Below are 57,671 nucleotides of genomic sequence, written 5' to 3'. Positions count from 1 at the left end.
GCAACGCCACCGGCAACAAGACCAGTATCGACAGCACCAGCCATGGTCGGTTTGAAAATCGCGGGCTGGCCTCAAGCTTGTTCAGCTCGTGTGTCCAGCCATTGTCACGCTGAACCCGATGGCGCAGGGCCGAGAACTTCTCGATCCACACCGCCAACAGCAACACCAGAAAACTCATCGTCCTTCCTCTTGTGCCAGGGCGGCACGATAGCGTGCCCAGTCGAACGCCGGCCCTGGATCGGTTTTGCGCCCCGGTGCAATGTCGCTGTGCCCGCAGATGCGCTCTGTGGTGATTGCCGTGAACGCCTGTTGCAACTGGCGCGTCAGGGCTGTCAACGCGTGGTATTGCGCGTCGGTGAATGGCAGATCATCCGTGCCTTCGAGCTCGATGCCCACGGAAAAATCGTTACAGGTTTCCCGCCCCTCGAAGCTCGAGACGCCCGCATGCCACGCACGCTCAAGGCACGAAACAAACTGGGTAACGGTACCGTCACGTTCGATCAGAAAGTGCGCCGACACCCGCAAGTCCACGATCCCTTCAAAATAGGGATGTTCGGTGACATCCAGACGATTCTGGAAAAACTCCTGCACCTTGCCGGTGGCGAACTGCGCCGGCGGCAGGCTGATGTTGTGGATCACCAGCAGGGAAATTTCGCCTGTGGGGCGCGCATTGAAGTTGGGAGAGGGGCAGACATGCACACCCTGAATCCAACCGCTCGCGGGGTCCAACTGCATACCGATTCCTTCAACGTCGACTGTATTGGCACAGTATGCCGCGATAATCCCCCAGGACGCGATCACTTGCCGCGTTTGAGGTTGCCGATCTCAAACAGGCGTATGTTCGGAATCGACAGCCAACGCCGGTAACGTCAGGGATTCGACCAAATACAGGTGCCAGCGCAAACGTAACGCTCTGATGCCTTGGGTTGGTCGGTGCCATGGCCCTATAATCGAGCCACTTTGTTTGTGGAGTCCGTTATGCCGAATCTACGTCTCGCCGATCTGACCGCCGAAATCGAAGCCAACGTGCGCCGTGCGCTGCATGAAGACATCGGCAGCGGCGATATCACCGCGCAGTTGATCCCGGCTGAACGCCTGGCCAAAGCCACCATCATTACCCGCGACGCGGCCGTCATCAGCGGCACCGCCTGGGTGGATAACGTGTTTCGGCAACTGGACCCGCGGGTGGCGGTGCACTGGCAGGTTGCCGACGGTGAACGGGTGACGCCCAATCAGGTGCTGTTCCACCTCGAAGGCCCTGCGCGGTCACTGCTGACCGGCGAACGCAGCGCCCTGAACTTCCTGCAACTGCTCTCCGGCGTGGCGACCCGCGCGCAATACCTGGCGGACTTCGTGGCCGAGACTCAGGTCAAGCTGCTCGACACCCGCAAAACACTGCCGGGGCTGCGCCTGGCGCAAAAGTACGCCGTGACCTGCGGCGGTTGCCATAACCACCGCATCGGCCTGTATGACGCCTTCCTGATCAAGGAAAACCACATCGCCGCCAGCGGCGGCATCGCGCAGGCCATTGCCGCTGCGCACAAGATCGCTCCGGGCAAACCGGTCGAGATTGAAGTGGAAAGCCTGGATGAACTCAAGGAAGCGCTGGCGGCCGGTGCCGACATCATCATGCTCGACGAACTGAGCCTGGACGACATGCGTGAAGCCGTGCGCCTGAATGCCGGCAAGGCCAAGCTGGAGGCCAGCGGCGGGATCAACGAAAGTACGTTGCTGCCAATTGCACAGACCGGGGTGGATTACATTTCGATCGGTGCGATGACCAAGGATGTGAAGGCGGTCGATCTGTCGATGCGACTGAGTCTCTGATCACACGTATGTGAGTTGCCAAAACTGTAGGAGCGAGCTTGCTCGCGATGTACCTGAGAGCGCCATGTTTAACCAGTAAACACGCGTTATCGTTAACGACCATCGCGAGCAAGCTCGCTCCTACATGAGTGTCAGACCACCAGATTGTTCATCTCACAGTACTCTTCCCACTCGACGCCCAACACCTCGGCAGCTTCCTTGTGCAGTTTCAGGCGTTCGGTCTCGTATTCTTCCGGGGTTGATGTGTACTTGAGCGTCAGTTCCCACGGTTGCAAGCCCTGGGCTTCGGCTTCATCCTCGAACGCCCACTGGATCTGGTCTTTCTGATCGTCGGCGGACAAGTCCTTGATCTCGTCCATCAACTCGGGGGCATCCAGCACATACTTCTTCAGCGCTTCTTCGTGTCGGGCTTCCTGGGTCATCTCTTTAACAGTCATGGCGTTCTCGCTGATCTGGGAATGGAAGATGGATCTGGATCTTCAAGGATCTCTCTGACACAAAAAACCGGATCAAGCCCGGTTTATCTGGCCTTCAGAACCATTCTGGATCATCTGAAAACTGCTGGGCGTTGCTCAGGCAGACTCCGAATATAGGACGTTTGGCTGAGGATTTACACGTCTCTTTACATCTCCCCACAAAAAGTTGTGCACACGATGTTTTGATGACGGCGGGAACATAAATTCAAACAGCGATCAGGACCGCGAACTCGAGAACCTCAAGCGCACCGTCGAGAACCTGAGCAGAAAGGTGAAACAAGCGAGGGGGATATGGTGCCAGACAGGAACCGCGTTCAGAGCAAAACCACCAGTCTTTGCTGGCCGAAACCAGCGACAAGCAAAGACACCGTACTAACCAGTGTACTGTTCAGCGCTCGCTGGGCATTCAGAACCAACCCAAAAATCCTACTTCTCGCGATCGTATCCGAAATCACACATTGTTGTGCAATCGGATAGAATCCGCACCATCAGATACTGGTACGCCAGTGCATGGAAGCATTACCACCTCAAGGACAGATGATGAAAGCATCAATCCCGGCACTCACGTCGCTGCGGTTCTTTGCCGCCGCGATGATTGTGATACAGCACTCGGCCAGCTATTTCCACATTTGGGAAGATTTCACTAAGACGTTCACCCTAATTCAAGGGGTGACGTTTTTCTTCGTTCTGTCCGGATTCATCCTGACCTATGCCCATAGCAACCTTTCCGGTGCAGGCAACGCCGCGAAATTCATGTGGGCTAGAATTGCGAGGGTGTGGCCCGCGCACATTTTTACGATGGGGCTTTTATATGTCCTGTGGGTCTACCCATTCGCGACAGGCCTTGTGGTCACTGCCGAGCAAACAATCCTGAATGCCACGCTGACCCAGGCATGGAGTCCATGGCCTTCTGACTTTTTCGCTTTCAATGGTGTGGCCTGGACGCTTTCCGTCGAGATGTTTTTCTACGCGATGTTCCCGCTACTGATCATGAATTTCTCGAAGACCTGGCACATCAAGTTGGCGCTGTCGTTTGCACTGGCGATGGCTGCGGTGTTCATCGCAGTAACCACCAATGCACCTGCGTACGGCGCCGGGGACGTTGTGACCACTGCTTCTTGGGTTTACATTTGGCCACCTGCCCGCCTATTTGAATTTGTTCTTGGCATGGTTGCCGGTAAGGCGTTCCTTGTGTACGGGCACAGGGTTAGGGAGTCCGGAGTACAGTCATTTGGTTTGGCGGCCCTATTGTTAATTCTCGCCGGTTCCTACTTCATGCCTGCACTTGGCTGGGCGCTTGCTGGTCACGATCTAATCGGCCCCGCTCTAAAAGGATGGATCACTGTTAGTTCATCGTCCATTTTCTACGCGGTCGGGTTATTCCTGCTGGCATCCAGCACCGGGATGGTTACGTCCATCTTGAGCTGGCGGCCACTTGTGCTGCTGGGAGAGATCAGCTTTTCCATATACCTGATCCACCAGATAATTATTCGATCATTGATGATCAACCCATCTTGGACAGATGGCATTGATCCGGTTGCTGTCATGGTCGGCTACTGGATTGTCACCATTGCCGCTTCATATTTGCTGTGGATGCTGATCGAGAAGCCATGCCAGCGCATGATGCTGAAGCTGATCAGGCGAAAACCGAGCGTAAGCCACGAACCACAGAAGGCGTAACTGAAGAGGCCGCAGCGTTTGCTGCGGCCTCTTTGTTTCAGCCTACAAAATATTTACCGTCCGGAGGCGAGACTGTTCCGGTCGCGGTTACGGTTTCCCCGGGCAGCATCCAGAGCGGAGCCATTGGATAGGGAACGGTGGCAGTAAAGCCGTTCTGGTTGAGCGTGACGTTGCCGATCGTTCCGCCCGCCATGTGAAAGCGGATCGCTCCGGCCAGCGATCAGCAGCTTGTAGCAGCCGGTCAACTGATGCACCTTGCACACCTCTACAACCGCCTGCCGCGACAGTGGCACCAGATACGGCGTGACTTCATCCCCCCCTTTGCTACGAATGACCTTGCGCAGTTGCCTGACCGTGTCGGGCGGGATCGTCCATAGCGCGGCATCCAGGTCAAACTGACTCGTTAGCGACCACCTCAAACGTTTGATGGCGTTGCCGGCGGCGACACGCTTTTCCTCGCGGCGCTGCGATCGAGGGTCGACGCCCTTGGCGACGAGCGTCCGGGCCTGGTCCCGCAATTCGCGGGCTTCCTTTAGGGTGATTTCGGGATAGGCGCCCAGCGACATGCGCGGCTGTTTGCCGTGCCAGGAGAACCTGAAGTGCCAGGACTTGGTGCCATTGACGGCAATGAAGAGGGAAAGGCCGCTGCCATCCGTGAGGGTGAAGTCTTTTTCGGCCGGCTTGGCCTGTCGAACAGCGGTATCAGTGAGGGGCATTAGTACATCACCAAGTCACTCGAATGAAGAAGTGCTGAATGTTGTGCTAAAAATGCGCGGCACCTAGCGAAAGACCGCGAAAGATAAAAGGCCGCACTCGACGGCCTGATATGGGAGGGAGCGAAACTCGCCGAACGTCGGCGAAAGTAGATTTGGTGCCCGAGACAGGAATCGAACCTGCGACCTTCGCGTTACGAGTGCGCTGCTCTACCGGCTGAGCTACACGGGCGGTGGGCTAAACCTAGCACCGAGTTTCAGCAACGGCAACGTCGTCAATCAACTCTGTGATCTACAGACAAAAAAATGCCCCACCGTTTTCACGGCGGGGCATTTTTTACAACGTTGAAACAGTCAGGCGTGAGGCGTGATTAAACGCCCGAAGCCTTGGCTGCCGCCACGTCCTTGATGGACAGTTTGATACGGCCGCGGTTGTCCACGTCCAGTACCAGCACTTCCACTTCCTGGCCTTCTTTCAGGATGTCGGTCACTTTCTCAACGCGAGCATCGCTCAGCATGGAGATGTGAACCAGACCGTCCTTGCCCGGCAGGATGTTGACGAATGCGCCGAAGTCGACGATGCGCTCAACCTTACCGACGTAGATCTTGCCGATCTCGGCTTCAGCGGTGATACCCAGAACGCGCTGACGTGCTGCTTCAGCCGCTTCCTTGGTTTCGCCGAAGATCTTGATCGAACCGTCGTCTTCGATGTCGATCGAAGCCTTGGTTTCTTCACAGATCGCACGAATGGTCGCGCCGCCTTTACCGATGACATCACGGATTTTGTCGGTGTCGATCTTCATCGCGATCATGGTCGGAGCGTTGGCCGACAGTTCGGTACGCGACTGGCCAATGATCTGGTTCATCTGGCCGAGGATGTTCAGGCGCGCTTCCAGGGCTTGGCCCAGAGCGATTTCCATGATCTCTTCGGTGATGCCCTTGATCTTGATGTCCATCTGCAGCGCGGTGACGCCTTTGGCGGTACCGGCTACCTTGAAGTCCATGTCGCCCAGGTGGTCTTCGTCACCCAGGATGTCGGTCAGGACGGCGAATTTCTCGCCTTCTTTAACCAGACCCATGGCGATACCGGCAACCGGCGCCTTCATCGGCACACCAGCGTCCATCAGGGCCAGGGAAGCGCCGCAAACGGAAGCCATCGAGCTCGAACCGTTGGATTCAGTGATTTCCGACACAACACGGATGGTGTACGGGAACACGTCGGCGGCAGGCAGCATGGCCGAAACCGAACGACGGGCCAGACGGCCGTGACCGATTTCGCGACGACCAGCGCCACCCATGCGACCACACTCGCCTACCGAGAACGGAGGGAAGTTGTAGTGCAGCATGAACGGGTCTTTCTTCTCGCCTTCCAGGGTGTCCAGCAGTTGTGCGTCACGGGCGGTGCCCAGAGTCGCGACTACCAGAGCCTGGGTTTCGCCACGGGTGAACAGAGCCGAACCGTGGGTTTTTGGCAGAACGCCGACTTCGATGTTCAACGGACGTACGGTCTTGGTGTCGCGACCGTCGATACGTGGCTTGCCGTTAACGATGTTTTCGCGAACGGTGCGGTATTCGATTTCGCCGAAAGCCGCTTTGACTTCGCTGGAAGAAGGCTGGCCTTCTTCACCGGACAGCTTGGCAACGACCTGGTCCTTCAACTCGCCCAGGCGAGCGTAACGGTCGGCCTTGACGGTGATGGTGTAGGCCTGGGAGATCGCTTCGCCGAACTCGGCACGGATAGCGCCCAGCAGTTCGGTGGCTTCTGGCGCAGGAGCCCAGGTCCAGGTTGGCTTGGCAGCTTCAGCGGCCAGTTCTTTGACGGCGTTGATCACAACCTGGAACTCGTCGTGAGCAAACAGTACCGCGCCCAGCATCTGGTCTTCGGTCAGCTCTTTGGCTTCCGATTCAACCATCAGCACAGCGTCCGAAGTACCGGCAACGACCATGTCCAGGCTCGAGGCAGCCTGTTGCTCGTAAGTCGGGTTCAGCAGGTAACCGGTGCTTTCGTGGAACGCAACGCGGGCAGCGCCGATCGGGCCATCGAAAGGAATGCCGGAGATCGCCAGCGCAGCCGAGGTACCGATCATCGCTGCGATGTCCGGATCGGTCTTCTTGCTGGTGGAAACGACGGTGCAGACAACCTGCACTTCGTTCATGAAGCCTTCCGGGAACAGCGGACGGATCGGACGGTCGATCAGTCGGGAAGTCAGGGTTTCTTTCTCGGAAGGACGGCCTTCGCGCTTGAAGAAACCGCCAGGGATCTTACCGGCAGCGTAAGTCTTTTCCTGGTAATGAACAGACAGAGGGAAGAAGCCCTTGCCTGGATCGGCTTGTTTTGCACCGACTACGGTCACCAATACGCTGACGTCGTCGTCAACGGTGACCAATACTGCGCCGGAGGCCTGACGGGCGATACGGCCAGTCTCGAGGGTAACGGTCGACTGACCGAACTGGAATTTTTTGATTACCGGGTTCACGGTGTCCTACCTTCTTTGTGGCTCTTGGGGGAACTGGTTTCTTGCGAAATTCTTGGGCAACGCCGGGAATCGGCCCGACCGGTTTGTCCAGGTGTTACTCAGGCAAAGCAGGTATCCAGATAAAACTTGAGGCTGGGAGCCTGCCATGCGCCGGCGGGAAACCCGCTGGTGCACGACAGACAACCAACCTCTAGCGCAATCGCTTATTAGCGACGCAGACCCAGGCGACCGATCAGAGTCTGATAACGACCCAGATCCTTGCCTTTCAGGTAGTCCAGCAGCTTACGACGCTGGTTAACCATGCGGATCAGACCACGACGGGAGTGGTGGTCTTTACCGTTGGCCTTGAAGTGACCTTGCAGTTTGTTGATGTTGGCGGTCAGCAGTGCAACTTGCACTTCTGGCGAACCGGTGTCACCAACAGCTTGCTGGTAGTCAGCTACGATTTGAGCTTTTTCTTGAACGTCGAGAGCCATGAGGCAATCCTTTTATCAGGAAACTGTTTCAGAAAAACAGTTTCAACAGGCCAGGGACAAATCCCTGTATCTAAAAATGAGTAGTGACCGTGCCTGTTGACAGCCACCCTCGTCCGGTCATTCTGACCGAATCAGTCGACGCGGCGCGATGCGCCCGTCTTCGCTCACTTCACCGATACCGATGAAGCGACCATTGTGATCCTGTACCCGCACCATGCCGAACTTCGGAGCATCCGGGGCACGTACCGGCTGGCCGTTGAGCCAGTAGAACGCACTCGCTTCCGAGAACTGCAACAGTGGCCAATCCAGCAGGCCGCTGTCCGATGGCATCAGGAAACGATCGACCGCTTCGTTGCCGCCTTCGGCATGTACCGCTTCCAGCTCTTCGAGGGTAACCGTCTGCGCCAGGGTGAATGGCCCGGCCTGGGTACGTCGCAGTTCTGCAACGTAAGCGCCACAACCGAGTTGCTCACCGATATCCTCCACCAGGGTACGGATATAGGTGCCTTTGCTGCAATCCACCGCCAGCCGCGCAGTATCTCCTTCGAAGGCCAGCAATTCCAAGCGCGCAATAGTAACAGAACGCGGTTCGCGCTCCACTACTTCACCTGCACGAGCCAGCTTGTACAGCGGCTGGCCATCACGCTTGAGTGCCGAGTACATCGGCGGTATCTGACTGATTTGCCCACGAAATTTGGGCAGTACAGCCTCGATATCGGGGCGACCAACGGTCACCGGGCGCTCCTGCAAAACTTCACCTTCGGCATCCGCCGTGGTGGTGGTCTTGCCCAGTTGCGCCAGGGTTTCATAACCCTTGTCGGAATCGAGCAGGTATTGCGAGAACTTGGTCGCCTCGCCGAAGCACAGCGGCAACACACCGGTGGCCAAGGGATCGAGACTGCCGGTATGACCTGCCTTTTCGGCGTTCAGCAACCAGCGAACCTTCTGCAAGGCCGCGTTGGAGGTGAACCCCAGCGGTTTGTCGAGAAGGATAATGCCGCTGACGTTACGACGGATACGTTTGACCTGAGCCACCGATTACTCCTTGGTGTCTTCGGCTTCTGCCGCAACCGGATGCTGATTGTCTTCAGCCACTGCGCGCTCGATCAATGCCGACAGATGCGCACCACGCACGACGCTTTCGTCGTAGTGGAAGTGCAGCTGTGGAACGCTGCGCAGTTTCATCTCGCGAGCCAACTGCATGCGCAGGAAACCGGCGGCGGAGTTGAGCACCTTGATGCTTTGTGCAATTTCTTCGGCGCTGTCCTGCCCCATCACGGTGATGAAGATCTTGGCGTGACCGACGTCACGGCTGACTTCCACTGCGGTAATGGTGACCAGGCCGACGCGCGGGTCTTTGACTTCACGACGGATCAGTTGTGCCAGCTCACGCTGCATCTGATCGCCGATGCGTTGGGTACGGCTATATTCTTTTGCCATGTCTTGTTACCTGTTACTGCCCCACGGTGAAACCCGTGAGGTCTGAAAGCGGCAAACGCCCGGCCTGACAAAAGCCAGACCGGGCGTTGCGTTTAGAGTCCTGGTGACGAATTGCGCATTTGCATGCGACGACCCGTCACGGCTCCTGAAGTGCGCGAGTTAGAGGCTGCGAGCAACCTGCACCTTCTCGAAGACTTCGATCTTGTCACCGACTTTAACGTCGTTGTAGCTCTTCACGCCGATACCGCATTCCATGCCGGCACGTACTTCGGAAGCGTCATCCTTGAAGCGGCGCAGGGATTCCAGCTCGCCTTCGAAGATAACGATGTCTTCACGCAGTACACGGATTGGACGGTTACGGTGAACAACACCTTCGATAACCATGCAACCGGCGATCGCGCCAAACTTCGGCGAACGGAACACGTCACGCACTTCGGCGATACCCAGGATGTTCTCGCGAACATCGCTGCCGAGCATACCGGTCAGGGCTTTCTTGACGTCTTCGATGATGTCGTAGATCACGTTGTAGTAACGCATATCCAGACCTTCCTGCTCGACGATCTTGCGCGCGCCGGCATCGGCACGCACGTTGAAGCCGAACAGTACAGCGTTGGAGGCCAATGCCAGGTTGGCGTCGGATTCGGTGATACCACCGACACCGCCACCGACCACGCGCACTTGCACTTCGTCGTTACCCAGGCCGTTCAAGGCACCGTTCAACGCTTCCAGCGAACCACGGACGTCGGATTTGAGGACGATGTTGAGCGTCTTCTTCTCTTCCTGACCCATGTTTTCGAAGATGTTTTCCAGCTTGCCGGCGTGAGCGCGAGCCAGTTTGACTTCGCGGAACTTGCCTTGACGGAACAAAGCCACTTCACGGGCTTTCTTCTCGTCGGCAACCACGCTCATCTCGTCGCCAGCGTCCGGGGTACCGTCCAGGCCGAGAATCTCGACAGGGATGGCCGGACCGGCTTCCTTGATTGGCTTGCCGTTCTCGTCGAGCATGGCACGTACACGGCCATAGTTCGAACCGACCAGGACCATGTCGCCTTGGCGCAGGGTACCGTCTTGAACCAGAACGGTAGCCACCGGACCACGGCCCTTGTCCAGACGCGATTCAACCACGACGCCACGACCAGGAGCCGACGGAGTTGCAGTCAGTTCCAGGACTTCGGCTTGCAGCAATACGGCTTCGAGCAGTTCGTCGACGCCAGTACCCATCTTCGCCGAGACCGGTACGAACGGAGTGTCACCACCCCACTCTTCCGACGTCACGCCGTGAACCGACAGTTCGCTACGGATGCGATCGAGGTCAGCACCTGGCTTGTCGATCTTGTTCACTGCAACAACCAGTGGCACACCAGCCGCTACTGCGTGCTGGACAGCTTCAATGGTCTGCGGCATCACGCCGTCGTCCGCTGCAACCACCAGGATCACGATGTCGGTCGCCTTGGCACCACGGGCACGCATTGCGGTAAACGCGGCGTGACCAGGGGTGTCGAGGAACGTCACCATGCCACGGTCGGTTTCAACGTGGTATGCGCCGATGTGCTGGGTGATACCACCGGCTTCGCCAGCAGCAACCTTGGCACGACGGATGTAGTCGAGCAGGGAAGTCTTACCGTGGTCAACGTGGCCCATTACGGTCACGACTGGTGCACGGGAAACTGCCTCGCCTTCAAACTTCAGGGACTCGGCCAGGGAATCTTCCAGGGCGGTGTCGCTGACCAGGGTCACTTTGTGGCCCAGTTCCTCGGCAACCAACTGGGCAGTTTCCTGATCCAGTACCTGGTTGATGGTCGCTGGAGTACCCAGTTTGAACATGAACTTGATGATTTCAGCAGCCTTCACCGACATCTGCTGGGCGAGATCGCCAACAGTGATGGTTTCGCCGATCTTCACTTCGCGCACGACAGGGCCGGTCGGGCTCTGGAAACCGTGGGCGTTGCGCTTCTTCAGCTTGGCCTTGCCGCGACCACCACGACGGAAGCCATCGCTTTCTTCGTCGGTAGTACGTGGGGCAACGCGTGGAGCCGGAGCCTTTTCCTTGACCGAAGCACGATGCGGAGCGTTTTTGCGCTCGCCATCGCCGCTACCGCGACGATTGCTGTCATCGGCACGTGGCTTGTCCGGACGGCGCTGTTCGTCGCGCTTGCGGGTATCGGCCGCAGGAGCTGGAGCAGCCGCCACAACTGGTGCGCTTTCGCGAACTGGCTCGGCCACCGCAGCAGGCGCTGCAACAGGTTCGGCTTGAGCGGTCGGCGCAGCAGCAGGCTGGCGACGCGCTTCTTCTTCGGCGCGACGCTTGGCTTCTTCTTCAGCCTTCTGACGAGCAGCATTTTCTACTGCGCGACGTTCATCCAGTTCACGCTTGCGCTCGGCTTCGATTTCTTCCGGGCTGCGCTGTACGAAGACTTTCTTCTTGCGTACTTCAACGCTGATGCTCTTGCTGCCAGCAACACGCAGGGTGCTGGTGGTTTTACGCTGCAGCGTAATCTTGCGTGGTTCTTCCACTTTCGCCTTGTGGCTGCTTTTCAAGTGAGTCAGCAACGATTGCTTCTCACTGTCAGTCACACTTTCTTCGGCGGCGGTGTGCGGCAGACCTGCCTCACGCATCTGCTGCAACAGGCGCTCTACCGGTGTTTTGACCTCATCGGCCAGTTGTTTCACCGTGACTTGCGTCATGCACTTCTCTCCTCAGGCCGCGCCTAATTACTCGAACCAGTGGGCTCGGGCGGCCATGATCAACTTGCCGGCACGATCATCGTCAATGCCGTCGATGTCGAGCAGGTCGTCAATAGACTGCTCGGCCAGGTCTTCGCGGGTAATTACGCCGCGCACCGCCAGTTCCATCGCCAAATCCTTGTCCATACCCTCAAGCGAGAGCAGGTCTTCGGCCGGATGGGCGTCTGCCAGCTTTTCCTCAGTAGCGATGGCTTTGGTCAACAAGCGATCCTTGGCACGAGCGCGAAGCTCGTTGACGATTTCCTCGTCAAAGCCGTCGATGTTGAGCATTTCTTCCAACGGTACGTAGGCAATCTCTTCCAGGCTGGTGAAGCCTTCATCAACCAGCACCTGAGCCAGTTCTTCGTCGACTTCCAGCTCGTCGATGAAGTTGCGCAGGATGTCGCCGGTTTCTGCTTGCTGTTTAGCCTGGATGTCCGATTCGGTCATCACGTTCAGGGTCCAGCCAGTCAACTGGCTGGCCAGACGCACGTTCTGACCACCGCGACCGATGGCCTGAGCCAGATTGTCTGCGCCAACGGCGATGTCCATTGCGTGGGCATCTTCGTCAACGATAATTGCCGCAACCTCGGCCGGGGACATGGCGTTGATCACGAACTGAGCCGGGTTGTCGTCCCACAGGACGATGTCAACACGCTCACCGCCCAACTCACCCGACACTGCCTGGACGCGCGAACCGCGCATACCGATGCAAGCGCCCTGCGGGTCGATGCGTTTGTCCTTGGAGCGAACGGCGATCTTGGCGCGCGAACCCGGATCACGGGACGCAGCCATCACTTCGATCAGGCCTTCGGCAATTTCCGGCACTTCGATGCGGAACAACTCGATCAGCATTTCCGGCGCGGTACGCGACAGGATCAACTGCGGGCCGCGGTTCTCGGTGCGGATTTCCTTGAGCAGCGCACGCAGACGCACGCCAACCCGGAAAGTTTCGCGAGAAATGATGTCTTCACGGGCCAGCAACGCTTCAGCGTTGTTGCCCAGATCAACGATCACGTTGTCGCGGGTAACTTTTTTCACAGTGCCGGAGATGATTTCACCCAGGCGCTCGCGGTAAGCGTCAACAACCTGAGCGCGCTCGGCTTCGCGAACTTTCTGCACAATGACTTGCTTGGCAGTCTGTGCGGCGATGCGGCCGAACTCGATGGACTCGATCTTCTCTTCTACGACGTCACCGACCTTGGCGCCAGGATGCGTTTCAGCAACCTTGCTCGGCCAGGTTTCGATGGCCGGATCATCCAGGTCTGCTTCTTCGACGACCGTCCAGCGACGGAATGTCTCGTATGCACCCGTGTGGCGGTTGATTTCCACACGCAGATCAACTTCGTCTTCAAAACGCTTTTTGGTAGCAGTGGCCAAGGCCAGCTCCAGCGCTTCAAAAATCACGTTTGCCGGTACGCCCTTTTCATTGGATACCGACTCAACAACCAGCAGTACTTCTTTGCTCATCGTACGCCTCGCCTTTCGCAAGCCATTGGATCCGCGGGATCCGCAGTATCTGGCACGCCTCAGTCAAAACTGGGAATAATGTTGGCCTTGTCGATCATATCGATCGGCAACAGGAACTCATGGTCATCTACCTGCACCACGACATCCTGCTCTTCTACGCCGCGCAGAAGGCCCTGAAAGTTGCGTCGACCTTCAAAAGGCGAGCGCAGCTTGATCTTCACTTGTTCACCGGCAAATTTTGCAAACTGCTCAAGAGTGAACAGAGGGCGTTCCATGCCAGGCGAGGAAACTTCAAGGGTGTACTCAACGGAGATTGGATCTTCAACATCCAGCACACCGCTGATCTGACGGCTGACGATGGCGCAATCGTCCACCAGCACGCCGCCTTCTTTATCGATATAAACGCGCAACATCGAGTGACGACCCTGAGCCGAAAACTCGATACCCCAGCATTCATAGCCTAGGGCCACGACCACCGGGGCCAGCAAGGCCTGCAACTCTTCTAGCTTGCTCGACACCTGAACCCCCTAGTGCATGTATGTGCATGCTATGCAAAATAAAAAAATGGGCGAAACGCCCATCCTTGAAACGCCGTCGAACAGCGGCGTTGAAAGTGTCCAGCTAACAAAAAGCCCCTTAAAAGGGGCTCCTTAAACTGGTTGCGGGGGCCGGATTTGAACCGACGACCTTCGGGTTATGAGCCCGACGAGCTACCAGACTGCTCCACCCCGCGACAAAGCTGGGGCGGAAGTATACGACCGATCCCCTACAGGGTCAATGTAACCTTCCACCTGCAAGAAAGCCCGCAACAGCGGGCTCTCCTGACTAATTGGTACCGAGAAGGGGACTCGAACCCCTACACCCTATGGGCACAACCACCTCAAGGTTGCGTGTCTACCAATTCCACCACCTCGGCAATACTACGTTTGAAACCCTTCTTACTTCTGCTCTTGAGCTGGAGGCACGTCAGTCGCTGGGGTAGCCGACTTTTGCTCTTGAAGCACCGGGACATCATCAGAAGCCGGTTGTTGCTTTGGAACTTCCAGTACCGCTGGATTTGGGAGACCTACTTGAGTCAGCTGGTGAGCCTTCTCTTTAGCAAAGTAACCTAACCCCAAGCTGGTTATGAAAAAACCTGCGGCAAGTATAGCAGTAAACTTACTAAGAAAGGTAGAGGAACCTTGGCTTCCGAACACAGTATTTGAAGCACCTGCTCCGAAAGACGCGCCAGCATCCGCACCTTTACCCTGCTGCAGCAAAACCAGAGCTACTACGCCCAATGCACCCAGCAGATGAAAAACGACTACGACTGTTTCCAGCATTTTTTCAGTTTCCCGCGGCGCGACAGATCGCACCGAACTCATCTGCATTCAGGGAAGCCCCACCAATGAGACCCCCATCGATATCCGGCATGCCGAACAGTTCGACCGCATTGGCCGCCTTCACGCTGCCGCCGTATAGAAGCCGCACACCTTGTGCGACTTCAGAATTCTCTGCCGCCAACTGGGCGCGAATGGCTGCGTGCACATCCTGCGCCTGTTGCGGCGTTGCAGTCAGCCCCGTGCCAATGGCCCAGACCGGCTCGTAAGCGATCACTGCCTTGGCAAAGACACCGACACCCAGCTCCTCAATGATACTGCCAAGCTGACGCGAGACAACCTCAAGAGTTTTTCCGGCTTCACGTTGCTCCAGGGTCTCCCCTATGCACAACACCGGAGTCAAGCCACATGCCTGTGCCGCTGCGAACTTGCGGACCAGCATTACCTCCTGCTCCCCCAGAATCTGGCGGCGCTCGGAATGCCCGACAAGCACCAGGGAACAACCTGCATCCACCAACTGACTCGGTGCAACTTCACCGGTCAACGCACCTTGTCCGGATTCCACCGCAGAATTCTGCGCGCCGACCGAAATCGACTTTCCTTCCAGGCCTTCAATCACTTGATTGATATGCAGGAAAGGCGGGAATACCGCAACATCAACACTGCTCGGCAAGGCCAAGTCACGAAGGCCGTTGATCAGCTCTGCGACGCTGGCGCGGGTACCGTGCATCTTCCAGTTACCAGCTACCATAGGGCGACGCATGCTGTACCTCGTCGGTCAAAGTGGGCGCAGATGTTACCCAACACAATCATGGCTGGCAAGCCGAATTCAGGCAGAAACTTCAGTAACCAGTTTTGCCAGCTCTTCGGCATACCCACGAACCTGCGTTTCGTCTTCGCCTTCGACCATCACACGCACCAGCGGTTCGGTTCCGGACTTGCGCAACAGCACACGCCCGCGACCTGCCATGGCCTTGGTCACACGCTCGCTGGCCTCCTTGACCGACGGATGTTCGAGAGGGCTTGCGCCGCCGCCGAATCGCACATTGATCAGCACCTGAGGACACTTGCGCAGCGCCTGACGCGCTTCAGCCAAACCTTGCGCACGGGCTTTCAACGCCTTCAGCACCTGCAACGCGGCGATAATCGCATCACCAGTGGTGGTGTAATTGAAGCAAACGATATGACCCGAATTTTCACCACCGACCAGCCAGTTACGCTCCAGCAGATCAGCAATCACATAACGATCACCAACATTGGCGCGGACAAATGGAATCCCCAGGTCGGCCAAGGCCAACTCCAATCCCAGGTTGCTCATCAGTGTACCGACTACACCACCTTGCAGCTTGTCTCGCTCATGCAGGTCGCGAGCAATGATGAACAGCAACTCATCACCATCGACGATGGCCCCCGTGTGATCCACCATCAACACCCGGTCGCCATCACCATCGAAGGCGATACCCAGATCGGCGTGTTCAGCCAGCACAGCGGCCTGCAGTTGCCCCATATGGGTCGAGCCGCAGTTGTCATTGATATTCAAACCATTGGGCTGCGCGGACAAGACCACGACTTCGGCACCCAACTCACGAAACACACTCGGCGCCACTTTATAGGTCGCACCATGGGCGCAGTCGATCACAATCTTGAGGCCGGTAAAGCTGGTACCGGTCGGCACACTGCTCTTGCAGAATTCGATATAGCGTCCCGACGCATCGTTGATTCGCGACACCTTGCCGATCTTGCTCGACTCAACCACAGTCATTGGGGTATCGAGCAGCTCTTCGATCATGTGCTCGACTTCATCCGGAAGCTTGGTGCCCTGGCCGGAGAAAAACTTGATGCCATTGTCATCATGCGGATTGTGCGACGCACTGATCACGATGCCAGCTTCGGCATGGAAGGTACGCGTCAGGTAGGCAATCGCCGGAGTCGGCATCGGCCCCAGTAGCATCACATCGGCACCTGCCGACGTCAGCCCCGCTTCAAGCGCCGACTCAAACATGTAGCCGGAGATTCGGGTGTCCTTGCCTACCAATACCTTGCAGGCACCCATCTTGCGGAAAGCCATGCCTGCAGCCCAGCCGAGCTTGAGCATGAAATCAGGAGTAATCGGGTACTCACCGACACGCCCACGAATACCATCGGTGCCAAAATATTTTTTGCTCATAAGTGCTCCATCATTCTTATTCGGCTGATTCCACTGCGGCGATCATCCGCACCACATCCACCGTTTCGGCTACATCATGGACGCGCAATATACGCGCACCTTTCGCCAAAGCCAGCGTCGCGAGCGCCAAACCACCATACAGCCGCTCTCCCACCGGACGACTCAATGCCTGACCAATCATGCTCTTACGCGAAACCCCGACCAACAGGGGCCGCCCCAAGGCATGCAGGGCTTCCATATGCTTGAACAAACTCAGATTGTGCTGCAAGGTTTTGGCGAAGCCAAAGCCAGGATCAAGAATGATCCGCTCAGCTGGAATACCCGCCAATGAACACTGATGCATGCGCTCGGCGAGAAATTCGCCGACCTCCCGGGTGACATCCTGATACTGCGGATTGTCCTGCATATCGCCCGGCTCGCCCAGCATGTGCATCAGACAAACCGGCAGCCCGGTGGCAGCAGCAGCATCCAGGGCGCCATCGCGTCGCAACGAACGCACATCGTTGATCAGGCCCGCACCCAGGCGCGCCGCTTCTCGCATGACGGCAGGCGTTGAGGTGTCGACCGAGATGATCACATCCAGCTCGCGATTGATGCGCTCGACGATAGGGGCTACGCGCTCCAGCTCTTCGAGTGGCGACACAACCCTGGCACCAGGGCGGGTGGACTCTCCACCGACGTCGATCAGCGTCGCGCCGGCCGCCACCATGGCTTCGGCGTGGCGCATGGCCGCGTCAAGCTGGCTGTATTGGCCACCATCGGAGAAAGAATCAGGGGTGACATTGAGAATACCCATGACATGCGTCTGGGCCAAATCAAGAACCCGGTTGCCGCAAGGCAACCGGGTCGAGGACTGAACAGAAGTCATTTAAAACCTTATACGTCAGCAGCAGGACCGCCGATCGGTGTTTCCGGACGCTCGTCCTGCACCACCGGAGGGGTGCCGGAAGTACCCGTGCCACCCGACCAGTCGCGCGGCTCGCGAGGCGTACGACCCGCCATGATGTCGTCGATCTGCTCGGCATCGATCGTTTCGTACTTCATCAAGGCATCGGCCATCGCATCGAGCTTGTCACGGTTGTCCGTGAGAATCTGCTTCGCCGTGCCATAGCACTGATCGATGATGCTGCGCACCTCGGAATCGATCAGCTTGGCCGTCTCACCAGAGAAGCTTGCACTCTGACCGCCACCGCCGCGACCGAGGAACACTTCACCCTCTTCTTCGGCGTACATCAACGGACCGAGCTTTTCCGAAAGACCCCACTTGGTCACCATGTTCCGCGCAATCTGGCTGGCGCGCATGATGTCGTTGGAGGCACCGGTGGTCACGCCATCGAAGCCCAGGGTCATTTCTTCAGCGATACGACCGCCGTACAGCGAGCAGATCTGGCTGATCAACGCACGCTTGGACAGGCTGTAACGATCTTCTTCCGGCAGGAACATGGTCACACCCAGAGCGCGACCGCGCGGGATGATCGACACCTTGTACACCGGATCATGCTCAGGCACGACACGACCTACAATGGCGTGACCCGCTTCGTGATAAGCCGTGTTCTGCTTTTCTTTCTCGGACATGACCATGGATTTGCGCTCGGCGCCCATCATGATCTTGTCTTTCGCCAGTTCGAATTCTTTCATCTCGACGATGCGCTTGCCGGCACGGGCAGCGAACAACGATGCCTCGTTGACCAGGTTCGCCAGGTCAGCACCGGAGAAGCCTGGAGTACCACGAGCGATCACGGCCGGGGCAACGTCGTCGCCCATCGGCACTTTACGCATGTGAACCTTGAGAATCTGTTCGCGACCACGGATGTCCGGCAGACCAACTACAACCTGACGGTCGAAACGGCCAGGACGCAGCAGCGCAGGGTCCAGAACATCGGGACGGTTGGTCGCGGCAATCACGATGATGCCGTCATTCATCTCAAAGCCGTCCATCTCAACCAGCAATTGGTTGAGCGTCTGCTCGCGCTCGTCGTGACCACCACCCATGCCAGCACCACGATGGCGACCGACCGCATCGATTTCGTCGATGAAGATGATGCATGGAGCGTGTTTCTTGGCCTGCTCGAACATGTCGCGAACACGGCTGGCACCCACGCCGACGAACATTTCGACGAAGTCGGAGCCGGAAATGGTGAAGAACGGTACTTTGGCTTCGCCGGCGATGGCCTTGGCGATCAAGGTTTTACCGGTACCCGGAGGCCCCACCATCAGCACACCGCGAGGAATGCGGCCACCCAGGCGCTGGAATTTGCCCGGATCGCGCAGGAACTCGACCAGTTCACCGACTTCTTCCTTGGCTTCGTCGCAACCGGCAACGTCAGCCAGGGTCGTCTTCACCTGATCTTCGGAGAGCAGGCGCGCCTTGCTTTTGCCGAAGCTCATCGGCCCGCCCTTGCCACCGGCACCGCCCTGCATCTGCCGCATGAAGAACATGAACACGGCGATGATCACCAGGATCGGGAAGCTGGCAACCAGAAGCTGAGTCCAGATGCTTTGCTGTTCAGGCTGCTTGCCCTCGACCACGACGTGGTTATCCACCAGGTCGCCGATCAGGCCGTTGTCCTGGATCGCCGGGCGAATGGTCTTGAAGCTGTCGCCATCGTTGCGCTTGCCGGTAATCACGTAGCCATCAACCGCTACGCGCTCGACCTTGCCATCCTTGACCTGCTGGATGAAGTCGGAATAGTTGAGGGTCTGCGGCTCGTTAGGGCTGGAGAAGTTGTTCATCACCGTCACCAGGACAGCCGCGATGATCAACCACAGGATCAGATTCTTTGCCATATCGTTCAATTAACTACCCTCTGAAGCAAGCTCCGCTACTGGCGCGCGCTTCGCATGATATTCACCGGCCTAACTTACTACATTACCTACAACTTGGCAGGCGCCGTCTGTAACCCTTTGTGAAACACTTCCTACACAATATTCGCTAATTCTGACAAGGCGTAATACAAAAATCCTATCGCCTTGATCGAAAATTCACTCAACTCTCACTGCGTCCGCGGAAACCACGGCCCAGCAGGTACTGCTCGCGAGAACGGTCGCGCGACGAGGTCGGCTTGCGCATCTGCACCTTCTCGAACTGCTGGCGAACGCTCTTGTGGAACTCGTCGAAACCTTCGCCCTGGAAGATCTTGATCAAAAAATCACCACCGGGCTTGAGCACCCGAGTCGAGAGATCCAGTGCCAACTCGCACAGGAACATCGCTCGCGGCATGTCCACGGCCGGTAGTCCACTCATATTGGGGGCCATATCGGAAATCACAAGGTCTACTTCCTTATTTCCGACGGCATCGAGGATCTGGGCCAGCACGGCATCCTCGGTAAAGTCGCCCTGAATGAAGGTCACGTCCGGGATGCTGTCCATTTCCAGAATGTCAGAAGCGATCAATGTCCCCTGCCCACCAATCAGACGACTGGTCACCTGGGACCAGCCACCAGGGGCCGCTCCAAGGTCGATTACGCTCATGCCCGGGCGGATCAGACGGTCCTTTTCCTGGATCTCCAGCAGCTTGTAGCTGGCGCGGGAACGATACCCGTCTTTTTGCGCCATTTTGACGAATGGGTCGTTGAAATGTTCTTTCAGCCAGTTAAGGCTTGTCTTGGAACGGGCCACGGGCCACCTCGAAAATAAAACGGGTCGTGATTAACTGGGCGGTCCCGGACTCGCTCGGGTAAACTGGCCGCCGCTTTTTACAAGATCAGACGCAGGGGTCAGATTATGCCGCTCACTCAAGAGCAGAAGAAACAGTACAAATCCATTGGCCACCATCTGAAACCGGTTCTGATTGTGGCAGACAATGGTTTGACTGAAGGTGTGTTAGCCGAACTCGAACGCGCATTGGCGGATCACGAGCTGATCAAGATCAAGCTCAACATCCTCGATCGCGAATCGCGCCTGGCGTCCATTGCAGAGCTCTGCAAGGTCGGCAAAGCGGATCTGGTCCAGGTCATCGGCAAGATGGCACTGATCTACCGCAAGAACTTCAGCGTCAACAAGCAGCTGTCGAACGTCCATCGCTTCAAGTGATGGCAAGGGTCAAGGGTGTGCTTCGCGCACCCTGCCACTCCATCCCGGCATCGGCTGCAACACCAGCACCAGCCCGGTAAAGCCCAGAACAAGATAGCTGAACGCCTGCCAACGCACGGCATCCGGCCAGCCGAAACGCACCACGAAGTACATCGCGCACGCATACAGCGCCATCAACAGCAGTTGCCCGCGAATATCGCGCCATAGACTGACAAGGCCCTCGGCCTTAACCAGCACCAAAGCCTGCAATATCACACACGCCGTAGCGAATCCCACTACCAGCGTATTGAGCATGCCTGCGATTTCATCGATCAGCAGCGGTGCCAGGCCAATTCGTCCCAGCACCGGCAAAAGACCGACGTGCAACAGCCACAAGCCGCCGACCCACAACATCTGGGTCAGCTGCCAAAGCATGACGCCCGCACGAAACGGGCGCCGGCCTTCAGACGTGGCGAACTTCGACAATCTCGTACTCGATAACGCCACCAGGCGTTTTGACTGCAACCACATCACCCTCTTCCTTGGCAATCAAGGCGCGGGCAATCGGCGAGCCGACAGAGATCTTGCCGAGTTTGATGTCAGCCTCATCCTCACCAACGATCTGGTAAGTCACGCTTTCATCGGTTTCGACGTTGGCGATTTCGACGGTTGTGCCGAAAATCACCTTGCCGGTGTGAGGAATGGTCGTCACATCGATGATCACCGCGTTCTGCATGCGACCTTCGATATCACGGATCCGCGCCTCGACCATACCTTGCTGCTCACGGGCAGCGTGGTATTCGGCGTTTTCCTTCAAGTCACCCAACTCGCGGGCCGTACCGATGTCCTGGCTAAGCTTCGGACGAACGACCTTGGTCAGGTGAGTGTGCTCTTCTTCCAGGGCGCGTGCGCCCTGAACGGTCATCGGGTACTTCGTTATGCTCATGCCTTCAATCCTGCGTGTAGATCCTGCAAGCGGCGCACGGTCTTCTCGGGACCGAACTTCAGCGCTTCACAGATGGCTTCGCCAGCAGCAATGGTGGTGGTGCAGTAAATCTTGTGCTGCAGGGCATTACGACGAATGGAGTACGAATCAGCGATCGACTGACGACCTTCGGTGGTGTTGATGATCAGCGTGACTTCGTCATTCTTGATCATGTCGACCACGTGCGGACGACCCTCGGTCACCTTGTTCACACGGCGCACTTTCAGGCCTGCAGCCTCGATCAGCTTGGCAGTACCGGCAGTGGCAACCACTTCGAAGCCCAAGTTGATCAGATCACGGGCCACGCCCGCAACCAGTGGCTTGTCGTCGTCACGCACGCTGATGAACGCAGTACCGCCGGTCGGCAACACTTCGCTGGCACCCATCTGGGCCTTGGCGAACGCTTCACCAAAGGTGTCGCCCACACCCATCACTTCACCGGTCGACTTCATCTCTGGGCCGAGGATCGGGTCAACGCCAGGGAATTTGGCGAACGGGAACACCGCCTCTTTCACGCTGTAGAAGTTCGGGATGATTTCCTTGGTGAAACCCAGCTCTTTCAGGGTTTTGCCGGCCATCACTCGCGCTGCGATCATCGCCAGGGAAACACCGATGCACTTGGACACGAACGGTACGGTACGGGAGGCGCGCGGGTTGACTTCGATGACGTAGATGTCCTCGCCTTGCAGCGCCAACTGTACGTTCATCAGGCCAACCACACCCAGCTCCAGGGCCATTTTCTTGACCTGTTCGCGCATCTCGTCCTGGATGTGCGCCGGCAGCGAGTACGGCGGCAGCGAGCATGCGGAGTCACCGGAGTGAACACCGGCTTGCTCGATGTGCTGCATGATCGCGCCGATTACCACGTCCTTGCCGTCGCAGACCGCATCCACGTCCATTTCGATCGCGCAGTTGAGGAAGTGGTCCAGCAGCACCGGGCTGTCGTTGGACACTTGAACCGCTTCACGCAGGTAGCGCTTGAGTTCTTCTTCTTCGTAAACGATTTCCATCGCACGACCGCCCAGTACATAGGACGGGCGCACCACCAGCGGGTAACCGATCTTGCTGGCGGCACGAATCGCTTCATCTTCGCTGCGCACGGTGGCGTTTGGCGGCTGACGCAGGTTCAGGCGCTGAACCATCTGCTGGAAGCGCTCACGGTCTTCGGCGCGGTCGATTGCATCTGGGCTGGTGCCGATGATCGGCACGCCAGCAGCTTCCAGGGCACGAGCCAGTTTCAGCGGGGTCTGGCCGCCGTACTGGACGATCACGCCTTTCGGCTTCTCGACGCGGACGATTTCCAGTACGTCTTCCAGGGTTACTGGCTCGAAGTACAGGCGATCGGAGGTGTCGTAGTCGGTGGATACGGTTTCCGGGTTGCAGTTGACCATGATGGTCTCGTAGCCGTCATCGCGCAGGGCCAGTGCCGCGTGTACGCAGCAGTAGTCGAACTCGATGCCCTGGCCGATACGGTTCGGACCGCCACCCAGGATCATGATCTTGTCGCGACCCGATGGCGCCGCTTCGCACTCTTCTTCGTACGTCGAGTAGAGGTAAGCAGTATCGGTGGCGAACTCAGCGGCGCAGGTGTCGACGCGCTTGTAGACCGGGAAGATTTCCAGCTTGTGACGATGAGCACGCAGGCTCTTCTCGGTCACGCCCAGCAGTTTGGCCAGGCGCATATCGGAGAAGCCTTTGCGCTTGAGGCGGAACATCAGATCGCGGTCGATGCTGGTCAGCCCCAGGGTCTTGACCTTCTCTTCGTCCTTGATCAGGTCTTCCATCTGCACCAGGAACCAAGGATCGATCATGGTCATGCCGAAGATGTCTTCAACACTCATGCCGGCGCGCATGGCGTCCGCCACGTACCAGATACGCTCGGCGCCCGGCACGGTCAGCTCGCGCTTGAGCACGCTCATGCTTTCCGGGTTGGCCAGATCAACCTTCTCGTCCAGACCGCAAACACCGACTTCCAGGCCGCGCAGGGCTTTCTGCAGGGACTCCTGGAAGGTCCGGCCGATGGCCATGACTTCACCGACCGACTTCATCTGAGTGGTCAGGCGCGCGTCAGCCTTGGAGAACTTCTCGAAGGCAAAGCGTGGCAGCTTGGTGACGACGTAGTCGATGGACGGCTCGAAGGACGCCGGGGTCTTGCCGCCGGTGATGTCGTTCGACAGCTCGTCGAGGGTGTAACCCACGGCCAGCTTGGCCGCAACCTTGGCGATCGGGAAGCCGGTGGCTTTCGAAGCCAGGGCCGACGAACGGGATACACGCGGGTTCATCTCGATCACGACCATGCGGCCAGTGTTCGGGCAGATACCGAACTGAACGTTGGAGCCGCCGGTTTCCACGCCGATCTCGCGCAGTACCGCCAGGGAGGCGTTACGCAGGATCTGGTATTCCTTGTCAGTCAGGGTCTGTGCAGGTGCCACGGTGATCGAGTCACCGGTGTGCACGCCCATCGGGTCGAAGTTTTCGATGGAGCAGACGATGATGCAGTTGTCCTTCTTATCGCGGACAACCTCCATCTCGTACTCTTTCCAACCGATCAGCGATTCGTCGATCAGCAGTTCCTTGGTCGGCGACAGGTCCAGACCACGGGCGCAGATTTCTTCGAACTCTTCACGGTTGTAAGCGATACCGCCACCGGTGCCGCCCATGGTGAAGGACGGACGGATGATGCACGGGAAGCCAAGCTTCTCGAGGACCGCGTTGGCCTCTTCCATGCTGTGGGCGATACCGGAGCGCGGGCACGCCAGGCCGATGGACTTCATCGCCTTGTCGAAACGCGAACGGTCTTCAGCCTTGTCGATGGTGTCGGCGTTGGCACCGATCATCTCTACGCCGAACTTCTCCAGAACGCCTTCGCGCTCCAGGTCCAGGGCGCAGTTCAGAGCAGTCTGGCCGCCCATGGTCGGCAGCAGCGCGTCCGGACGCTCTTTTTCGATGATCTTGGCAACGGTCTGCCACTTGATCGGCTCGATGTAGGTGGCGTCGGCCATAGCCGGGTCGGTCATGATGGTGGCCGGGTTGGAGTTCACCAGGATGACGCGGTAGCCCTCCTCGCGCAGGGCTTTACAGGCCTGGGCGCCGGAGTAGTCGAATTCGCAGGCCTGGCCGATCACGATCGGGCCAGCGCCGAGAATCAGGATGCTTTTAATGTCTGTACGTTTTGGCATGGGTTTGTCACTCAAATCCGCAGGTCAGTCGGCAAGCCGTCTTGTTCAATCTGAAGCCTTGAGGGGGCCGCCGGTATCGGGACCACCCTCAAGCCTTGCTACATCAGGGCGAGCGATCAGCGTCGCTTGGCCATCTCGGTGATGAAGCGATCGAACAATGGCGCTACGTCGTTCGGGCCAGGGCTGGCTTCCGGGTGACCCTGGAAGCTGAAGGCGCTCTTGTCGGTACGCTCGATACCTTGCAGGGTGCCGTCGAACAGCGATTTGTGGATCGCGCGAACGTTGGCCGGCAGGGTCGCTTCGTCTACGGCAAAACCGTGGTTCTGGCTGGTGATCATCACCACACCGCTGTCCAGGTCCTGGACGGGGTGGTTGGCACCGTGGTGGCCATGACCCATTTTCAGGGTCTTGGCGCCGGAGGCCAGGGCCAGCAGTTGGTGACCGAGGCAGATACCGAAGACCGGAATTTCGGTTTCCAGCACGTCCTTGATCGCCTGGATCGCGTAGTCGCAAGGCTCCGGGTCACCAGGGCCGTTGGACAGGAATACGCCGTCCGGCTTCAGCGCCAGCACATCGGCAGCAGGTGTTTGCGCAGGCACGACGGTCACGCGGCAACCGCGCTCGACCAGCATGCGCAGGATGTTCACCTTGACGCCGTAGTCGTAGGCAACCACGTGGTACGGCAGCTCGGAAGCTTCGATGGTCGCGTGGCTGTCGGTTTTCAGATCCCAGACAGTCGAGCGCCACTCGTAGCTTTCCTTGGTGCTGACGACTTTCGCCAGGTCCATGCCCTTGAGGCCTGGGAAACCCTGGGCGGCGGCAATGGCGGCGGCTTCGGAAATGTTGTCACCGGCCATGATGCAGCCGTTCTGCGCGCCTTTTTCACGCAGGATGCGCGTCAGGCGGCGGGTGTCGATACCGGCGATGGCCACAACATTGTTGGCCTTCAGGTAGTCGGACAGGGACATCGTGTTACGCCAGTTGCTCGCCACCAGTGGCAGGTCACGGATGACCAGGCCGGCAGACCAGACGCGGTTGGACTCGGCGTCTTCCGGCGTGGTGCCGGTGTTGCCGATGTGCGGGTAAGTCAGGGTAACAATCTGTTGGGCGTAGGAAGGATCGGTAAGGATTTCCTGATAGCCGGTCATTGCGGTGTTGAACACCACCTCACCAACGGTTTGACCGTCGGCTCCAATGGCTTCGCCGCGAAAAATGCTGCCATCAGCAAGGGCGAGTATGGCTGGCTTAGTCAAGAAGACCTCCCGTAAATAAAGCCTGAAAGGGCGATCGCAGGTTGTAAAAAAGCGGAGTGACGTATGGACACGTCACCCCGCTTCTTCACTGAATTATTCTGCGCGCTTTTAGTGGACACACTAAAGCTGTAGCTTACAGAAAAAGGCCTTTTTGGTCTACCGCCAATGAGCCTTAAAGGCTGGAGAATGCGACAGGACGTCGCTTGGCGGAACAAAACCGGGCTCAAACGCTGTGCGCGAGCCCGATTTCGGGTGCATCTTAACGCAGATCGAGCACGTCTTGCATGTCGTAAAGACCAGGCTCGCGCCCGTCCAGCCACAATGCGGCACGCACCGCACCCTTGGCGAACGTCATGCGACTGGATGCCTTGTGTGTGATCTCGACACGCTCGCCGTCGGCGGCGAACAGCACGGTGTGATCACCGACGATGTCGCCAGCGCGTACAGTGGCGAAACCAATGGTCTCGCGATCACGAGCGCCGGTCTGGCCCTCACGACCATACACCGCCACCTTTTTCAGATCGCGACCCAACGCATCGGCAATCACCTCTCCCATGCGCACGGCAGTGCCGGACGGCGCATCGACTTTATGCCGATGGTGAGCTTCGGTGATTTCGATATCGACATCGTCGCCCAATACGCGAGCGGCCGTGTCGAGCAACTTCAGGCACAGGTTGACCCCGACACTGAAGTTGGCCGCGAAGACAATCGGAATGTCCTTGCCCGCTTCCGCCAGCAACTGCTTTTCTTCAACGCTGAAACCGGTGGTACCGATGATCATGGCCTTGCCGTGTTTACGGCAGAACGCCAGGTTCTTCAGGGTCACCGTCGGGTGCGTGAAGTCGATCAGCACGTCGAACTCGTCGACCACCCGATCCAGATCACCGGACAGAGGCACGCCGATACGACCCAGCGCAGCCAACTCACCGGCATCCGCGCCGACCAACGTGCTGTCGGGACGATCCACCGCCGCCGTCAGACCGGCGCCCGGGGTTTGCTGCACGGCTTCAATCAGGGTCTTGCCCATGCGCCCGGCGGCGCCCATCACTGCAATACGTCGCATGCCTGTCTCCTTACAAATCGCCGAAGAAGCGCTTCACGCCTTCGAACCAACCGGTGGTTTTTGGCGAATGGCTGTTGTCATCCGCCAGCGAACTACGGAATTCCTCGAGCATTTCACGCTGGCGACGGCTCAGGTTGACCGGAGTCTCGACCGCCACGCGGCACATCAAGTCGCCAGCACCACCGCCACGCACTGGCGCGACACCCTTGCCGCGCACACGGAACTGCTTGCCGGTCTGGGTCCCCTCAGGGATCTTCAGCTTGACCCGACCATCAAGGGTCGGAATTTCCAGCTCACCACCCAGCGCCGCATCGACGAAGCTGATCGGCACTTCGCAGAACAGGTGCTTGCCATCGCGCTGGAAAATCGAGTGCTCGCGCACATTGATCACCACGTACAGGTCGCCAGTCGGGCCACCCTGGGCACCCGCCTCGCCTTCGCCGGACAGACGAATGCGATCACCGGTATCGACACCGGCCGGCACTTTCACCGACAGGGTCTTGTACTCTTCGATACGACCTTCGCCGTGGCAGGAATCGCACGGATCGGAAATGATCTTGCCTTGGCCATGGCAGCGCGGGCAGGTCTGCTGCACCGAGAAGAAACCTTGCTGCATGCGCACCTGGCCGATACCGCCGCAAGTCGGGCAGGTCACCGGCGCAGAACCTTTCTTGGCGCCGGAGCCGTCGCAAGGCTTGCAGTTGACCAGCGTCGGAACGCGGATATTCACGGTCGTACCGCGCACCGCCTCTTCGAGATCCAGCTCCAGGGTGTAGCGCAAGTCACTGCCGCGCTGAGCACCGCCACGGGAACCGCCGCGACCGCCACCGAAGAAGTCACTGAAGACATCACCAAAGATGTCGGAGAAGTTCTGACCGCCGAACCCGGCACCGCCGCCACCCATGCTCGGGTCGACACCGGCATGGCCGTACTGATCGTACGCCGCGCGCTTGCTGGAATCGGACAGCACTTCGTAGGCCTCGTTGGCCTCCTTGAACATCTCTTCCGACGCCTTGTCATCGGGATTACGGTCCGGGTGGTGCTTCATCGCCAGGCGACGGTAAGCCTTCTTCAGGTCCGCTTCGCTTGAGCCACGCTCAACACCCAACACTTCGTAATAGTCACGCTTTGCCATAAGTCTTTGCACTCTTGAGGACGTCCGACAAAACCCTCCTGAGTTTGCCGAACTCGTTGAGCCCCAATACAGGCCCGGACCCAACTCACGTCAATTCAACGATCCTGGTCTTTGATTCTTGCGGTACTTGCGGCACGAAAAGCAGGAGCATTTCCGGCCATACCACCAGCACGTGAACGTTGTCGCATGCTGTAAAAATTCGCGTATTCCAGATACGCCAACGCGGGAGCAAGCTCCCGCGCGGCGACATCCTACCAGTCACCGCCTAAAGGCAGTCAACCGGCCGACCAACAACTTACTTGTGGTCTTTGACTTCTTCGAACTCGGCGTCGACAACGTCGTCAGCCTTTTCCGCCTTGTCGTCGTGCGGTGCCGCGCCTTCAGCAGGCTGAGCCTGTTCGGCGTACATCTTCTGCGCCACTGGAGCGGAGACTTTCGACAGCTCTTCAACCTTGGCGTCGATAGCAGCCTTGTCGTCGCCTTTAACGGCGGCTTCCAGGGCAACTACGGCAGCTTCGATTGCAGTCTTCTCTTCAGCGGTCACTTTATCGCCGGCGTCGGAGACCATTTTGCGAGTCGAGTGAACCAGTGCATCACCCTGGTTACGGGCAGCGGCCAGCTCTTCGAACTTGCGATCTTCCTCGGCGTTAGCCTCGGCATCACGCACCATGCGCTCGATTTCTTCGTCGGACAGACCGGAGTTGGCCTTGATCACGATCGACTGAGTCTTGCCGGTAGCCTTGTCCTTCGCACCTACGTGCAGGATGCCGTTGGCATCGATGTCGAAGGTCACTTCGATCTGCGGCACGCCACGTGGAGCTGGTGGAATGTCGGCCAGGTCGAACTTGCCCAGGGACTTGTTCTGTGCGGCTTGCTTACGCTCGCCTTGCAGCACGTGAATGGTCACGGCGCCCTGGTTGTCGTCGGCAGTCGAGAACACTTGCGATTTCTTGGTAGGAATCGTGGTGTTTTTCTCGATCAGCGCAGTCATCACGCCACCCATGGTTTCGATACCCAAGGTCAGCGGGCTGACGTCGAGCAGCAGAACGTCTTTCACGTCACCGGCCAGTACCGCACCCTGGATGGCAGCACCCATGGCAACCGCTTCGTCCGGGTTGACGTCTTTACGAGCTTCTTTACCGAAGAACTCGGTTACCAGCTTCTGAACCAGTGGCATACGGGTCTGACCGCCCACCAGGATCACGTCGTTGATCGCGCCAACGTCGATACCGGCATCTTTCATTGCGATGCGGCAAGGTTCGATGGTGCGCTGAACCAGGTCCTCCACCAGCGCTTCGAGCTTGGCGCGGGAGATCTTCACGTTCAAGTGCTTAGGACCGGTGGCGTCTGCAGTGATGTACGGCAGGTTCACGTCGGTCGACTGGCTCGAGGACAGTTCGATCTTGGCTTTTTCAGCAGCTTCTTTCAGGCGCTGCATGGCCAGCGGGTCGCCCTTGAGGTTCATGCCGCTTTCTTTCTTGAATTCGTCGACGAGGTAGTCGATCAGACGAATGTCAAAGTCTTCACCGCCCAGGAACGTGTCACCGTTGGTGGCCAGTACTTCGAACTGGTGCTCGCCATCGACTTCAGCGATCTCGATCACGGAAACGTCGAAAGTACCGCCGCCCAGGTCGTAAACGATCACGGTGTGATCGCCCTTGGCCTTGTCCATGCCGTAAGCCAGAGCAGCTGCGGTTGGTTCGTTGATGATACGTTTTACGTCCAGGCCAGCGATGCGGCCGGCGTCTTTGGTCGCCTGGCGCTGGCTGTCGTTGAAGTAGGCCGGAACGGTGATCACCGCTTCAGTCACGGTCTCGCCGAGATAGTCTTCGGCGGTCTTCTTCATCTTCTTCAGGATTTCAGCCGAGATTTGTGGCGGTGCCATTTTCTGGCCGTTCACTTCAACCCAGGCGTCGCTGTTGTCAGCCTTGACGATCTTGTAAGGGACCATCTGAATGTCTTTCTGCACGACTTCTTCGTCGAAACGACGACCGATCAGACGCTTCACCGCGTACAGGGTATTGTGCGGATTGGTCACGGCCTGACGCTTGGCCGACTGGCCAACCAGGATTTCGCCATCGTTGGCGTAAGCGATGATCGACGGCGTGGTACGCGCGCCTTCAGCGTTTTCAATAACTTTTGCCTTGCCGTTTTCCAGCACGGAGACGCAGGAGTTGGTAGTCCCCAGGTCGATACCGATAATTTTGCCCATGTTCACTCTCCCGAAACTTTGGATTTGGTTGCCGCAGCAGTGGTGGCTAACTGCGGTAGCACTTAAACGCTTGACTTATAAATGGGGGCCTTGCGGCGGATTTCAAGCCTGCTCGTCAATCGAAGGCGAAACCGGCGCAGGCGCCTTGCTGACCACGACCATCGCCGGGCGCAACAGGCGACCATTGAGCTGATAGCCCTTCTGGAACACCTTCAGAACGCTGTTAGGCTCGACATCGGCGCTTTCCTGCATGGCCATTGCCTGATGCTGAACGGCGTTGAACGGTTCGCCATGCGGATCGATCGCTTCAAGCTGATAACGCTTGAGAGTGTCGTGGAACATTTTCAGGGTCAGCTCGATGCCTTCGCGCATCGGACGGATGCTTTCGTCGTCCGGGCTGGACAGTTCCAGGCCACGCTCCAGGCTGTCGACGATCGGCAGCAGGTCGCCGGCGAATTTTTCCAGCGCGAACTTGTGAGCCTTCTCCACATCCTGCTCGGCGCGACGGCGGACGTTCTGCAGATCGGCGGCTACACGCAAAGCCTGATCCTGAGCGCCTGCCAGTTGCTCTTCGAGCACTTGTACACGAGCCGCCAGGTCATCACCCGAAGCCTCGGGCGCCTGGTTGGCGTCTGGGTTTTGCGTATCCACTGTCTGTTCGTCAGCCATAGATTTCTCCTTTCAATTTCGTCCGCGAGCTCAACTCGCGCGTCTGCCCAGCTATATGGGGCCGCAAAATCCGGCTTCAAGGGGGGTCGACGATTAACCCTACAAAAAACAACTGCTTTGTCATTCCCGGTCGCGATAAGGCTTTCGTCGGTCCGAGCGAATCGAGCTAACGAGGGGCATTGTCAGCCCGAAACAAAACACTGTATAAATAACCAGATCTAACACCTGGGAGCGGCCCATATGCTGGTGCACCTGTCCGTACACAACTACGCCATCGTTGAACATCTCGATCTCGAACTCGATCGCGGGATGAGCGTGATCACCGGAGAAACCGGCGCGGGCAAGTCGATCATGCTCGACGCGCTGGGCCTTACCCTGGGTGATCGTGCCGACAGCGGCGTGGTCCGCCCCGGCGCCGACAAGGCAGATATCCTGGCCACCTTCGATCTGGTCGACATTCCGGAAGCCAGCGCCTGGCTGGCCGAACGCGACCTCGAAAACGACGGCCCGTGCATCCTGCGCCGGGTCATCACATCCGAAGGACGTTCGCGCGGCTACATCAACGGCACGCCCTGCCCCCTTGGCGACCTCAAGGCGCTGGGCGAGCTGCTGATCGACATTCACAGCCAGCACGAACACCAATCCCTGCTCAAGACCGATACTCACCGCCGCCTGCTCGATGAATATGCCGGCGCGACCGACCTTGCCCGCCAGGTTCAGCTCGCCGCCCAGCGTTGGCGCCAGACCCGCCAGGAACTGGAGCGACTCTCCAACTCCGGCGATGAGCAACGCGCCCGCCATCAGTTGCTCAGCTATCAACTCGAAGAACTGGAAAACCTTGGCCTTGGCGACAACGAGCTGGAGCAGCTCGAGCAGGAACACAAGAACCTGACCAACGCCGAGACCTTGCTCGGGATCTGCCGGCAAGTCGTCGAGCAATGCAGTGAAAGTGATTCCGGGAATGTACTGAACGCCCTGACCGCCAGCCTCAACCGCCTGTCGAGCGTGAACAGCTCGATCGGTGCGCTGGGCGAAGCCAGCAGCCTGTTGACCAGTGCACAGATCCAGGTTGAAGAGGCCGTGGGCGAACTGAACCGCTTCCTCGACAACTTCGACGCCGATCCGTCGCGCCTTCAATACCTCGAAGAGCGCCTCGACGCGATCTACACCCTGGCGCGCAAACACCGCATCCAGCCGACCGAAGTCGCCGAGATGCAGCAGAAACTGCTGGATGAAATCGAAACCCTCAACGCCAACGACGAATCCATCGAACGACTGAGCGATGAGCTGTCTTCATACGCTCGCCATTATCAGGAAAAGGCTCGCGAACTGAGCGATCTGCGCCATCAAGCCTCGAGCAGCCTGGCCAGCGCCGTGGAACAGGAGATCCAGCGCCTGGGCATGCCTGGCGGGCGCTTCACCATCGAGTTACGCCCAAACAGTAGCGACGAGCTACTACCTAACGGACTTGAACAGGTTGAACTGCTGGTCAGCGCCAACCCTGGCCAACCATTGAAAGCCTTGGCAAAAGTTGCATCCGGAGGCGAGCTGTCGCGGATCAGCCTGGCGATCCAGGTGATAACCGCGCAGACATCTCGCGTTCCCACTCTGGTGTTCGACGAAGTGGACGTTGGTATCGGTGGTCCGACTGCAGAAATCGTCGGCCAGCTGCTGCGTCGCCTCGGCGAGCGCGGGCAGGTACTGACCGTGACCCACTTGCCGCAAGTGGCGGCGCAAGGCCATCAACATCTATTTGTGCATAAAGTGCGCGGCGAAGATGCCACCCGCACGGCCGTTTCCAGATTGAGCAAAAACGACCGCGTCGAAGAAGTCGCACGGATGCTGGGCGGCATCGACCTCACCAAGGAATCCCTGGCGCATGCCAAAAAAATGGTGGTGGCCGCAAAAGCCTGAATAAAGGCAGAAAGCACGAAGGCGACCCTAGGGTCGCCTTCGTTCGTTTCGCGAACTGAATGTTCGCGCGACATGCTTACTTTTTCTTGCGCACGTACAGCACCAGATTGTGATCAACCATCTCGAAGCCATACTTGTCGACGATTGCTTTCTGAAGCCGCTCGATTTCTTCGTCGAAGAATTCGATCACTTCGCTGGTTTCGACGTTGACCATATGGTCGTGATGCTTTCCGTCGTCCAGTTCGAAGACCGCATGGCCTCCGTCGAAGTTGTGCCGCACCACAAGGCCAGCTGCCTCGAACTGGGTCAGAACACGGTAAACCGTGGCCAGACCGACGTCCTCACCAGCCTCCATAAGGGCCTTGTAGACATCCTCGGCACTCATGTGGCGCTGCTCGGCGGAATCGAGCATTTGCAGAATTTTGACCCGTGGCAGGGTCACTTTGAGGCCGGCTTTGCGTAGTTCGCTATTTTCAACCATGGTCAGCTTTCTCGCGATGCTGCTTCGCAGCTTCTCTTAATGCGGGTATGATCGGCGTTTACGTTGTCCCAGCCAAGATAGTGGAAGTCGCCCACCGATGCAAAACACCAAGCTCTTGCTAACCAGTTTCACCTTTGTGGGACTGCTCGCACTCGCCGGTTGTTCATTCCCCGGGGTTTACAAAATCGACATCCAGCAGGGCAATGTCGTCACGCAGGACATGATAGACCAGTTACGCCCGGGAATGACCCGTAAGCAAGTACGGTTTATCATGGGCAACCCTCTGCTGACTGACACGTTCCATGCCGATCGCTGGGATTATCTGTACAGCCTGCAACCGGGTGGCGGTGAACGCCAACAGGAACGCATTAGCGTTATCTTCAACCCAAATGATCAGCTTGTCAGCCTCTCCGGCGATTTCATGCCAGGCGTGAGCCGTGACGAAGCCATTCTCGGCAAGGACAGCGGCACGACAGTGGCTGCCCCGGCAGAAAACGTCGAGAAGCCAAAACCGGAAAAACCGGTCAAGCCAGGTTCGTTGCTGGATCAGATCCAGAAGGACGTCGACGGCGTAGAAACCGTTCCGGTCCCGACGCCGGAACCACTGGACACCTCGCCGCAATAATTTGCGACGCAATAAAAAGCCCGGCATGCCCGGGCTTTTTATTGTCTGGCGTTCAAGCCACTCACTGATTCCGCGCTTTGGCCTCGGCAGCTTTCGCCGCGCGCAGTCGGCGCACCTCTTTCGGATCGGCCAGCAACGGGCGGTAAATCTCGATGCGATCCCCGGCCTGGACTACCCGACTCTCCGGGTCAGCGACCACCTTGCCGAAGATCCCCACAGGGCAATGGGTCAGATCCAGCCCCGGAAACTCTTCAGCCACGGCCGACCTGAGCAAGGCCGCCCGTACGGTCGTTCCGACAGGTACGGCCACTGTCAGCAGCACCTGACGGTCTACGGCCGCGTAGACCACCTCGACTTCAATCATGACCTCAACCATGTATCTGCTTGGCGCGCTGGCAGAACGCATCCACCAAAGTGTTGGCCGCCTGATTGAACAGCGGCCCCAAGGTGGCGCGAACCAGCGGCCCGGCATAATCGAATGACAGATCGAGGCTGATCTTGCAGGCTTTGTCGGTCAGCGCCTTGAATACCCAGATGCCATGCAATTGGGTGAAAGGGCCCTCTTCGAGGTTCATTTCGATCGACTGCCCCGGAATCAACGTGTTGCGCGTCACGAAATGCTGACTGAGGCCACCCTTCGCCACACCGACACTCGCCCGCATATGCTCTGGTGAGCTCTCCAGGACTTCGGCGGACGAGCACCACGGCAGAAACTCCGGATAGCGCGCCACGTCGTTGACCAGGTCATACAGCGCTTGCGCCGGGTACGGCAGCAAGGCCGAACGTGAAATGTGTGTCGTCATGTCAGCGTCACTTCCACAGCTGGGCGGCAAACACTACGAGAATGCCGATGGGCGCCACATAGCGCATCAAGAACAAGGACAGGCCAAACAGCGCAGGGTTACGGATCGACAACTCGTCACGCACCGCTTCACGCCCCATGATCCAGCCCGCAAACACCACGAAACACAAACCGCCAAGCGGCAGCATGAGTCGCGAGGTGAAGAAATCGATCACGCCAAAGAAGTCGAGGCCTCCGGCCGCTCCCCATTGGTAGAGGTGGAACATCCCGCCTTCGTTCACGAAGAACTTGGCCTCCTTCCAGATATTGAAGGAGAACACCGTACCCAGACCGACAAACCAGCAGCTGAACGCCAGCCAGAAGGTGACCCAGGCACGACTCACTTTAGTGCGCTCGACCAGGTAGGCCACCATCGGTTCCAGCAGGGAAATCGCCGAACTCCAGGCAGCGACCGCCACCAGCACGAAGAACACAACACCCATCAATTGCCCGAACGCTACGTTACCGAAGGCAAACGGCAGGCTGACGAACATCAGCCCCGGCCCTTCGCTCGGATTCAGGCCCGCCGCGAAAACAATCGGAAACAACGCCAGGCCGGCCACCAGGGAAACGAAGGTGTCGAGCAGCGCCACCCCGACAACCGTCCCTGAAATCGATGAGTTCTTCGGCATGTACGCACCGTAGATCATGATCGAGCCAACGCCCACGCTCAGGGAAAAGAACGCATGCCCCATCGCGGGCAACAAGCCGTCCATGACCTTTTCCGGGTGGAAGTCGAACATGAAATGCACGCCGTCCATGAAATGACCGGTGGTCATGCTGTAGCCCAGCAGTACGAGGATCATCACGAACAACAACGGCATCATGATGCGCAAACTGCGCTCAAGCCCGGCAACCACGCCCTTGGCGATCACCACCGCTGACAACAGCATGAAAATCGTGTGCCAAAGTGTCAGGCGCCAGGGATCGGCGATCACATTGCCGAAGTAAGCCCCCACCTGATCAGGCGTCGCACCCTGAAAATCGCCACGCCCCATGTCGATGATGTAGTCCAGCGACCAGCCGCCAACCACACTGTAGAACGACAGGATCAGCAATGCCGTGATCATCCCGGCAAACGCGCCCCAGGACCATTTGGCCGAGTGCCCCGCCTCGACCGCCAGTATCTTCAAGGCATTGGCCGGACTCTGCCGGGCACGCCGGCCGATCAGGGTTTCCGCCAGCATGACCGGCACGCCGATCAATGCGATACAGGCCAGGAACATCAGCACGAAGGCGCCGCCGCCATAGACGCCGACCATGTACGGGAATTTCCAGATACTACCCAGCCCCACGGCCGAACCGGTCGCGGCGAGTATGAAGACCCAGCGGCTAGCCCAACTGCCGTGGACAGAAACCTTGTCTGTCGACATCGTTATCACGCCCAAGCGTTCAAAAAAGAGGCCGCATTGTCCGGGATTCAATCAACCTGCTCAAGCACGTAGCAACACCGTAGCCGACTCGCGTGCAACTCCCTATAATGCCGCCCCTATGGCTAAACAGAAGAAACACCCAACAGGGACCATCGCGCAAAACAAAAAGGCGCGACACGATTACTTCATCGAACATCGTTTCGAGGCTGGTCTGGTCCTGGCCGGCTGGGAAGTAAAAAGTCTGCGGGCAAGCAAACTGCAGCTGGTTGACAGCTACGTACTGCTCAAGGATGGCGAAGCCTGGCTGCTCGGCAGCCACATTACGCCCCTGACGACCGCCAGTACCCACGTCATTGCCGATCCGGTGCGCACCCGTAAATTGCTGCTCAACCGGCGCGAGCTGGAAAAGCTGGCCGCGGCCGTGCAGCAAAAGGGTTACGCCTGCGTATGCCTGTCCTGGTACTGGAGCAAGCACATGGTCAAGTGCGAGATCGCTCTGGGCAAGGGCAAGAAGGAATACGACAAGCGCGATACCGAGCGCGAACGCGACGCCGGTCGCGAGTTGCAGCGTGCGGTGCGCAACAAGGGCAAGGAAGACTGACTCTTTCGCCTTGAGGCCCCTTCGCGGGCAAGCCCGCTCCCACAGGGTTTCGGTGTACCTGTGGGAGCGAGCTTGCCCGCGAAAGCAACCTCACAAATGATATGGAGCCGACTGGCTACATCCCCTTGCGCCGTTCCGCCCGGGCCACGCGCTGCACTTCCTGACGCACCTCCTCCAGTACCTCCTGCACATACAGAATGTGTCGGCTGGAAACTTCCCGCGCCTGCTCCGCCCGCCCTTCGATAATCGCCTGATACAACTCTCGATGCTGCGTGATCAGCATGTCGCGGGTTTCAGTGCGCTGCTTGTACATGCCACCTATGTTCGTCACCACGTTGCGCTTGAGCAGGTCGAACAGCCCGCGAATGGTGTGAAGCAGCACAGCATTGTGGCTGGCCTCGGCGATCGCCAGGTGAAAGCTTGCGTCCGCCGCACCCTCTTCGGCACGACTCACCTCTTCGTGACGCGAATAGCAGTCCTGTAATTCGTTGAATGCCGCGGTCAGTCGCTCGCGATCCACATCAGTGGCACGCAACGCCGCATAGTAGGCGCAAGACGCTTCCAGCGTATGCCGAAACTCCAGCAGATCGCGCTGTGCCTCGGGGTTGCTTTCCAGCAAGTGCAACAAGGGATCACTGAAGGTGCTACCCAGCGACTCCACCACATAGTTGCCGCCGCCCTGGCGACTGACCAGCAGGCCCTTGGCGGTCAGCTTCTGAATGGCTTCGCGCAACGAAGGGCGTGACACACCAAATTGTTCGGCCAACGCACGTTCGGCCGGCAAGCGCTCACCCGCTTTCAGCGTGCCCTCGAGGATCATGCCCTCAAGCTGCTCGACAATATCGTCAGACAAACGGCGCTGACGAATCTGATCAAACCCCATAACTCGATTACTCCACGATCCGACGGCTCGCCGGGGCTCTATTCTGGCCTATCGGCGCCGCGCCAGCACCTGCCATTGCGCATTTGGTCTTACCAGACAGACGACCTGCGCTCTTCGCATTCGACAAAAGTTTTAGGGCGGCAAATTGACACACCGCCTACAAGGCTTTTACCCTAGCCAACAGCGATTGTAAATTGGTCTTACCAATTATCCAAGAACGCTGATCAGTGCCTGACCAACAACAATTAGGGGCCACCCCATATGCAAACCTGGCAACAGCTCTATACCCCGCTTGGCAGCCTCGGCTTGTCCGCACTCGCCGCCGTCATCCCCATCGTATTTTTCTTCCTGGCTTTGGCCGTGTTCCGCCTCAAAGGACATGTGGCCGGCAGCATCACCCTGGCTTTATCGATCCTGGTGGCGATCTTCGCCTTCCAGATGCCGGTCGATATGGCGTTCGCCGCCGCCGGGTATGGCTTCGCTTATGGCCTGTGGCCGATCGCCTGGATCATCGTGGCAGCGGTGTTCCTCTACAAACTGACGGTCAAGAGCGGGCAGTTTGAAGTCATCCGCAGTTCGGTTCTGTCGATCACCGATGACCAGCGCCTGCAAGTTCTGCTGATCGGTTTCTGCTTCGGCGCCTTCCTCGAAGGTGCAGCCGGTTTTGGCGCACCCGTGGCGATTACCGCTGCGCTGCTGGTAGGTCTTGGCTTCAACCCGCTGTACGCGGCCGGCCTGTGCCTGATCGCCAACACCGCGCCGGTGGCCTTCGGCGCCCTGGGCATTCCGATCATCGTTGCCGGGCAAGTGACCGGTATCGACGCGTTCAAGATCGGCGCCATGACCGGCCGCCAACTGCCGCTGCTGTCGCTGTTCGTGCCGTTCTGGCTGGTGTTCATGATGGACGGCCTGCGCGGCGTGCGGGAAACATGGCCGGCAGCGCTGGTGGCCGGCTTGAGCTTTGCCGTCACCCAGTACTTCACCTCGAACTTCATCGGCCCGGAACTGCCGGACATCACCTCGGCCCTGGCCAGTCTGATTTCCCTGACCCTGTTCCTGAAAGTCTGGCAACCAAAACGCGCCGCCGGCCAACACATCGTCGGCGCTGTCTCGGCCTCCGTGGTGAGCGCCAGCGTCGGTGGTTTCGGCCAGAAGCGCACCACCGTGGCTTCGCCCTACAGCCTTGGGGAAATCTTCAAGGCATGGTCGCCGTTCCTGATCCTGACCGTACTGGTCACCATCTGGACCCTGAAGCCGTTCAAGGCGATGTTCGCCGCCGGCGGTTCGATGTACAGCTTCGTATTCAACTTCGCCATCCCGCACCTGGACCAGATGGTGATCAAGGTCGCACCGATCGTAGTCGCGCCAACCGCCCTTCCGGCAGTGTTCAAACTGGACCCGATCTCCGCCACCGGCACGGCGATTTTCTTCTCGGCGCTGATCTCGATGCTGGTGCTGAAGATCAATATCAAAACTGGTCTGACCACTTTTAAAGAGACCTTCTACGAACTGCGCTGGCCGATCCTGTCCATCGGCATGGTGCTGGCGTTTGCCTTCGTCACCAACTACTCGGGCATGTCTTCGACCATGGCCCTGGTGTTGGCAGGCACCGGTGCAGCGTTCCCGTTCTTCTCGCCGTTCCTCGGCTGGCTGGGCGTGTTCCTCACCGGTTCCGATACCTCGTCCAACGCCCTGTTCAGTTCGCTGCAAGCGACCACTGCGCACCAGATCGGCGTCAACGACACCTTGCTGGTGGCGGCGAACACCAGTGGTGGCGTGACCGGCAAAATGATCTCGCCACAATCGATCGCCGTGGCCTGCGCCGCGACCGGCTTGGTGGGTAAAGAATCGGATCTGTTCCGCTTCACCCTCAAGCACAGCCTATTCTTTGCAACGATTGTCGGCTTGATCACGTTGGCCCAGGCCTACTGGTTCACCGGCATGCTGGTGCACTAAGGACTACAGGCAACACGATAAAAACCGACGCCGGGCCACGCCCCCGGCGTCCGCTATTCACACCCCGGTCTGTAAGGCTGCTGAAAGCTACCGGCTCTATATTCAGCAGCCTCAACAGACGAATAACCGGGACCACCCGGAGACCGCCTGATGAGCGAGCTTTTTTACAACGCCGTGCCGAATGCGACCCGTGTCGCCCCGCCACTGCCCGAGCCTCGGCAGTACCCCAGCGAGAAACCGTCACGGGTCTACCTGTTCGGGACCTGCGTGGTCGATTTGTTCTACCCGGAAGCCGGGATGGATGCGATTCACCTGCTGGAGCGTGAAGGCATTCGTGTCGAATACCCGCAAGGGCAAAGCTGCTGCGGCCAACCGGCCTACACCTCGGGTTACACCGAACAGGCTCGGACCGTGGCGCGCTCGCAACTGGCGCTGTTTGCCGGCGACTATCCGGTGGTAGTGCCCTCAGGCTCTTGCGCGGGCATGCTGCGCGAACATTACGCCGACTTGTTCAAGGACGAGCCGGACACGTTGAAACAGGTCCAGGCCCTGGCGGCCAGAACCTACGAGCTGGCCGAGTTCCTGTTGTTTGTCTGCAAGGTGCAGCTCAAGGACGGCGGCGAGCCCGTGAAAGTGGCGCTGCACACCTCGTGCTCGGCACGCCGTGAAATGAACACCCACCTGCACGGCCGCGAGTTGTTGGCGCAGTTGAGCAATGTGGAGCGGGTCAACCACGATCACGAAAGTGAATGCTGTGGCTTTGGTGGGACATTCAGCGTCCGTATGCCAGACATTTCCGGCGCGATGGTGGCTGACAAGACCCGGGCGTTGAAGGAGTCCGGCGCGCACAAGGTATTGAGTGCCGACTGCGGCTGTTTGATGAACATCAACGGCTCGCTGGAAAAACAGCAGGAAGCGTTGCGCGGTCAGCATCTGGCCAGCTTCCTCTGGCAGCGAACCGGAGGTGTGAAATGAGCACCTCGACGATTATTCCTACGGTTGCCGTAGAAGAAGATTTCCGCACCCGCGCCCACAACGCACTGGGTGACCCGCAATTGCGAAGCAACTTTCGCAAGGCGATGGATTCACTGATGACCAAACGGGCAGCCGCTTTCAGCGATGCCCATGAAAGAGAACACTTGCGCGCACTGGGCAATGCAATCCGTGCCCGCGCGCTCTCCAAGTTGCCCGACCTGCTCGAGCAACTGGAACAGAACCTGACCCGCAACGGTGTGACAGTGCACTGGGCGGAAACGGTGGATGAGGCCAATGGCATCGTCCTCTCGATCATCCGCGCTCACGAGGGGCGGCAAGTGATCAAGGGCAAATCGATGGTCAGCGAAGAGATGGAGATGAACCATGTCCTCGCTGAACAGGGCATTGAATGCCTGGAATCGGACATGGGCGAGTACATCGTCCAGCTCGACCACGAGAAGCCTTCACACATAATCATGCCGGCAATCCACAAGAACGCCGGTCAGGTCGCGTCCTTGTTCCACGACAAACTTGGCGTGGAATACACCAAGGACGTAGACCAACTCATTCAGATCGGTCGCAGAGTCCTGCGGCAGAAATTCTTCGAAGCGGACATCGGCGTCTCCGGTGTCAACTTCGCCGTGGCCGAAACCGGCACCCTGCTGCTGGTGGAAAACGAAGGCAACGGTCGCATGACCACCACGGTGCCCCCCGTGCACATCGCCGTCACCGGTATCGAAAAAGTCGTGGAAAACCTGCGTGATGTGGTGCCGTTGCTGTCGCTGCTGACCCGTTCAGCCTTGGGCATTCCGATCACCACCTACGTCAACATGATCTCCGGCCCGCGCAAGGAACATGAACTCGACGGCCCACAGGAAGTGCACCTCGTACTGCTCGATAACGGCCGCAGCCAGGCCTTTGCCGACAGCGAATTGCGCCAGACCCTGAACTGCATTCGCTGCGGCGCCTGTATGAATCATTGCCCGGTGTACACCCGAATCGGCGGTCATGCCTATGGGGAGGTTTACCCCGGGCCTATCGGAAAAATCATCACCCCGCACATGGTCGGCCTGGCGAAAGTCCCGGATCACCCGAGCGCCTCGTCGCTGTGCGGCGCCTGCGGTGAAGTCTGCCCGGTGAAAATCCCGATCCCTGCTTTGCTGCGGCGCCTGCGGGAAGAAAACGTCAAGGCCCCGGACAGCCCCCATCAAGTGATGCGCGGCCAGGGCAGCAAGTATTCGCGCAAGGAGCGGTTCATCTGGAACGCCTGGGCCAAGCTCAACAGTTCGCCGACGCTCTATCGCCTGTTCGGTTTCTTTGCCACCCGTTTGCGCGCCCTTACGCCGAGCAATGTCGGCCCGTGGACGCAAAACCACAGCGCACCGAAACCCGCTGCCCGCTCATTGCATGACATGGCCCGCGAGCACTTGGCCAAACAGGGAGAACGCCGATGAGCGCCAAACAAAATATCCTCGCCAAACTGCGTAAAAGCCTGACAGGCACCACGCCAGTGGCCGACAACTTCGATGTCGATCTGGTGACCCAGCCTTACACCTACGCGCCCGAGCAACGCATTGCGCAACTGCGCAAATTGATGGAAGCGGTGCACACGGAAATTCATCTGACGTCCGGCCAAGAGTGGCCGACGCTACTCGCGCAGTTGCTGCAGGACCGCCAGTTGCCAAGCCTGCTGATCGCACCGACAACGCCCCACGGTCAACGGATCACGCAGCACTGGGCGAATAATCCCGGCCTGCCAATGCTGAAAGCCTACGACCGCCCGGTTGAAGAATGGAAAGCCGAGCTGTTCAACGACACCCCGGCGAGCATCACTGGAACCCTCGGCGCCATCGCTGCCACGGGCAGCCTTATTCTCTGGCCGACCCGGGAAGAACCGCGCCTGATGAGCCTGGCGCCACCGGTGCATTTCGCCCTGCTCAAGGCCAGTGAAATCCGCGACAACTTCTATCAGGTGCAACAGGAATTCGAATGGGCCCAGGGCATGCCGACCAACGCATTGCTGGTGTCCGGCCCGTCGAAGACCGCCGACATCGAGCAAGTGCTGGCGTACGGCGCACACGGTCCAAAAGACCTGGTGGTACTGATCCTGGAGGACCAATGAGTCTACCGGCCGCTTTTCTGCGTGACGCACAGCAACTGATTCCCCAAGAGCGACGTTTCGACGACCCGCTGTCGACCCTGGCCTTCGGCACCGACGCCAGCTTCTATCGTTTGATTCCGCAACTGGTGATCCGCGTCGAGTCAGAAGACGAAGTGGTGGCACTGCTGCAACTGGCGCAAAGGGATCAGGTGCCGGTGACTTTCCGCGCCGCCGGCACCAGCCTGTCCGGCCAGGCGATCAGCGACTCGGTGCTGATCGTGCTGGGGGATAACTGGAACGGTCGCGAGATCCGCGGCCAAGGCACGCAAATCCGCCTGCAACCGGGGGTGATCGGCGCCCAGGCCAACGCCTGGCTGGCACCGTTCGGACGCAAGATCGGTCCGGACCCGGCCTCGATCAATGCCTGCAAGATCGGCGGGATCGTCGCCAACAATGCCAGCGGCATGTGCTGCGGCACCGCGCAAAACACCTATCACACCCTGGCCGGCATTCGTCTGGTGCTGGCCGATGGCAGTCGTCTCGACACCGAGGATGCCGCCAGCGTCACGGCGTTTCGCCAAAGCCACGCCGCGCTGCTGGAACGCTTGGCGATCCTGGGCCGCGAGACCCGCGCAAATACCGAGCTGGCTGCGAAAATTCGCCACAAATACCGTCTGAAAAATACCACCGGCCTGTCGCTCAATGCCCTGGTGGATTTCGACGAGCCTGTGGATATCTTGAGCCACTTGCTAGTGGGCTCCGAAGGCACACTCGGGTTCATCAGTGCCGTGACCTACGACACCGTGATCGACCACCCGAACAAGGCCTCGGCCCTGATTGTGTTCCCAGATGTCGAGACCTGCTGCAATGCAGTGTCTGTGCTGAAAAGCCAACCAGTGTCGGCCGTGGAACTGCTGGACCGGCGCAGCCTGCGCTCGGTACAGAACAAACCCGGCATGCCCGCTTTCGTACAGCACCTGTCGAACAATGCCTGTGCACTATTGATCGAATCCCGCGCCGCGTCGTCCACTTTGCTGCACAAGCAACTGGCGCAGATCATGGCGTCGCTCAAGGCGTTCCCGGTGGAAAAGCAGGTCGACTTCACCGAAGACCCGCAGGAAAACGCCCGTCTCTGGGCCATCCGCAAAGACACCTTTCCCGCCGTCGGCGCCGTGCGCAAGACCGGCACCACGGTGATCATCGAAGACGTCACCTTCCCGGTCGAACAACTGGCCATCGGCGTCAACCGCCTGATCGAGCTGTTCGACAAACATCACTACGACGAAGCGATCCTTTTCGGGCACGCCCTGGAAGGCAATCTGCACTTCGTCTTCACCCAAGGCTTCAACAGCCCGGAAGAAGTCGCACGCTATCAGGCGTTCATGGACGACGTGGCGCAACTGGTGGCGGTGGAGTTCGGCGGTTCGCTGAAGGCTGAACACGGCACCGGACGCAACATGGCGCCGTTCGTTGAACTGGAATGGGGCAGCGATGCCTACCAGTTGATGTGGCAGCTCAAACGACTGCTCGACCCCAATGGCATTCTCAACCCGGACGTGGTGCTCAGCGAAGATCCACAGATCCACCTCAAGCACCTCAAGCCCTTGCCCGCTGCTGACGAGATTGTGGACAAGTGCATCGAATGCGGCTTCTGCGAACCGGTCTGCCCGTCAAAAGGCCTGACCCTGAGTCCGCGTCAGCGCATCGTGATCTGGCGCGACATTCAGGCAAAGAAACGCGCGGGCATCGATACGTCCGAACTCGAAGCCGCCTTCGACTATCAAGGCATCGATACCTGCGCCGCCACCGGCCTGTGCGCACAACGTTGCCCTGTAGGCATCAATACCGGCGAGCTGGTGAAAAAGCTGCGCAGCCGGAAGGCGACGCATACGAAAACCGCTAACTGGCTTGAAGGACATTTCGCCACGGCACTGCAAGGTGCACGCTTCACCCTGCACGTGGCCAATGGTGCGCGGATGTTGCTGGGGGCACCGAGATTGGCGAAGTTGTCGGCGACGTTGACGCGCCTGTCCAAGGGTCAGGTCCCGCAATGGACCAACGCCATGCCTCAGCCTGAACGGCCGATTCGCTTCAGCCCGACGGTGACGGACGCGCGCCCGCGCGTGGTCTATCTGGCGGCCTGCGTATCCCGCGCCATGGGCCCGGCAGCGGGCGATACGGAGCAAATGTCGCTGCACGACAAGACCCGAGGCCTGCTGGAAAAGGCCGGCTACCAGGTGGTGTTCCCGGACAACCTCGACAACCTGTGCTGCGGCCAGCCATTCGCCTCCAAAGGCTACGCCGAGCAAGCCGAGCACAAACGACAGGAACTGATCGGCGCCCTGCTCCACGCCAGCCGTGGCGGGCTCGACCCGATCTACTGTGACACAAGCCCCTGCACCTTGCGCCTGGTTCAAGACCTTGGGGAAGTCCGTCTGGACCTGTACGACCCGGTGCGCTTCATCCGCACACACCTGATGGATCGCCTGGACTTCACGCCACAGGAGGCGCCGATCGCCGTGCACGTAACCTGCAGCACCCAACACCTCGGGGAAAGCCAGGCGTTGATCGACCTGGCGCGCAAGTGCAGCAAAAACGTGGTCATTCCCGAAGGTATTCACTGCTGCGGCTTCGCCGGCGACAAGGGCTTCACCACGCCGGAGCTGAACGCCCATTCGCTGCGCACGCTCAAGGATGCGGTGCAGCAGTGCAGCGAGGGGATTTCCACCAGCCGTACCTGCGAGATTGGCCTGACACAACACGGCGGAATCGACTACCACGGACTAGTCTATCTGGTGGACCGCGTTACCCAGGCCAGGGTGACCTGATGACGAGGCCTCAAGAAAGGCGCATTCAGGCGCCTGTCTAGTCGTTTCTTGTGGGCATCAACACAGAAAAACAGAACCCTGACGTGTCGCCGCAGTCCACTGATCAAGTCCCGCCAATGCGGGACTTTCCCAACACTCGGTAGACCGATTTGATGGCCAGCAATGCCTGGCCATCAGTTCAAGGAGAAACACATGAATCGTTCTGTGCTGTTAGGTCTGTTCGTTACTGCTTCCATGCTGGCTTCCACTTCATTTGCCGCTGAAGACCTTTGCGCGGTCAACCTGAAAACCATCGAAAACGGCAAGGCACAGATTCCTCCGGAAATGACTGACCAGGTAAAAGCCTCCGTCGAGCAAGCCAAAGCCGACCAGGCAAAAGGCACCAAGGAAGGCATTGATGATTGCATCGCCGAGACCAACGACATTATCAAGGCCGTCACAGACTCGAAAAAAGGCGCCAAGTAACTCGGCTCAAGGCCAACCTTCGGGTTGGCCTTTCGGGCCGCGTTGGCGTACATCAACAACGGAGTACTGGCAGCCGGGAGCTCAAAGCCCGGCCGTGCCCGATACGAAGCAAACCAAAACCCGCCAATTGCGGGTTTTGTTGCATCTGGGGGTCTGGATACGTGTAACCGCCCGCATCGCTGCAGAAGCTCGACACATTTTCTGAGAAAAACGAATTCTTGCGTTGAATCGTAGTCTTTGAGGTAGGCCCCATCAGATCGGGCGGACTTTTCGGGCTCGGCTTGGCCGTCTACTCATACGACAGCACTGAGACCATCAGCTCAAGGAGATACCCATGAAACGCACCACACTCGCTGGCCTGTTCATTGCTGCTGCCATGCTGGCCTCTCCTGTATTTGCTGCGGACAACAACCTCTGTACGAGCAAGCTGCAAGAGCTCAAAGGCAAAGTGAATGCGCTGCCGGCGAACTCCGCAAACACCACGATGGAGATCAAAAGACTGATGTCCAGCGCCGAAGCCTCACAAGCCTCCGGAGACGACAAAAAATGCGTCACCGAGGCCACCCAGGCATTGGCGCTCGCTGACAGACAGAGCACCCAACCAGCCCCATGATCTGTGGTGGCCAACCTTCGGGTTGGCCTTCCGGAGCGTGATGACGTACACTGTATATGCCTGCTGCTCACTTGATTCACAGAGCATCAGGCTCGGGGCCGTTTAGGATTCGACGCCGGTTGCGAAACTTTAGGTGCATGCCGAGTTGGTAACAGAACTCGTAAATCCACTGTTGCAACTACTTATAGTTGCCAATGACGATAACTACGGCCAGGAATTCGCTCTCGCTGCGTAAGCAGCCTTAGCCCTGAGCTTCTGGTACCTTCGGGTCCAGCAATCACCAGGGGATGTCTGTAAACCCAAAGTGATTGTCATATAGAACAGAATCGCCGTGCAGTACGTTGTGGACGAAGCGGCTAAAACTTACACAACTCGCCCAAAGCACCCTGCCCGTCGGGTCGCTGAGGGTTAACTTAATAGACACGGCTACGCATGTAGTACCGACAGCGGAGTACTGGCGGACGGGGGTTCAAATCCCCCCGGCTCCACCACTTCATCATCTAAAGACGTCCACGGACGTCTTTTTTTGTGCCTGAAATCCAGTGAAATCAAGGGTTTAAGCGCTATTGGGCTCCGCAGAGGTTTTTTGAGTTCCAGGCGTTTGGGTATTCCAAATGGTATTCCAAGCCTTCCGGTGCTATTTTTTGGAATACCAAAACGGTGTCAGAGGTAGCTCTCATGCCTGCTCCAGCCCTTCGCCTCTCCGACCGCCAGCTCAAGGCAGTCAGGGCAAAAGACAAGGATTACGTCCTCAGCGATGGTGACGGCCTCCAGCTCCGAGTCAGGAGCAACGGCTCGATGCTGTGGAACTTCAACTACCGCGAGCCGGTAACCAAAAATCGTATCAATATGGGGCTGGGCACGTACCCAGAGCTCTCACTAGCGAACGCCAGGAAAAAAGTGGTGGAAGCGCGCGAGCTGCTGGCACAAGGCATTGATCCCAAGGTGCAACGCAATGCACAGGACGAAGCCAAACGAGCGGAGACGGAACATACGTTCGAGAACGTGGCCACCGCCTGGTTCGAGCTGAAGAAGGACTCCGTCACGCCGGCGTACGCCGAAGACATTTGGCGATCGCTCACGCTGCACGTATTCCCAGACCTGAAAACAACGCCGCTCTCGAAAATTACCGCACCGATGGTCATAGAACTGCTTCGCCCGATTGAGGCCAAAGGCAGTCTCGAGACAGTGAAGCGACTGAGCCAACGGCTCAACGAGATCATGACTTACGGGGTCAATTCAGGACTGATCTTTGCGAACCCTCTCAGCGGCATTCGCGCAGTGTTCAAGAAACCCAAGAAACAGAACATGGCCGCGCTACGACCCGATGAGCTTTCCGAGCTCATGATCGAAATCGCGAACGCCAGCATCAAGCGGATCACCCGCTGCCTGATCGAATGGCAACTGCACACCATGACCCGTCCTGCCGAAGCGGCTACCACCCGGTGGGCAGACATCGACTTCGACAAACGCATCTGGACCATCCCGCCGGAGCGCATGAAAAAGCGTCGTCCGCACACCATCCCGCTGACCGAACAGGCACTCGCCTTACTAGAGACGCTCAAGCCCCACAGCGGCCACAGGGAATACGTGTTCCCGGCAGATAGAAACCCGCGCACCCACGCCAACAGTCAGACTGCCAACATGGCGTTGAAACGCATGGGCTTCCAGGACCGCTTGGTCAGCCACGGCATGCGCTCCATGGCCAGCACCATCCTGAACGAGCATGGGTGGGATCCGGAGCTGATCGAAGTCGCGCTGGCGCATGTCGACAAGGACGAAGTCCGAAGCGCTTACAACCGAGCTGACTACATTGAGCGTCGGCGTCCGATGATGGCTTGGTGGAGTGAGCACATCCAAAAAGCAGCAACGGGTAGTCTGTCGGCAGCTGCCATCAATGACACCAGGAACTGCAATGTCGTGCCGATACGGTGAGCGCTCACCGAACGCCGCCGGTAACCGAAAATGACTCCCCAGATGGAGTGATGGTTGATTTGGCGACAGCGGCGACACTGGCGACAACCCGTGTAATACCTGGTCTGCAGCATGGCGACAGAGGTGGCGACTGTCGCCGCTGTAAGCCTCTCTCTTGGGACTTTCTCGGCTAAGCCCACGCGAGCGGGAAGGCTCCGCATTCCCACTCGCATGGGCTCTGCGTAATTGCATCTCACTTGATCACCTAATTGCATTACCACTGACCAGTTGTTTGCATCCGACTTGACCAGTCATCTGCATTCGCGCTGACCAGCCGTTTGCAGTTGATGGGTGTCAGCGGGTGCCACTCAGCGCGAGTGCTTCAGCCAAGCACTGAAGGACTGCAACCGGCCAGGAGCAGCCATCCAATGCGTGTAGGACATCAGGGACGATTCATCGCTGACGATGTGCCCTGAAGAGAGTATTTTTACTCTATGGAGCTGCTCAGCGTCCCGATCCAAAAGTACAGGGCGTTCAGGAGGGCTGCGATCACCCCAAGCATCGCCGCTTTTGTGTTCAGCACGGCGGCCGCGGTGGTGATCGCAATAGCTTTCGCCTGATCGAGGTTCTGGATCTGGGCCACGTCTTCTTGCCAGGTAGCAGAGATGTGCCAAAGCATCGCCGACAGGATCGTGATGATGATGCTAGAGACCACCATGAACTTCTTCAGGCCAGATATGACCCAAGGGTTATCTGCGCAGTAGTTGCGCACGAAACAGATGATGGCGCCAGCAATGCTGGCAGTGGTGCGGAACAGCTTGTACAGCTTCTTCATTCAAGAGCCTTATCAGTGGGTGCGGCGACCGATTTTCAGTCACCTACTTCACTGTTCGGCACGTTCCTCGGATTTATTTACTGCTTTTCTCAAATTTTTTCAGAAATCGCTTTGAGATTGACGTCAGCTATCGCAGATCAATGACGCAGCTCGTCCTGCTTGGCCATCGTATCTGCGTGCTCAGCGCCTTGCAGCCATGAGCACACTTCGCGTGCGCTATAGCAGCGCCACGCAGAGGGCTGTTTGGTGGGGTATGTAGCTGGCTAGGGCAATTCGCGCTTCCGTCTGGTGGTATAGCAGGCAGCGCTTGTAGCTCTCAGCCTTCGACGTATTCAGTGCGCTTTTACATAGGCTGGGTCGTTTTCAGCCCTTCGGGGAAAGGCAGAAATCGGCCATATACGACATTAGCTGGTCCAACCTCTGCAACGCGAATCTATCAGCCATGGCGCCAATAGAGTCGCTTGGCGATTGGGCAATATCATTGTGCCAACTTCCAACGAAACGATAGACTGAGACGTGCCGACTTTTGGGCGCATGTATGTCCGCAAGGTCCGTTGTGTTGCCTCAGCATGGTGCGCTGGATCTTCGGGGGGGGCGTCATTGTGACAGGGAAATCAGGACAGACTGATGTCAGTGCAGATTGATAATTTTGACGTTGGCCCGAGCCGAGATGGTGACCAGTTTCATTATTCACGTGCGTCCCGACTTTGCCTGGAGCTTCTCGAGGCATCATCCGACCTCAAGGTCGTGTCCGTCGAAGGGATTTCAAAGAAGGACTCCGTCAACGCGGGCATTGAGTCCATCGACCTCGCGTTATACTACGGCAGTGCCAGCCTGTCGGTTGCGCGGCTGGTGCGTTATCGCCAGCTCAAGCATTCGACTCTCCACGCGGACAAGGAATGGACTGCGAGCGGACTACGCAAAACGCTCAAGGACTTCGCTGACCGATTTACGGCATTGGTAGGCCGATTTGGTATACAGCATGTCTGCGCGCGCTTTGCTTTCGAGTTCGAAACCAACCGCCCGCTCTCGCCTCGCGTTCTTCAATCGCTGGCGGACTTGAGGGGGGGCAAACAAGGGCGCGACGCGCACTACATCAGCCGCGTGACGGGACTGGCGCCAGCTGATCTCCAGACGTTCGCCTCGCTGTTCCGGCCCATCACACGCGTCGAGGGATTTCTCGAGCAACGTGCGTTGCTCAGCCATGACCTGCGTGCCTACCTCCCGGATAACGATAAGGATGCGGCAATCGCGCTACGTGACCTCGTCGCACGCAAGGCCACGACTGAGTTCAAGTCCAATCGAGAGATCCGGCGGGAGGACGTCCTGGACACCATCGGCGTTCGTCTGGACGACCTGTTTCCTGCGCCAAATGCTCTGGAGTCCCCTCCGATTATCGTGCCGCGCGCCCAGATGTCTGATCTGGTCAAAGTGATCACCAAATCGTTGACACCAATCATAGTGTCAGCGGATGGCGGCTACGGAAAATCCATCGTCGCTACCCAGATCGGCCCTGCACTACCGGGCAGCATGACGTTCGTCTATGACTGCTTCGGCAATGGCGGGTACCGAAGCTTCACCGGCCTACGGCATCGCGCTAAGGACGGATTGGTACAACTGGCCAACGAAATGGCCGCCCAGGGCCTGTGTCACCCGCTGATCCCGACGCCTAAAGCAGACGACGCCGCGTATGCCCATGCGTTCCTGGCGCGAGTGGGCCAGGCCAGTGCCGTCGTGCGCAGTCAGGCCGCCGATGCATGCCTCGTTCTCGTCTTGGACGCCGCGGACAACGCGGAGATGGCGGCCGAAGAATTCCACGACCCGCCCAGCTTCCCTCGGCTGTTGCTTGCTGAATCCTTTCCCGACAACGTTAGGCTGGTGCTCACGGCGCGTCCTCACCGAATTGATAAGCTCCAGCCACCACCGGGCGTGGTTCGCTTTGAGCTTGATGGGTTCACCGAAATGGAGACCGGGGATCTGCTCAGGACCCATTTTCCGGACGCCAAGGAGGTGGACGTCCGGGAATTTCACCGCCTTACCTCGCGCAATCCGCGGGTGCAGCGTGCTGCGCTGGACCTGGAACCGGCCGGACCACTGGCAGCTGTCCTACGTAGCCTCGGTCCTTCGCCTCGCACGGTGGATGACACTATTGGCGATCTTCTGGATCAGGCAATACGCCAGGCACGGCATGTCGCGGCGAAGGTTGAGCGGCCTCAGATCGACCGTATTTGCGCAGCGCTCGCTATACTGCGCCCGTTCGTGCCGATCAGGATCATCGCGTTGACAGCTGGCGTTGACGAAGGATTGGTCCGGAGTTTCACCCATGACCTCGGCAGACCACTACTGGTTCGGGACGACTCCGTCCAGTTCAGGGACGAGCCCACGGAAACGTGGTTCCAGAAACACTTCAGACCCGAACAGGAAGAGCTCGAGGCATTCGTCCGCCGTCTGAAGCCTCTAGCGCAGGAAAGCCGCTATGCCGCTTCCGCGCTGCCCGCGCTGATGCTGAGCACCGATTGCTTCGATGAGTTAGTTCGACTCGCACTGGGCGACGACGCGCTGCCTGAGAACGACGAGATCGCAAGGCGTGATGTCGAGTTGCAGCGGCTGGAATTTGCGACGCGGGCGGCTCTACGAGCGCGCCGGTACGCGGATGCCGCCAAGCTCGCCTTGAAGGCTGGCGGGCGGGTGGCGGCCGATGGTCGCCAACAGGCGCTCCTGAGCGGAAACGTGGATCTCGCATCGCGGTTCCTGGATGCTGATCAGTTGCTGGAGCAGGTCTCCAGGCGTCAGATTGTCGGTGGCAACTGGACAGGTTCTGAACACGCCTATGAAGCGGCGCTACTTTCGGGGCGGAAGAGCCTGGAGGGCGAAGCACGCGCCCAGTTGCGCTTTGCCTATGACTGGCTCGGCCACTGGTCTCGCAACCGGCAGGAGAGTAACCACCGAACCTCGGTCACGGACGAAGATATCCTCGAGCTGGAATGGGCGGAGTTCAATGTACATGGTCCGATGTTATGCGCCGCCCAGTTGCGGCGATGGCAGCCACGTGAACTCTCCTATCGCGTTGGACGACCGCTCGCAAAGCGTCTAGTCGACGCAGCTCGGTGGGAGGATGCCGATGCCCTGGCCATGGCAGCAGGCAACGATATCGGACTGGTCCTCGCGATAGCCGATGAACTCAGAGCAGTTGAACGGCATGTCCCTAAAGCAGCTGCAGTACGCACCATTCGCCTGCTCCTGCATCCTCGAGTCAAACTCCGCGCGCCGGGCGACTGGCGAGGTGAGGGCATGCGAATCAGCGCCGTCGCGTCGATGATCGATACTGCGCGACATTACCGCTTAGCGTCCAAGCGCGCATTGGTCGGCCTCTTAAGGCGCTACATACCTAAAGTCGCGACCCGCACTCTCGAGTCGGAACACAACAGTGAAGATCGGTTTGCGCACCTGCGGGCGTATGCATTGCTGGCAGCGCTTTTGAGCAAGCCACTGACGCTAGAATTCATCTATGGCGCAAAGCGCAAATCCAGCAAGAACTCGGAGAACAAGAGTCGGTTAAGCGGCCAGGGATTTGAGAGCCTCAAGGCGTTGTTGCCATGGCACGAATTGAGCGTGAAGGCTCGTTCCGGCTCGATGTCCAAAGCGGACTTCGAGACCGCTTTGGCAGTGGCACTGGAGCATTGGACGCGTCACCGGCACGACGCCTACCAAGAGCGGTCTGTGACGGCCAATGGGATCGCGAGACTATGGTCCGAATGCATCGTTTTGTTTGGCAGTGACGAGGCACTCTGGGCGCGGCTCGAGCAGTGGCAGAACAGTCTACGGGTTCCTCTTTTCATTCCTACCATGGCAGATATCGCGCGCCGTGCGGCATTGACGGGCGGCCCTCCGCATTTTGTCCTTTCCTTTGCACACAAGGCTCGCGGTCGCATCGGAGAGGAAGCCGAGCTCGCCGAATCCATGGCCGACAGCTTCGTTCTACTCGCTCGAGCCGTACTAGGAGCCAGCGAAGATGAGGCTCAGCAGTACTTCAATGAGGCCGTTCGCGTCGCCAGCAAGATCGGGCAGGAGAATCTTGAGCGATGGCACGCCCTCTTGCACCTGAGTGATGCTTGTGCTGCGGACAGGGTCGATGACCCGTTGCTTGCATATCGATTCGCGCGTGCGGCCGAAGTGACGCGTTCGTACGTCGATCGCGACAAGCACTTCGATTGGGAGCACACAGTCGAGGCGATCGCAACCCTGTCGCCGCGCACATCGGCAGCAATTATGAGCCGGTGGCGTGACCGTCAATTCGGTGAGCCTGGACGCCTTTTTCCACAGCTCGTTGAAGTCCTGTGCAAGCGAGGCCATCTGGATGCCCGGGACGCGGCAGCTCTTGTCTGCTTCGAAGGCTACTGGAATTGGCCGGGGCTGATCGCGGCCGCGCTCGATGTGGCCGATGGCGGCGCCGAGAAGGAAAAGGTGCTGGCGCATTTTTACCGATACCTTCGCTTCTCCTCGAATTCCAGAGCACGTTTAAAAGAGGTTGCCGATGCGGTCCAGGCACGGGGTCTGAACGCGCAGCCTTTTCGCGAATTAGAAGAATGCGGCCGAAGATTTGAATCGGATCGCGAGTCCCGCAAGACGTTGCTGACGAGCGGGCGCGAGTCCGGTCCTGACTGGTGTGCCGTGTTTGCAGGCCTCGATCTCGGCAGCGAGTCGGGCCTCCTTGAAAGCCAAGCGAGAATGCCTGGCGGCCGCTTCGGCCGGTGGCGCGAGGAGTGGATTGGCGAAGCCGTGGCTCGCGTGACTGCGGGCAAGGAACGCTCGTTCGTCGAGAGCCTCAAGGCGGTCGACGACTGGAGCCCCTATGTCGTCCGTGGTCTTCTGGAGCAAATCCCCACGACGTGGGCGGATCGACTCGCAGCGCGACAGGCATTGGCATCGTTCGTTCGTCGCATGGCCCGCGACCATGCGACGTCGCTCGACATCAACCGCCACTATCAGTCCTTATCCTACGACCTGGTCTTTGAGAAGACGGGGGTCACGCGCCAAGAGCTATTCCGGCTTGCAGTGGAGGCGATCGCCGAGACCAGCCTGCCAACTACGTCCAATGGCTTGTTTCAGCTCGTCGCGGTCCTCGCTCAATTCTTGGGTCCGGTCGAAGCGCGATCCGTGCTGGGCTATGGCCTTGAGCATCTGGAAGAGGCGCTTGGCTGCGAGCAGGGTGATGGGCCGTGGAACCCGTGCCTTGTACCCGCCGGCGGCTGTCGCGAAAGTATCGCAGGCTATATCTGGGCAGCTCTCGGGTCCGTTGAATCGGGGAGCCGTTGGCCAGCCGCCCACGCGGTTCGGGCGCTGTGCCACTTGAGCCGCGAAGCCCTCTTGGAGGACGTACTCATGCTCGCGACCGGCGACAATGCATCGGCCTTCACCGACGCAAGCTTCCACTTCTATCGAATGCACGCGGTACAGTGGTTGCTGACAGCCCTTGATCGCGCTTCGCGTGAAAGCGGGGGCGTTGTTTCGCGTCACGCAGCCTGGCTGGAGTCTTTGGCGTCGCGGCAGAACCGCCATGTGATCTGCCGCGGTATCGCGGCTCGCACCCTGTTGGCCTTGGCAGAAGGGGGGCACGTGGCAATGGCTCCGGTAGCCCGTGATGCGCTTATCCGGATCAATGCGTCCGCGCTTCCAACGCAGTCCTCTGCCTACCACTCCCGGGTGAACCGCAGCCCGCTTGGCTCGGACGACACATGTGAGTTCAGCTTCGACTATGACTTCTCGCGCAACTGGATTGAGTCGCTGGCCCAGTGCTTTTCGATACGCCCCAGTGAGATCGAGGCCGTGGTGTGCCAGGTCATTCGCGAGGACTGGAGGATGCAGGAAAACGGTCATTACGATCGCGATGCGCGTGCCTTACGTGGCCAATTCAAGGAATACAGGTCGAGCCGCGGCAGCGAACTGGGCGGTCAGGACAACCTCTCGTTCTATCTTTCCTACCATGCCGTGATGGAGGCTGCGGGGCAGTTGCTGGAGACACATCCGCTGCATGAGGACCCAGAAGATTTATGGGGATCGTTCTCCCATTGGCTGGAGTACAGGGCTTTGCTCGACGCGAAAGGCGAATGGCTGGCAGATCACAGGCAAATGCCGCCGGTGGACACCATCGAGTTCCCAGCAAGAAAAAAGGGCGCTTGGCCCGTCCCCACGACAAAGAATTACACGCTTTCGCGCCTAAGGGCGCGCACCGGGACGGTGGTGGTTGCAGGCAGCTGGACCCAGTATGAGGGGAACAAAAGCGAAACCCTACGCGTGATCAGCGCATTGGCGTCGCGGACCCATGCTGGCGCGCTGTCCCGGGCCTTGGCAACGTGCAGAAACCCGTTCGACTATGCACTGCCCGAATTCCAGGACACACATGAAGTTCACCACGGTGACTTCATGTTGAAAGGGTGGGTGGCGGAGTCAGGAACCGAGTCCAGCGCTGATTCGGATGATCCATGGGCCGGCGGATTGACCGGACGCTTTCCGAATTTTGCCGGGCTTGTGGCGGCCGACCTCGGAATTGTCTGGGACGAAGCTTCTGGTACGTGGCACCAGGATGACGGAACATGTGTGGCCTGGGTCGAGCGTTGGAGCGAAGGCGCCGACAATGAGCGCCAACGAGCCCCGAGAGGACAACGCCTCCTGGTCGACAGGCAGTTCCTGCAGAAGGCCCTGTATCGACAGGAGCGAACGCTGATTCTCGAAGTCACCTGTCATCGCCACGTGGTGCCCTTCAACTACGAAAGCAGGAGTAGAGATGCTGAAGAAGAGCGCTCGACAAGCATCATCACGATCGAAAAAGCCGGAGCCCCCCGCATTGTCGGCTGCAATGCTCGCCCTCGGCGAAAAGCTCGTCGCCGAACTAAAGCTCGTTGAATCGACGGACACGCTCGCGCGGTGGATGGCGCACTACGTCGCAGAGTTGTTGGTGCGCGCCGAGCACGCCCCTCTGCCCAAGCGTGAAAAGGCACAGGAGTTGTGCGCGTGCGCCATCTTGGACCTATGGGCACATGCACGGACTTTCCCTGCGAAGAGAAAGGCGTTCGAGTCCATTGACCGGGTGATAGAGACCATCGAATCTTTGCATCCGGACGGTGAACCGCATTACCGCAACAACCTCTGGCGCGCCCTTGATGCACGTGCCGATAGCGGGGACAGTGAAGTCGAGGAGCTGATGACGACTGCGTTAGGGATAGATGCCGCAGCTCGCAACCTCATCCATCATGTTCTTGCGCACGCCTCGTGCGCTGCGGGGCGAGACAGCGCTGAGTGGTTAGAGCTCGCCCAGCAATTGGAGGAAGAAGACCCCCTCACCGAACTTCGGATCAGGATCGTGAGGGCAGGGCGGGACGAGGCGCAGCTTAAAAAACATCGTATTGAGCAGTTGGAAAAGCGTATCGCGCAGCTCGAGTACTTTACCGCTGCGACTCAAGCGCTCAAGACGGACTTGGTGGAATCGTTGGCGGCTGCTAAAGCTGTTAACCACCTGCTCGGCGAGGAGCATGAGAAGCCTAACGCTTAGCTAACGTGCGCACATTGCACTCATTGGTCTTTGGCGTCTATTTCGACTGGCCATCACCCTGACAATGACAGCGTCTGCTTTTGGCCGTTCTCCGCCGGTCGTCACTACGGCGTGTGCTGGTCAAGTCGAAAGCAAACGGTTGATCAGCACGAATGCAATTGACTAGTCAGCGACAATGCAAATGGTCAAGTCCATGCAATTACGCGGGCTCACATTAAAAACCGACGAACGACCACCCGGCCATGGAAAACCACCGACCTCCAAGGTCTTCCAACGCGACCGATTGGCGCAAGAGTCCCCCCCAAAATACTGTTGACCACGAGCAGAAGGAGCGCTAAACCAGAACTGTACCAGCGCTGTCCTCGACAGCACCCATGTAGCCAGAACCTTTGAGGCTACGCCATATCGTGGTGGTTCACCCCAAGTGCGATTAGCGTCCG

The 57,671-nt window shown here is 58.6% G+C and carries 47 protein-coding genes, 3 tRNA genes and 1 other RNA gene (1 of these 51 running past the window's edge); 17 read left to right on the top strand and 34 right to left on the bottom strand.

Annotated elements, in window-relative coordinates; translation table 11 throughout:
• A protein-coding gene (gene ampE, locus PspS34_RS03700; RefSeq protein ID WP_057716469.1) for a regulatory signaling modulator protein AmpE crosses the window boundary here: on the bottom strand, positions 1-178 show its 5' end (the start). Its footprint begins 659 nt before the window's first position; 178 of the gene's 837 nt are visible here — the first part of the coding sequence; it begins with the start codon at positions 176-178; its stop codon lies beyond the left edge, outside the window.
• Complete coding sequence (gene ampD, locus PspS34_RS03695; RefSeq protein WP_057716470.1) at positions 175-735, bottom strand: 1,6-anhydro-N-acetylmuramyl-L-alanine amidase AmpD; 561 nt, start codon at positions 733-735, stop codon at positions 175-177. The genes ampE and ampD overlap by 4 nt, the downstream gene beginning before the upstream one ends.
• A 243-nt stretch (positions 736-978) precedes the next feature.
• On the opposite strand from ampD, the gene nadC reads away from it, so the two are divergent.
• On the top strand, positions 979-1,827 hold the full coding sequence (gene nadC, locus PspS34_RS03690) for a carboxylating nicotinate-nucleotide diphosphorylase (RefSeq protein WP_057716471.1): 849 nt from the start codon (positions 979-981) through the stop codon (positions 1,825-1,827).
• Positions 1,828-1,958: 131 nt separating this feature from the next.
• Here the strand turns inward: nadC and PspS34_RS03685 are convergent, their stop codons facing one another.
• Entirely contained in the window at positions 1,959-2,264 is a 306-nt protein-coding gene (locus PspS34_RS03685; RefSeq protein ID WP_090453044.1) for a DUF6388 family protein, read from the bottom strand.
• 549 nt (positions 2,265-2,813) lie between these two features.
• Between PspS34_RS03685 and PspS34_RS03680 the strand changes: the two genes are divergently transcribed.
• Complete coding sequence (locus tag PspS34_RS03680) at positions 2,814-3,983, top strand: acyltransferase (protein ID WP_154861567.1); 1,170 nt, start codon at positions 2,814-2,816, stop codon at positions 3,981-3,983.
• 53 nt (positions 3,984-4,036) lie between these two features.
• Here the strand turns inward: PspS34_RS03680 and PspS34_RS03675 are convergent, their stop codons facing one another.
• The 17 genes from PspS34_RS03675 to rlmE form a co-directional block, all read right to left on the bottom strand.
• Positions 4,037-4,699: an Arm DNA-binding domain-containing protein gene (locus tag PspS34_RS03675; protein WP_154861566.1), complete on the bottom strand. Its 663-nt coding sequence runs from the start codon at positions 4,697-4,699 to the stop codon at positions 4,037-4,039.
• A gap of 153 nt (positions 4,700-4,852) precedes the next feature.
• A tRNA-Thr gene (locus PspS34_RS03670) sits at positions 4,853-4,928 on the bottom strand.
• Positions 4,929-5,067: 139 nt separating this feature from the next.
• On the bottom strand, positions 5,068-7,173 hold the full coding sequence (gene pnp, locus PspS34_RS03665; RefSeq protein ID WP_007915263.1) for a polyribonucleotide nucleotidyltransferase: 2,106 nt from the start codon (positions 7,171-7,173) through the stop codon (positions 5,068-5,070).
• Between the two features lie 206 nt (positions 7,174-7,379).
• On the bottom strand, positions 7,380-7,649 hold the full coding sequence (gene rpsO / locus PspS34_RS03660; RefSeq protein ID WP_015093441.1) for a 30S ribosomal protein S15: 270 nt from the start codon (positions 7,647-7,649) through the stop codon (positions 7,380-7,382).
• 117 nt (positions 7,650-7,766) lie between these two features.
• Positions 7,767-8,684 (bottom strand): tRNA pseudouridine(55) synthase TruB, encoded by a 918-nt coding sequence (truB, locus tag PspS34_RS03655; protein WP_150812834.1) that lies wholly within the window; start codon positions 8,682-8,684, stop codon positions 7,767-7,769.
• A gap of 3 nt (positions 8,685-8,687) precedes the next feature.
• Positions 8,688-9,089: a 30S ribosome-binding factor RbfA gene (rbfA, locus tag PspS34_RS03650; protein WP_007973108.1), complete on the bottom strand. Its 402-nt coding sequence runs from the start codon at positions 9,087-9,089 to the stop codon at positions 8,688-8,690.
• 159 nt (positions 9,090-9,248) lie between these two features.
• Positions 9,249-11,774 (bottom strand): translation initiation factor IF-2, encoded by a 2,526-nt coding sequence (infB, locus tag PspS34_RS03645; RefSeq protein WP_090453038.1) that lies wholly within the window; start codon positions 11,772-11,774, stop codon positions 9,249-9,251.
• 27 nt (positions 11,775-11,801) lie between these two features.
• On the bottom strand, positions 11,802-13,283 hold the full coding sequence (gene nusA, locus PspS34_RS03640) for a transcription termination factor NusA (protein WP_007988680.1): 1,482 nt from the start codon (positions 13,281-13,283) through the stop codon (positions 11,802-11,804).
• 59 nt (positions 13,284-13,342) lie between these two features.
• Complete coding sequence (rimP, locus tag PspS34_RS03635; protein WP_007915250.1) at positions 13,343-13,801, bottom strand: ribosome maturation factor RimP; 459 nt, start codon at positions 13,799-13,801, stop codon at positions 13,343-13,345.
• Positions 13,802-13,939: 138 nt separating this feature from the next.
• A tRNA-Met gene (locus PspS34_RS03630) sits at positions 13,940-14,016 on the bottom strand.
• A 97-nt stretch (positions 14,017-14,113) separates the two neighbouring features.
• Positions 14,114-14,199: transfer RNA gene (locus tag PspS34_RS03625), tRNA-Leu, on the bottom strand.
• 22 nt (positions 14,200-14,221) lie between these two features.
• Complete coding sequence (gene secG / locus PspS34_RS03620; protein ID WP_017336473.1) at positions 14,222-14,605, bottom strand: preprotein translocase subunit SecG; 384 nt, start codon at positions 14,603-14,605, stop codon at positions 14,222-14,224.
• Positions 14,606-14,609: 4 nt separating this feature from the next.
• Entirely contained in the window at positions 14,610-15,365 is a 756-nt protein-coding gene (gene tpiA, locus PspS34_RS03615) for a triose-phosphate isomerase (RefSeq protein ID WP_150812835.1), read from the bottom strand.
• Between the two features lie 66 nt (positions 15,366-15,431).
• A complete protein-coding gene (glmM, locus tag PspS34_RS03610) occupies positions 15,432-16,769 on the bottom strand; it encodes a phosphoglucosamine mutase (protein ID WP_150812836.1) in 1,338 nt (445 codons plus the stop codon).
• Between the two features lie 16 nt (positions 16,770-16,785).
• Complete coding sequence (folP, locus tag PspS34_RS03605) at positions 16,786-17,637, bottom strand: dihydropteroate synthase (RefSeq protein ID WP_150812837.1); 852 nt, start codon at positions 17,635-17,637, stop codon at positions 16,786-16,788.
• Between the two features lie 8 nt (positions 17,638-17,645).
• Positions 17,646-19,556 (bottom strand): ATP-dependent zinc metalloprotease FtsH, encoded by a 1,911-nt coding sequence (gene ftsH, locus PspS34_RS03600; protein WP_057716478.1) that lies wholly within the window; start codon positions 19,554-19,556, stop codon positions 17,646-17,648.
• Between the two features lie 199 nt (positions 19,557-19,755).
• Complete coding sequence (rlmE, locus tag PspS34_RS03595) at positions 19,756-20,388, bottom strand: 23S rRNA (uridine(2552)-2'-O)-methyltransferase RlmE (RefSeq protein WP_057716479.1); 633 nt, start codon at positions 20,386-20,388, stop codon at positions 19,756-19,758.
• A 105-nt stretch (positions 20,389-20,493) separates the two neighbouring features.
• On the opposite strand from rlmE, the gene PspS34_RS03590 reads away from it, so the two are divergent.
• The gene (locus PspS34_RS03590; protein ID WP_007942889.1) at positions 20,494-20,802 is read left to right on the top strand and encodes a YhbY family RNA-binding protein; all 309 of its coding nucleotides are present in this window, start codon (positions 20,494-20,496) and stop codon (positions 20,800-20,802) included.
• A gap of 9 nt (positions 20,803-20,811) precedes the next feature.
• Here the strand turns inward: PspS34_RS03590 and PspS34_RS03585 are convergent, their stop codons facing one another.
• The 8 genes from PspS34_RS03585 to grpE all read right to left on the bottom strand — a co-directional run bounded on the left by PspS34_RS03585 (position 20,812) and on the right by grpE (position 31,277).
• The gene (locus PspS34_RS03585; protein ID WP_090457736.1) at positions 20,812-21,216 is read right to left on the bottom strand and encodes an MFS transporter; all 405 of its coding nucleotides are present in this window, start codon (positions 21,214-21,216) and stop codon (positions 20,812-20,814) included.
• Positions 21,217-21,244: 28 nt separating this feature from the next.
• Positions 21,245-21,721 (bottom strand): transcription elongation factor GreA, encoded by a 477-nt coding sequence (greA, locus tag PspS34_RS03580; RefSeq protein WP_032829443.1) that lies wholly within the window; start codon positions 21,719-21,721, stop codon positions 21,245-21,247.
• Between the two features lie 2 nt (positions 21,722-21,723).
• A complete protein-coding gene (gene carB, locus PspS34_RS03575; protein ID WP_150812839.1) occupies positions 21,724-24,945 on the bottom strand; it encodes a carbamoyl-phosphate synthase large subunit in 3,222 nt (1,073 codons plus the stop codon).
• A 116-nt stretch (positions 24,946-25,061) separates the two neighbouring features.
• Entirely contained in the window at positions 25,062-26,198 is a 1,137-nt protein-coding gene (carA, locus tag PspS34_RS03570; protein WP_046038697.1) for a glutamine-hydrolyzing carbamoyl-phosphate synthase small subunit, read from the bottom strand.
• 259 nt (positions 26,199-26,457) lie between these two features.
• On the bottom strand, positions 26,458-27,261 hold the full coding sequence (gene dapB, locus PspS34_RS03565) for a 4-hydroxy-tetrahydrodipicolinate reductase (protein ID WP_057716481.1): 804 nt from the start codon (positions 27,259-27,261) through the stop codon (positions 26,458-26,460).
• Positions 27,262-27,271: 10 nt separating this feature from the next.
• A complete protein-coding gene (gene dnaJ, locus PspS34_RS03560; RefSeq protein ID WP_150812840.1) occupies positions 27,272-28,396 on the bottom strand; it encodes a molecular chaperone DnaJ in 1,125 nt (374 codons plus the stop codon).
• 295 nt (positions 28,397-28,691) lie between these two features.
• A complete protein-coding gene (dnaK, locus tag PspS34_RS03555) occupies positions 28,692-30,608 on the bottom strand; it encodes a molecular chaperone DnaK (protein WP_057716483.1) in 1,917 nt (638 codons plus the stop codon).
• 102 nt (positions 30,609-30,710) lie between these two features.
• A complete protein-coding gene (gene grpE, locus PspS34_RS03550) occupies positions 30,711-31,277 on the bottom strand; it encodes a nucleotide exchange factor GrpE (RefSeq protein ID WP_015093431.1) in 567 nt (188 codons plus the stop codon).
• Positions 31,278-31,517: 240 nt separating this feature from the next.
• Here grpE and recN point away from each other — a divergent pair, with 240 nt between their 5' ends.
• On the top strand, positions 31,518-33,191 hold the full coding sequence (recN, locus tag PspS34_RS03545) for a DNA repair protein RecN (protein WP_057716484.1): 1,674 nt from the start codon (positions 31,518-31,520) through the stop codon (positions 33,189-33,191).
• Positions 33,192-33,267: 76 nt separating this feature from the next.
• Here recN and fur read toward each other — a convergent pair whose 3' ends face one another.
• Entirely contained in the window at positions 33,268-33,672 is a 405-nt protein-coding gene (gene fur / locus PspS34_RS03540) for a ferric iron uptake transcriptional regulator (protein WP_003197684.1), read from the bottom strand.
• A 97-nt stretch (positions 33,673-33,769) separates the two neighbouring features.
• Here fur and PspS34_RS03535 point away from each other — a divergent pair, with 97 nt between their 5' ends.
• Positions 33,770-34,297: an outer membrane protein assembly factor BamE gene (locus tag PspS34_RS03535; protein ID WP_057716485.1), complete on the top strand. Its 528-nt coding sequence runs from the start codon at positions 33,770-33,772 to the stop codon at positions 34,295-34,297.
• 61 nt (positions 34,298-34,358) lie between these two features.
• On the opposite strand, the gene PspS34_RS03530 is transcribed toward PspS34_RS03535, so the two are convergent.
• The 3 genes from PspS34_RS03530 to PspS34_RS03520 are packed head-to-tail and all read right to left on the bottom strand — an operon-like array spanning position 34,359 to position 36,511.
• Entirely contained in the window at positions 34,359-34,673 is a 315-nt protein-coding gene (locus PspS34_RS03530; RefSeq protein ID WP_154861565.1) for an RnfH family protein, read from the bottom strand.
• Entirely contained in the window at positions 34,666-35,100 is a 435-nt protein-coding gene (locus PspS34_RS03525) for a type II toxin-antitoxin system RatA family toxin (RefSeq protein WP_057716487.1), read from the bottom strand. Before PspS34_RS03525 ends, PspS34_RS03530 begins: the two co-directional genes overlap by 8 nt.
• A 7-nt stretch (positions 35,101-35,107) precedes the next feature.
• The gene (locus PspS34_RS03520; protein WP_154861564.1) at positions 35,108-36,511 is read right to left on the bottom strand and encodes a sodium-dependent transporter; all 1,404 of its coding nucleotides are present in this window, start codon (positions 36,509-36,511) and stop codon (positions 35,108-35,110) included.
• A 118-nt stretch (positions 36,512-36,629) separates the two neighbouring features.
• Between PspS34_RS03520 and smpB the strand changes: the two genes are divergently transcribed.
• Positions 36,630-37,112 (top strand): SsrA-binding protein SmpB, encoded by a 483-nt coding sequence (smpB, locus tag PspS34_RS03515; RefSeq protein WP_008057382.1) that lies wholly within the window; start codon positions 36,630-36,632, stop codon positions 37,110-37,112.
• Between the two features lie 115 nt (positions 37,113-37,227).
• On the opposite strand, the gene PspS34_RS03510 is transcribed toward smpB, so the two are convergent.
• Positions 37,228-37,995 (bottom strand): GntR family transcriptional regulator, encoded by a 768-nt coding sequence (locus PspS34_RS03510; protein ID WP_057716489.1) that lies wholly within the window; start codon positions 37,993-37,995, stop codon positions 37,228-37,230.
• 261 nt (positions 37,996-38,256) lie between these two features.
• Here PspS34_RS03510 and PspS34_RS03505 point away from each other — a divergent pair, with 261 nt between their 5' ends.
• From PspS34_RS03505 to PspS34_RS03465, 9 genes are all read left to right on the top strand, one after another.
• Entirely contained in the window at positions 38,257-39,951 is a 1,695-nt protein-coding gene (locus PspS34_RS03505) for a lactate permease LctP family transporter (RefSeq protein ID WP_057716490.1), read from the top strand.
• Positions 39,952-40,101: 150 nt separating this feature from the next.
• Positions 40,102-40,926, top strand: a complete 825-nt coding sequence (locus tag PspS34_RS03500; protein WP_057716491.1) for a (Fe-S)-binding protein — start codon at positions 40,102-40,104, stop codon at positions 40,924-40,926.
• On the top strand, positions 40,923-42,380 hold the full coding sequence (locus PspS34_RS03495) for a LutB/LldF family L-lactate oxidation iron-sulfur protein (RefSeq protein ID WP_057716492.1): 1,458 nt from the start codon (positions 40,923-40,925) through the stop codon (positions 42,378-42,380). Before PspS34_RS03500 ends, PspS34_RS03495 begins: the two co-directional genes overlap by 4 nt.
• Positions 42,377-43,048, top strand: a complete 672-nt coding sequence (locus PspS34_RS03490; RefSeq protein ID WP_102669031.1) for a lactate utilization protein — start codon at positions 42,377-42,379, stop codon at positions 43,046-43,048. Before PspS34_RS03495 ends, PspS34_RS03490 begins: the two co-directional genes overlap by 4 nt.
• Positions 43,045-45,855, top strand: coding sequence for an FAD-binding and (Fe-S)-binding domain-containing protein (locus PspS34_RS03485; protein WP_154861563.1), 2,811 nt, complete (start codon positions 43,045-43,047; stop codon positions 45,853-45,855). Before PspS34_RS03490 ends, PspS34_RS03485 begins: the two co-directional genes overlap by 4 nt.
• 192 nt (positions 45,856-46,047) lie before the next feature.
• On the top strand, positions 46,048-46,320 hold the full coding sequence (locus PspS34_RS03480) for a hypothetical protein (protein ID WP_090453013.1): 273 nt from the start codon (positions 46,048-46,050) through the stop codon (positions 46,318-46,320).
• Positions 46,321-46,654: 334 nt separating this feature from the next.
• Positions 46,655-46,933 carry a hypothetical protein gene (locus PspS34_RS03475; protein WP_150812847.1) on the top strand — a complete coding sequence of 93 codons (279 nt, stop codon included), beginning with the start codon at positions 46,655-46,657 and terminating at the stop codon, positions 46,931-46,933.
• Positions 46,934-47,027: 94 nt separating this feature from the next.
• Positions 47,028-47,424: a transfer-messenger RNA gene (gene ssrA, locus PspS34_RS03470) on the top strand.
• 187 nt (positions 47,425-47,611) lie between these two features.
• Positions 47,612-48,868, top strand: coding sequence for an integrase domain-containing protein (locus PspS34_RS03465; RefSeq protein ID WP_159389521.1), 1,257 nt, complete (start codon positions 47,612-47,614; stop codon positions 48,866-48,868).
• Positions 48,869-49,334: 466 nt separating this feature from the next.
• On the opposite strand, the gene PspS34_RS03460 is transcribed toward PspS34_RS03465, so the two are convergent.
• On the bottom strand, positions 49,335-49,682 hold the full coding sequence (locus PspS34_RS03460) for a hypothetical protein (RefSeq protein WP_159389520.1): 348 nt from the start codon (positions 49,680-49,682) through the stop codon (positions 49,335-49,337).
• A gap of 627 nt (positions 49,683-50,309) precedes the next feature.
• Here PspS34_RS03460 and PspS34_RS03455 point away from each other — a divergent pair.
• A complete protein-coding gene (locus tag PspS34_RS03455) occupies positions 50,310-56,585 on the top strand; it encodes a hypothetical protein (protein ID WP_159389519.1) in 6,276 nt (2,091 codons plus the stop codon).
• On the top strand, positions 56,527-57,231 hold the full coding sequence (gene avs3b / locus PspS34_RS03450; RefSeq protein ID WP_159389518.1) for an AVAST type 3 anti-phage proein Avs3b: 705 nt from the start codon (positions 56,527-56,529) through the stop codon (positions 57,229-57,231). Before PspS34_RS03455 ends, avs3b begins: the two co-directional genes overlap by 59 nt.
• The last annotated feature ends 440 nt before the right edge of the window (positions 57,232-57,671 follow it).

The sequence above is a fragment of the Pseudomonas sp. S34 genome (genome assembly GCF_009866745.1).
In the GTDB taxonomy this organism is placed as follows: Bacteria; Pseudomonadota; Gammaproteobacteria; order Pseudomonadales; family Pseudomonadaceae; genus Aquipseudomonas; species Aquipseudomonas jessenii.
Note: the sequence above shows the minus strand (reverse complement) of the source record. Positions and strands in the feature narration are given on the sequence as shown.

Bases quoted from the DNA above. Each gene is read 5' to 3' on its own strand.
- secG (WP_017336473.1), bottom strand. From the start codon at position 14,605: ATGCTGGAAACAGTCGTAGTCGTTTTTCATCTGCTGGGTGCATTGGGC.
- PspS34_RS03465 (WP_159389521.1), top strand. From the start codon at position 47,612: ATGCCTGCTCCAGCCCTTCGCCTCTCCGACCGCCAGCTCAAGGCAGTC.
- smpB (WP_008057382.1), top strand. From the start codon at position 36,630: ATGGCTAAACAGAAGAAACACCCAACAGGGACCATCGCGCAAAACAAA.
- PspS34_RS03520 (WP_154861564.1), bottom strand. From the start codon at position 36,511: ATGTCGACAGACAAGGTTTCTGTCCACGGCAGTTGGGCTAGCCGCTGG.
- PspS34_RS03510 (WP_057716489.1), bottom strand. From the start codon at position 37,995: ATGGGGTTTGATCAGATTCGTCAGCGCCGTTTGTCTGACGATATTGTC.
- PspS34_RS03680 (WP_154861567.1), top strand. From the start codon at position 2,814: ATGGAAGCATTACCACCTCAAGGACAGATGATGAAAGCATCAATCCCG.
- PspS34_RS03485 (WP_154861563.1), top strand. From the start codon at position 43,045: ATGAGTCTACCGGCCGCTTTTCTGCGTGACGCACAGCAACTGATTCCC.
- folP (WP_150812837.1), bottom strand. From the start codon at position 17,637: ATGACTTCTGTTCAGTCCTCGACCCGGTTGCCTTGCGGCAACCGGGTT.
- PspS34_RS03525 (WP_057716487.1), bottom strand. From the start codon at position 35,100: ATGACGACACACATTTCACGTTCGGCCTTGCTGCCGTACCCGGCGCAA.
- fur (WP_003197684.1), bottom strand. From the start codon at position 33,672: ATGGTTGAAAATAGCGAACTACGCAAAGCCGGCCTCAAAGTGACCCTG.
- PspS34_RS03585 (WP_090457736.1), bottom strand. From the start codon at position 21,216: ATGCTTTGGCAGCTGACCCAGATGTTGTGGGTCGGCGGCTTGTGGCTG.
- infB (WP_090453038.1), bottom strand. From the start codon at position 11,774: ATGACGCAAGTCACGGTGAAACAACTGGCCGATGAGGTCAAAACACCG.
- PspS34_RS03505 (WP_057716490.1), top strand. From the start codon at position 38,257: ATGCAAACCTGGCAACAGCTCTATACCCCGCTTGGCAGCCTCGGCTTG.
- glmM (WP_150812836.1), bottom strand. From the start codon at position 16,769: ATGAGCAAAAAATATTTTGGCACCGATGGTATTCGTGGGCGTGTCGGT.
- rpsO (WP_015093441.1), bottom strand. From the start codon at position 7,649: ATGGCTCTCGACGTTCAAGAAAAAGCTCAAATCGTAGCTGACTACCAG.
- PspS34_RS03675 (WP_154861566.1), bottom strand. From the start codon at position 4,699: ATGCCCCTCACTGATACCGCTGTTCGACAGGCCAAGCCGGCCGAAAAA.
- grpE (WP_015093431.1), bottom strand. From the start codon at position 31,277: ATGGCTGACGAACAGACAGTGGATACGCAAAACCCAGACGCCAACCAG.
- PspS34_RS03500 (WP_057716491.1), top strand. From the start codon at position 40,102: ATGAGCGAGCTTTTTTACAACGCCGTGCCGAATGCGACCCGTGTCGCC.
- recN (WP_057716484.1), top strand. From the start codon at position 31,518: ATGCTGGTGCACCTGTCCGTACACAACTACGCCATCGTTGAACATCTC.
- nadC (WP_057716471.1), top strand. From the start codon at position 979: ATGCCGAATCTACGTCTCGCCGATCTGACCGCCGAAATCGAAGCCAAC.
- ampD (WP_057716470.1), bottom strand. From the start codon at position 735: ATGCAGTTGGACCCCGCGAGCGGTTGGATTCAGGGTGTGCATGTCTGC.
- PspS34_RS03460 (WP_159389520.1), bottom strand. From the start codon at position 49,682: ATGAAGAAGCTGTACAAGCTGTTCCGCACCACTGCCAGCATTGCTGGC.
- PspS34_RS03455 (WP_159389519.1), top strand. From the start codon at position 50,310: ATGTCAGTGCAGATTGATAATTTTGACGTTGGCCCGAGCCGAGATGGT.
- PspS34_RS03535 (WP_057716485.1), top strand. From the start codon at position 33,770: ATGCAAAACACCAAGCTCTTGCTAACCAGTTTCACCTTTGTGGGACTG.
- dnaJ (WP_150812840.1), bottom strand. From the start codon at position 28,396: ATGGCAAAGCGTGACTATTACGAAGTGTTGGGTGTTGAGCGTGGCTCA.
- PspS34_RS03530 (WP_154861565.1), bottom strand. From the start codon at position 34,673: ATGGTTGAGGTCATGATTGAAGTCGAGGTGGTCTACGCGGCCGTAGAC.
- PspS34_RS03475 (WP_150812847.1), top strand. From the start codon at position 46,655: ATGAAACGCACCACACTCGCTGGCCTGTTCATTGCTGCTGCCATGCTG.
- carB (WP_150812839.1), bottom strand. From the start codon at position 24,945: ATGCCAAAACGTACAGACATTAAAAGCATCCTGATTCTCGGCGCTGGC.
- PspS34_RS03685 (WP_090453044.1), bottom strand. From the start codon at position 2,264: ATGACTGTTAAAGAGATGACCCAGGAAGCCCGACACGAAGAAGCGCTG.
- tpiA (WP_150812835.1), bottom strand. From the start codon at position 15,365: ATGCGTCGCCCTATGGTAGCTGGTAACTGGAAGATGCACGGTACCCGC.
- PspS34_RS03490 (WP_102669031.1), top strand. From the start codon at position 42,377: ATGAGCGCCAAACAAAATATCCTCGCCAAACTGCGTAAAAGCCTGACA.
- dapB (WP_057716481.1), bottom strand. From the start codon at position 27,261: ATGCGACGTATTGCAGTGATGGGCGCCGCCGGGCGCATGGGCAAGACC.
- nusA (WP_007988680.1), bottom strand. From the start codon at position 13,283: ATGAGCAAAGAAGTACTGCTGGTTGTTGAGTCGGTATCCAATGAAAAG.
- dnaK (WP_057716483.1), bottom strand. From the start codon at position 30,608: ATGGGCAAAATTATCGGTATCGACCTGGGGACTACCAACTCCTGCGTC.
- rbfA (WP_007973108.1), bottom strand. From the start codon at position 9,089: ATGGCAAAAGAATATAGCCGTACCCAACGCATCGGCGATCAGATGCAG.
- PspS34_RS03480 (WP_090453013.1), top strand. From the start codon at position 46,048: ATGAATCGTTCTGTGCTGTTAGGTCTGTTCGTTACTGCTTCCATGCTG.
- ftsH (WP_057716478.1), bottom strand. From the start codon at position 19,556: ATGGCAAAGAATCTGATCCTGTGGTTGATCATCGCGGCTGTCCTGGTG.
- PspS34_RS03495 (WP_057716492.1), top strand. From the start codon at position 40,923: ATGAGCACCTCGACGATTATTCCTACGGTTGCCGTAGAAGAAGATTTC.
- PspS34_RS03590 (WP_007942889.1), top strand. From the start codon at position 20,494: ATGCCGCTCACTCAAGAGCAGAAGAAACAGTACAAATCCATTGGCCAC.